Below are 57475 nucleotides of genomic sequence, written 5' to 3' on the forward strand. Positions count from 1 at the left end.
TCTGCTTTGCACCTATCTATGATTTTGCCCCGATGAAAGCCGATCCCGAACAAGTCACCCGATTGTTTAAATGGGGCCAGGGTGCTGAACTAGCCGGCGAAGTGAATTTTGAACGTGTCGCCGCTGGTCTGGCGGATTTGATTGCCCCCGATACCTTGTTGCCGGCGCTGCGCACCATGGCACAGCAACTATTGCAGGTACCGGAACTGCTAAAACAACACGGCTGCCCGGACGAGATCCTGCATTTCCCGGCGATAGGCTTTGCACATCTGCCTGACAAACTGCACAGGATGAAACTGCGATGACACCTGCTGAAAAAACACAATGGCAACAGCAACTACGGCAACAACTGGATAGTGGCGGGCTGACATTGGGCCAGGCAGTGCAACGGATCCGCACCGAGTTGTATCAAATGACCCAGGCCGAATACGCCTGTATCTGTAAAGTCTCAGAAAAAACCCTACGCGAAGTCGAAAAAGGCAAAACCGACCCACGTTTATCCATCATCGAAAGCCTGCTCAATCCAGGTGGTTTTGCCCTCAGCGCCCGACTGAAGGTGAACCGGGTGGTGCCAATGGCGGAGCTGGTGAGGCGTGGAGTGAGCTAATTTTTTGAGTTCGGCAAGTTGATGTGGGTAGTTCATTGCGGGTCTGGCCGCGCAGTTATGCGCGAAAAGCCTTTTTATCGAGGCAAAGCCAGCATCGCTACCACTGCGTTCGCTCGTTCGCGCCTCCCGCGCTCACTTTTGATCGCTCACTCCGCGGCTGCCGATGCTGGCTTTGTTGGAGTTTGGGACTGCAGCTTCGAGTGAGTAGTGTCTCTACAGATCAGGCAGCGCTGGGTTGGGACATCCTTGTTCCAGTGGCAGTTGCAGGTCTGCGCTATTCCATAACACATAGCCTGACGTATCCGCGCTGGCCTGTCCGTGCGCCGCCGAACAGAGCGATTTTGACTTCTGAATGCGGCAGCTGATTGCGCCAGCTGTGCTGCTTAGCGCACGGTCAACCGGTTTTTGCACTGTCATGCTGAAGCTCCGAACAATGGAGTTTCGCTGATGATTTTTTCAATCGAATTACAACAAAAAGTACTGGATGAACTGAGCTGGGAAGCGTCGGTCAATGCCAGTGATGTTCGGGTCAATGTGCAGGGTGATGTGGTTGTGCTGACCGGTACCGTGGCGTCGCTGGCGGAGAAAGCTAATGCCGAACGCGCCGCGTTACGGGTGGCTGGCGTCCGGGCTTTAGTGGTGGAGCTGGAAGTGTGTCTGCCCGAGCTGGACCACAGATCAGACGTCGATCTGGCCAAACGCATCGAGTCCATTTTGCACTGGTCGCATCATCAGGCGTTGCATCAGCTGACGCTGAAAGTGGAAAAAGGCTGGGTGACTTTGTACGGCAAAGTACCCTGGCAGTTTTTGCGGCAGGTGGCGTTTGATTCGGTGCGTTATCTGATGGGTGTGCGCGGTGTCACCAATCAGATTGAGCTGTCACAAAGCCCGACCAGCGCCGATATTCTGGCCAGTCTGCAGGCTGCGTTTAAGCGTCAGGGGGATATCGATACATCTGCGGTGACGCTCGACATCTTTAAAGACAAAGTAACGCTGAGCGGCTACGTGCAAAGCTTGCCAGACCATCATCTGCTGGTGCAGACAGTGTGGAATACACCGGGTGTTAGTCTGATCGACGACAAGTTGCAAGTGCGACCACAGCATGTTCAGCTGTGACCGCATGCGGTGCAATGCACTGCGCTTATTGCACCCTACCAAGATTCATTTTGATACTGGTAGGGTGTGTAGAGCGCAGCGAAGCACTCCGCGAGTCGCACTCCGGGTATCGCACTCCGGGTATCGCATACCGCGAATCGAAGGTTAAATATCGCCAAAACCAGCCAACACCAACTTGCCAATCACCGAGCCTTGTTCCAACAGCGTATGGGCCTGGCGCAGGTTGGCGGCATTAATAACCCCCAAATGCTGACCGGCGGTGCTTTTTAATAATCCGGCGTCGACCAGCGCCGATACTTCGCGCAGCAGCTGTTGCTGGGCAATTTGGTCTGGTGTCTGGAATAACGAACGGGTAAACATCAGTTCCCAATGCAGGCTTAGGCTTTTCAGTTTCAGCGGACGGATATCGAGTGCCTCCACCGGGTCATCAATCAGTGCCAGCTTGCCCTGTGGCGCTAATGCATCGATAAACTGCTGATAATAAGCCGCGGTATCGACCAGACTAACGACATGGCTGACCGCATCAATACCGATGCGTTTAAGCTCGTCGGCAAGCGGCAGCTGGTGATTAATCACCGCATCGGCGCCTAAAGCGCTGACCCAGGCCTGAGATTCTGGCCGCGATGCCGTTGCAATAACAAAAGCGTCGGTTTTTAATTTCGTCAGCTGGATCAAGACGGAGCCAACACCACCGGCAGCACCGCTAACCAGCAACACTTTGCGTTTGAACTGCGGCGAAGGCTGTTCAAGCTGCAGCCGGTCAAACAACATTTCCCAGGCGGTGATGGCGGTCAGCGGTAATGCCGCCGCATCAGCAAACGACAGGCTCTGTGGTTTAGGCCCCACCAAGCGCTCGTCGACCAGATGATAAGCGCTGTTGGCGCCCGGCCGGTTTAGCGCGCCGGCATAAAACACCGCATCGCCAACTTTGTAAGCTGTCACCGCGTCACCAGTCGCGACCACAACACCCGACGCATCCCAGCCCAGCACTTCCGCGCTGACAACACCGTCTGTGCTTTGCGGCACGCGGCGTTGGCGGATTTTATAGTCGACCGGGTTGGCGGCGATGGCTTCGACTTTGACCAACAGGTCATACGGGCCTGGTGCAGGCACCGGCAACGCTAAGTCAATCAGTGCCTGCTCGTCGCTGATGGGCAGGGATTGCAGATAACCAACGGCTGGCATCATGGTTGGGATTAATTGAGTGGCAGACATAAAAACTCCTGATAGTTCAATCGAAAAGGGCCGCTGCAAGCAAGTGCTTACAGTCATGTTCAACAGATGCTGCGCATTGTGCCGGATTGACATTGATAGAAAAACCGCATAATTAAGCATTCTTTATCAAATGAAATTTGAAAATGCTGCAAGTTCAGGATTTAGCTCTATTCCAGCAGATTGTCCGCACCGGCAATATCAGTGCGGCGGCGCGGCAGTTTGATTTAACGCCGGCAGCGGCTTCGGCGGCGCTGAAACGGCTGGAGCAGCACCTCGGCGCGGCATTATTGCTGCGCAGTACCCGCAGTTTAAAACTGACACCGGCCGGTGAATTGTTTTTACAACATTGCCAGAACGCGCTGGAAGCACTGGCGCAAGGCGAACAGGCGATGCAACAGCTTGCGGTTGATATCGGCGGAGAATTGCGACTGGCCGCGCCCAGCGACTTGGGCCGCAACTGGTTGTTGCCCAAACTCGATACTTTGTTGATGCGATTTCCCCAGTTGAAACTGCGGCTGGAACTGGGCGACCGGGTGGCCGGACTACAGCGCGAGCAGGTCGATGTGGCACTGCGGTATGGCGCTTTAACCGATCCGGCGCTGGTGGCGTTTTTTATCGCTGAAGTACCGCGCATCGTCTGTGCCGCACCGGAATATCTGCAGCGACAAGGCACGCCGGAGCAACCTTTGCAGCTACAACAGCACAATTGCCTGCTGTATATGATTGACGAGCGCACTTTTGACCGCTGGCGCTTTAGCGGGCCGCAGGGCCTGTTACAGGTCAATGTGCAGGGCAATCGCATCAGCAATGATGCTGAACTGGTGCGACGCTGGGCCGTGGCGGGTCATGGCATTGCGCTAAAATCGGCGCTCGATATGGCTGCCGATTTACGCGCGGGTCATGTCGTGCCATTACTGCAGGACTACCCGGCGCCGAAGCTGCAGCTACACCTGGTCTGTGCCAGCCGCCATCAGGTCACGCCGGCGGTGCTATTGCTGCGTGATGAGCTGCGTCGCTGGGTGGCTGATGAGCTGGCGACGCTGCAGCTGTAGTCACGCCGGCAGTCGGAATTGCTGTATTGCAGCGGCATAGTCTTTGTCAGCACTATTGATGTGTGGGACTGAGTCTGCAATCTGGTGGCTTGGCTTTATTTGGGTTAAATTGCAGGTTTTGTCGTAGTTATCAGGGATGTTTTATGTTGTTTAGGGACTTGCTAGATTTTGGTGCGCAAAATTGGAGATGGCTTGTCATTGCGATTCCTGCAAGTTTGGCTTTCATCGCTACTTTTATCTTTGTTAGCACAAAGAACTCTAGCGACAAGAAAGCGGGATCTCAGGCTACAGACAAGCAGTCACTTGAATCTAAGCCGGAAGCATCTCATTCTGAAGACAAGAAGCCAGACGACTCTGAGCCTAATCACGAGAAGCTCCCTCGATTCGTATTAATAGCAACGATGCTATTAATCATAGCGTTGGTGCTCTACGTAATACTTGTTATCGGGACCTTTGTTGAGCACTTTCATCAGCGAGGTCTTCAGCCAGACTTTGATAAGTGGGGCCAAGTTGGGGACTACTTCGGCGGAATGCTAAACCCGATACTGGCTTTTGCTTCTTTTATCGCGCTGCTTTATACGATTCGGATTCAGTCTGAAGAGTTGCGGTTGACGAGGGGAGAGTTCGCTAAATCGGTTGCCGCACAAAAAGTTATGGCGTCAGAGGCGCAGAAGCAGAGAGAACTAACACTATTAATGGAGGAGTACAGGTACGCAGCCAATCGGTTGCGTTCTGAATGCTTAGATATTGAGGCTTTGGGTGAGCAAGATATCTCTCAGCGGCTCGGCTTGATTTCTGATAGTTACGATATAAAGACCATTAATCGCCTAATGGAGCGAGTTGCTTTTGAATTTCATCCAGCAATAGTTGGCCGATGGGAGAGTGAAGATATTTGTCTCGAAAAAGCAAAGAGCTTTTACACATCACTATTCCCTCAAAACAATCGTGCCTTAGATGAATATATCCAAAGATACCTTAAATTGGCACAGAATCTCGTAAGAACGGCTGACGTGTACTCGCAGCTAAGCAAGCAGTTAAGCCTCAATGAAGATGCTGGAACGGTTCAATTCTTGGATAACAACAGAGTCGCAAAGTTACTAGCGTCTGCCTATGTTCTATCTGGAGTGACGCAATGGTACACACCAGAGTATTTTCGTCCCATAGATGGCGATGGTTTGAAAAAAAGGTTTAGGTATATCCTGAGTGATATCGGGATAGCTCAAGATTCTTGATGCCATTCAAAACGGACGTACGTTTTAATCATAAGTTGGTTAATTCAGCCAGAACAACTTTCAACGGTGGTCGCTGAGCTGTTTCTTGCTCCGCTTCATGTTTGCTGCCCTCAAAGCTTTCACCTTGGTTCACTTTAAACAAGAGCTTTTTCATATCCGTGCAAAAATCAACACACAACGATTAGGCTATTGGATTTGATGATAAAGGTAATAGTCAGAGTGAACAGATTATATTCAGTCAGTATCATCGTTGTTTACATTAAGTATTAAGATTTAGAAGTAAACGTTTTAAAATCATCAGTTGGAACAACGCGATAGATGCAGCGATGTTCCCCCCATGAATCGAGTGACCTGCTGGCATAACGGTCTGTGTAGTGACCGCTATACCAAGCTAAAACTGCAAATCTATTCCGCCTGCAATTGCCAGTGCAGGGTCTGGCCGGCGTAAAACGGTACTATCGGGCTGCCGTCTGGCAGCGTGATTTCTTCTGGCACTGTCCAGGATTGTTTCACCAGTTTGATTTGACCGCTGTTGCGTGGCAGGCGGTAGAAATCGGCGCCATAGTGGCTGGCAAAACCTTCCAGTTTTTCAATAACGCCAAGCTCCTCAAACACCTGCGCGTACAGCTCAATGGCGCTCCAGGCGCTGTAACAACCGGCGCAGCCGCAAGCGGTTTCTTTGCGGTGTTTGGCGTGTGGTGCGGAATCGGTACCTAAGAAAAACTTCGGATTGCCGCTGGCAACGATGGCACGCAAGGCTTCCTGATGCGTGCGGCGTTTCAGTACCGGCAGGCAGTAGTTGTGTGGGCGGATGCCACCGACCAGCATGTCATTGCGGTTCAGTAATAAATGCTGTGGGGTGATAGTCGCGGCGACATTCGGCCCGGCGTTTTTAACAAACTCCACCGCATCGGCAGTGGTGATATGTTCCAGCACGATACGTAAGGCTGGGAAGCGGTCGACGATCTGGCGCAGATGCTGTTCGATAAACACTGCTTCGCGGTCAAAAATATCGACGTGGTTGTCGGTCACTTCACCGTGTACCAGGAACAACATGTCATGTTCGACCATGGCATCGAGCACCGGATATAACTTGCTGAGGCTAGAGACACCTGAATGCGAATTGGTGGTGGCGCCGGCCGGATACAGCTTGGCGGCCAGCACGCCGGCGGCTTTAGCTTCGGCAATATCCTGTGCTGTGGTGGTGTCGGTCAGATAAATGGTCATCACTGGTTCAAAGCTGCTGCCAGCAGGGCGGGCTGCCAGAATACGGGCGCGGTATTCGCTGGCTAAAGTGCCAGTGGTGACAGGTGGCACCAGATTGGGCATCACTACAGCCCGCTGAAAACAACGCGCAGTGGCAGGAACGGTCTCTTTCAGCATATCGCCATCACGAAAATGTAAATGCCAGTCGTCTGGGGTGGTCAGCAGCAGTTCGGTCACAGCAGGCTCCTTCGGTGAAAAATTAACTGTCGCAATAGAGTGGCGAGTGTATCATTATCCGGAGTGAGCAGGCAGCGTTCAGCCCGCCTGATTTGTGCAAAAACTACGGGAGCAGGTGCATTTTGCAGGCAGGGCAATTCGGGTTTACCCGGCTACAGAGCGTGATGTTACTGGTGCTGATGCTGTTGTTTGGCACTGTGGTTGAGTATCTGGCTCGTCAGGAGCAGCAGCGTAAAGACATGCTGCTGGTGCGTGAAACCACTGAAAGTGCCGCCCGCTTACGTGCATTGCTGGAAATGGAGTTAAATGCGCCATTGCAGCTTAGTCAGGGCCTGGTGGCTCATGTGCAGGCCTTGTCCGGCAAAGCCAGTGCCGAAGATTTCAATACTTTGTTACCCAATCTGGTTCGCCAGGGCAAACATATCCGCAATATGGGCGTAGCGCCCGGCAATCGTCTCACTTATCTCTATCCGCTGGCTGGCAATGAAGCAGCATTGAATCTGTATTATCCCGATCTGGCCACACAATGGCCGGATATTGAAAAAACGATCCGTAGCCGCAAAGCCAAACTAAGTGGGCCTTTAGAGCTGGCACAGGGCGGCCGGGCTTTTGTTTACCGCATTCCGGTGTATCTGCATGATGGCAGCTATTGGGGCATTGTCAGTACTGTGCTGAACGTTGACGATGTCTGGCGGCTGATGAAGCAACAAGCACAGCAATTGGATGTTGGTGTGGCATTACGCCGCGCTGGCGGCGAAAACTGGGGCGACATGCTGTTCGGTGAGATCCAGAATTTTCAGGCGCCGGCCGTGGTGCTGGATCTGAATATCGCCGGCGCGCACTGGCAGCTGGCCAGTTGGCCGCTGTTGCAGGCGGACAGTCTGTCGGGATGGTTCCGACTGGTGGGCTGGAGTACCAGTCTGATGCTGGTGTTGCTGATCGCCGGTGTGTTCCGCGCCAATCAGCGTTGGAAAGACACCAGTAAAGCCTTTGAACAAAATGAAAAATATTACCGCACAGTGCTGGATAACGTTGACGACGCTATTGTCGTGCTAAATCCGACCGGCCAAATCCATACCTTTAACAATGCCGCCGAAAAGATGTTTGGTTATCAGGCGCGGCAGCTGCGTGGCCTGCCGTTTCAGATCCTGTTTCCACAGCCACCGGAGTTGCAGCAAGGTCGCGGTGCGCAGGAACTGACTGCGCAGCGGCTGCACGGTGAAACTTTGCAGGTGGAATTGCTGCAAACGCAAATTCAACTGCAAGACCAGACGTTACAAGTCTTACTGTTTCGCGACATCACCGAACGCAAACGCATAGAAAAACTGAAAAGCGAATTTGTTTCCACGGTCAGTCACGAATTGCGTACGCCGTTGACCGCCATCAACGGAGCCTTAGCTTTGGTGACGGCTGGTGCGGTCGGCGCCTTGCTCCCGGCGCAGCAGCAAATGTTGGATATCGCCCGCAGCAATGCTGACCAACTGATTAATCTGGTCAACGATATCCTAGATATGGAGAAACTGCAGGCCGGCAAGTTGTCGCTGCAGCCGGAACAGCAGTTATTGTTGCCGCTATTGCAACAGGCCTTACAGCGCCACAGTGCTTTAGCTTTGTCGCGTCAGGTCAAACTGACGTTGGAAGCGGCGATCGCACCAGATTTAACCTTGTTTATCGACGGCAGCCGTCTGTTGCAAATCCTGGCGAATTTACTGGCGAATGCGATCCGGTTTTCACCGCCGCACAGTACTGTGCACTTACGGGCTTTGCTAACCGGCGATCTGGTGCAGCTGATGGTCAGCGATGAGGGGCCGGGCGTGCCAGTAGATTTTATTCCGCGCTTGTTTGAAAAATTTTCGCAGGCCGACAGCTCCGATAGCCGGTTGCAAAGCGGCAGTGGCCTCGGCCTCGCGATTTGCAAAGAATTGCTCGAGCGGATGCACGGCAGTATTTTTTATCAGCAAGCCGAGCAGGGTGGCGCCTGTTTTTATTGTGAATTACCACTGCATGCTGCGCCCGCAGCCGCTGCTGTGCAACAACAGGAGTTGTCGTGAGCTGGCAGCAGTTACCTTATTTGGATTTAATCGCGTTGTGTTGGTTTGTCGGTGTGTGGGTGGGGTATACCCTGTTTGCCAAACGCCGTGCCCGTGAAGTCAGTTGTTTGTCGTATGAGTTACGCCGTAAACGCACAGCCTGGATGGAGCAGATGCTGATCCGCGATAACAAAATGGCAGATGTCGCGCTGATCTCCACGTTAGAACGCAATGTCAGTTTTTTTGCCTCCAGTTCGATGCTGATCCTGGCCGGTTTGCTGACTGCGCTGGCGTCCAGTGACAAAATCGCCGCGGTGTTGATGCAGGTGATGCCGTGGCTGGACCATGTTGATGGCTTACTGCAGTTTAAAATTCTCTGTCTGGTGCTGATTTACGTCTTCACGTTTTTTCAGTTTACCTGGTCGTTGCGTCAATATGGTTTTGGTGGCGTGTTGATCGGTGCCGCGCCGGATGGTCGCGAGTTGCCGCCGGCTGATCGCAGTCTGTACGCCAATAAAGCCGCGAAGGTGATAGATCAGGCTGCGCATTCATTTAACTACGGCTTGCGGGCGATTTATTTTTCGCTGGCAACGCTGGCCTGGTTTATCAATGTCTGGCTATTTATGGCCGCAACGATCGTCGTGTTGTTTGTGATGAAACACCGTGAATTTCATTCCAAGGCGTTAAAAGCTCTGCAGGATGTTTGACAGCGTTCAGCGCGGCTGAGGTGTGCGGGATCTGTGGTAGGGTGCGTTAAAAAACGCACCGTGCCTGCCGGTAGCGCGGTGCATTTTCGTAATCTCAGATTATAAAATCAATCAGTTATATTGTGTCTCGAAGGCTTTAATGACGCGTGATACGCCATTAACGTGCCGCGCAATTTCAACGGCTTTATCGCCTTCCTGCTCACCAACGATGCCCATCAGGAACACTTCACCGTTTTCGGTGATCACGCGGATGTTCAGCGCACTAATCTCTTTATCCGCTAACAGCAGGGATTTGACACGGGTGGTGATCCAGCTGTCACGGCTGCGGGTGGTAAATGAGGTTGGATTACCGACGCGGATTTGATTTTGTACGTCTTTTGCACCCTGCACCGGCCGCACCAGTTCACCGGCTTCTTCTACCATCGCCTGATTTGGCGCCTGGCCGGTTAACAGGATCACGCCGTTGTAGCTGTACACATTGATATTGGCTTTTTCTTCGAGTGTTTTGTTGGCTTCAATCGCATTACCGGCTTTGATCACGATGCTATTGTCGTCGATTTGAGAGCCCAGCGTGCGGCGGTCTTTGGCCGCACAGCCTTGTAGTGCGATTGCCAGCGTGGCAAGCGCAGCCACTTTCAACAGATTTCGCAGCTTGAACATCAGATTCTCCTGTTAGATGGGGTCAACATCTTGCTGTGGAAATAAAGTGTTATCAATCAGTTCAACAACACAATGTAATAAAAAGGCGTAACATTCATAAACCCGGGCCGGCCGGTGAGCCGGAACCCGCAGTTCAACGTCGCTATTGCCGAGCAAACCGGACAACTCGCCATTATTGTCGACTGTCAGCGCTATCACCGTCATATCTTTGGTTAGTGCCGCTTCAACGGCGCGGATCAGGCTGTTTTCATCGCCACTCAATGACAACACCAGCAGAATATCGCCTTCCTGGCCGAGTGCACGGACCTGACGGGCCAGAAAATCCTGTTGTTGTGACAGATGGACCAGGCCGCAACTGTCGTTGCTGAGCGCGCAGGCAGGCAAACAAGGCCGTTCGGTTTCAAACTGGTCGAGCAACAGCCGGGCAAAATGGCCGGACAGTGCATTGGCGGCGCCTTCACCGGCACAGAGTACTTTGCGGTCGTTGATCAGCGCATGCACAATCGTCAGCGCCGCAGTTTCAATCGGCCCAGCCAATGCTTCGCCGGTGGCAATCATCGTTTGGATATTTTCGGAAAAAAGCTGCCGGATATGTTCCTGCATCAGTGTGGATCCTTAAAATGCGTTTTTTAGCCAGCTGAACTGATAAGGCGCTTCGCCTTCAATTGCCAGCACGTCGAACCGGGCTGCCCCCCGCCACTGTTGTTGTTGCAGATACCAATGGGCGGTCGCGCGTAATTTTTGTTGTTTTGCTGTGGTCACCATCGCCGCCGCGCTGCCAAAAGCGTTGGACTGACGATATTTCACTTCGACAAAGACCAGACAATCCTGCTGGCGCATCACTAAATCCAGCTCGCCAAAACGGCTGCTGACGTTTTGCGCCACTAATTGCAGACCTTGTTGCTGCAAATACTGCCCGGCTAATGTTTCAAAAAACTGACCTTTGTCGCGGCTCACGGCGCTTTTTTGTCCACCAGCAGCAATTTACCCTGACGGTACTGTGCCAGCGTTAACTGCCGCTGAATACTATGGCCGTCGGCCAGACGCAGACTACCGGTCAGGCCATGATACGCCATGGCCGGAAATTGCTGCTGTTGTTTCAGGTGGCCCACCAGCATCAGTGCGTCGTGCCCCATAGCAAACAGTCGTTGTAATTGTTCATCCTGTTCGGCAAACAGGCTGTCGAATTCCTGCCGTAGCGGCGGCGCGATGGCGGCCTGCGGCAACAACCACGGCATCTCTGTCATGGTCAGACCGGCCAGATCTCGTTGATCGGTTTTATCCACTTTCAGACTGTGACTACGTGAACTGGTAAAAATCGGCAGGCGCTTGGCCGTTGGACTGACCGTGACATCGATAAAAGGTTTGAAAAAACGCGTCTGTACCGGATCGGCAATCAGATAAATCGCATCGATATCCTGGCGGCTGTGCAGCTCGGCTTTGATCGACTGACCGATTAACCGGTTGATTTCCTTTGCTCTTTCCTCGCTTGCTTCGGCTTCAAGGAACTTGTTAATCAGCGCCTGCAGCTGTTCCTGCGAGCTATAACTGTAAGTTTCGACCGGCTGACCACCGCTTTGTTGCCAGCGACTCTGGAAATGCTGCGCCATACGCTGGCCAATTGGATTGACGGCATAAATCAGCACCGGGTGCTGATACTGACGCTGGCGGAACACCTGCACCATCTGGCTTGCTTCGTCTTCCCAGGCCAGCGCGAAGAAGTATTGCTCCGGCTTCACTGGCAAATCACCTTTGCCATTTAAAAATAAAGTGGGCCATTGCCAGTCCGGCAATTGTTGGATTTTGTCGATGTCTTCACGCAGCAAAGGCCCGATGACAAACTGCACTTGCGCCGCAGTGACTTCAGCCTGTAATTCAGCTGCCGGTTTGGTCGAATCAATAAATACCAACGTGCGTTGTTGTTTCGCGGCAGCGGCAGCCATCCCGTACTGCACCGCATCACCCAGTGTTTTCAGCGGGCCGGATAACGGTAACAGCACGGCGATACGTTCCGGGTTATACGCCGGTGTCTGACTCAGCAGCTTTACGTCCTTGGGCAATTTATCCGCGGCCGGCAACATCGGGTGGCGTTGTTGCCAATCAGTCAGTGCCTGGGTGATAGCTTGTTGGTCGCCGGCAAAACCTTGTGTCAGTTGTAGCAGTTCCAGCCAGGCCTGCGCGCGGGGATGATTTTGCTCACCCAGTTCACGCAGCTCGGCGTCGGATAATTTCACCAGTTGTTGCCACAACAGGTCTTGCGCCGTGCTGTCAGCACTGTTGCCCAACCAGGCATCCAGCGCTAATAACGTGCGGGTCGCGCTGACATTGTCATCCTGTTGCTGGAAATACTCGCTCAGTGCCAGCGCCCACGCTTGCCGGTCGGCTTCCGGCACGTCAGTAAATGCAGTTTGGTCAGCCAAGCGGGCTACCAACGCGTGTTGCTTATCGGCTAAAGCAGACTGTAATAGTGGCAGCTGATTTTGCGCACGGATTTGGCTGTACAGCGATTGTTGCAGCTCAAAGCAGATGGCGAGCGTACGTTTGGGATCGGTACTGAGTGCGGCTTTGGCCTGTTGCAGCAATTCGCGCTGCAGCTGTTCGTCCGCGTCTTGCGCCACCGCTTCATCGGCGGTCGTGACAGCTTGATAGGTGACTTCGGCCGGTTCCAGTGTCAGCGGCTCAGCCAGGGCTTCCGGTGTCGGCGCTTTACTGACTGGGGCTGATTGCTGTACTGGTGCTGCAGTCGTCGTTTCGACTGGGGCCGGAGTACTGCCGCAACCGGTCAGCAGGCTGACGCCAATCGGCAGCAGGACAGATAAACGAAGCTTGAGTTTGCTGGATTTCACAATGCGCAGGTACAATAGCTGATTGAATGGCCGTTAGTTTATACCATTTGTCCGGACCGGTCATCCTGCCTGCAACGCAGCAGACCTTTTGCTGGCAAGTGGCAGAACCGGCCAACTTGCCTTAATGCTCTGTCCATCACCCGGGAATTTTCATGTCTGTAGCCGAAGCTGTTTTATATATCGTGGCCACGCCGATTGGCCATTTGGATGACATCAGTCAGCGCGCGATTCAGGTGTTGCGTGACGTGGCCTGGGTGGCGGCAGAAGATACGCGGCACAGCGGGAAGTTGCTGAGCCATTTAGGCATCTCAGCGCGGTTTTTGTCCTTGCATGATCACAATGAAAAACAACGCGCCGCCAGTCTGGTCGAGAAAATAAAAGCCGGCGACAACGTCGCGCTGATTAGTGATGCCGGTACGCCACTGATCTCAGATCCGGGTTATAGTCTGGTCCGGTTATGTCGCGACGCCGGCGTGCGGGTAGTGCCAATTCCAGGGCCTTGCGCTTTGATCGCCGCTTTATGCTGCGCTGGTTTGCCCACCGACAAGTTCCATTTTATCGGATTTTTACCCGCCAAATCCGGCCAGCGCCAACAAGTGTTAAAAGACATTCCGGCCGGTGTCGGCACTGTGATTTGTTATGAAGCGGCCCGGCGCATCATCGATACCTTGCAGGATGTGATGGCCGTATACGGCGCCGATCGTGAACTGGTGTTGGCGAAAGAGCTGACCAAGACTTTTGAACATTTCGAACATGGTACCGCGACCAGTATCATAGAGTGGCTGGAAGCCGATCCACAGCGTTGTCAGGGCGAAATGGTGCTGATGATAGCGCCCCCGGCGGAAAAAGCGGCCGACGACATAGCGCCGGCTGTCCAGCAAACCCTGCGGTTATTGATGGCTGAATTACCATTGAAAAAAGCTGCGGCGCTGACTGCGGAAATTCATGGTGAAAAGAAAAATGCTTTGTACAAGCTGGGGCTGAGCTGGAGTGGTCAGGACGAATAATGGCGCACGGCTGGTTTTGCCGCAGCGCTGACCCAAAGTGAACGATGATTCCACCTGCACAATAAAAAAGCGCCAACAGGCGCTTTTTTGCGATCAGAGCGAAGCAATCAGAATGCGTAACTAGCGCTGAACGTCAGTGCTTTGGCGTCTGTACTGATATTGGTACCGGTCAGACGGTCAGTCAGATCTTCTTCTGGTAACCATTGTTGTTCGACCGCGAATTTCCATTGTGGGGTCAACAGATATTCGATGCCAGCAGCATAACCGGCGCCACTTTGGCTAAAGCGCGTGGTGGAACCGCCACTGCCGTTTGGTGTCGCGTGCATTTCATAGTTCGAGCGAACATGGCTCAGTGTGGTATAGACCCGCACTTGCTCCAGCACCGGATAGTGTGCGCGCAACTGCAGCTGGAATTGGCTGTTGACTTTTAGTTGCACCGGGCGGATTTCATCAGAATTGCTGTCTTTCAGCGCACGACCTTCCAGCGCAAAATAGTCAGCAAATTCATAGCCAAGCGTTACACCTGTCATGGCAGGTTCGTATTTGGCGTAACCCGTGACAGCAGTGACTTTCAACGTATTGGATTGCAACACCAGCCCTGCGTACAGCGGATGCGCCGATTCCGCCTGAGCAGCGCCTGCAGCCAGCAGCATAAAACCGAAAATAGCTTTGTTTAACATCTTTTGTATGTCCTTATAAAAATAAAAGCGCTTCATGTTACATAAATTGTGTATGTGTCGAAAGTAATTATCTTATTGTGCTGTTGAATTGCAACGTTCGGGATAATAAGCAGAGAAAGCTTGCTGCGTTCTGCCGAAGATCTGCGTATAATCCGCGCCGTGAGTTGGCCAGGGCAATCGCTGCCTGCGCAAGCAGGGGGAGGAAAGTCCGGGCTCCACAGGGCAGGGTGCCAGGTAACGCCTGGGGGGCGTGAGCCTACGACCAGTGCAACAGAGAGCAAACCGCCGATGGCCCGCAAGGGATCAGGTAAGGGTGAAAGGGTGCGGTAAGAGCGCACCGCGCGACTGGTAACAGTTCGTGGCACGGTAAACTCCACCCGGAGCAAGACCAAATAGGCCCCCTTTGGCGCGGCCCGCGTTGGGGGCGGGTAGGTTGCTTGAGGCGTACGGCGACGTACGTCCTAGAGGAATGATTGCTACTCTGGCAACAGAGCACAGAACCCGGCTTACCGGCTGACTCACACTTCATTCCAACAAAAAGGCACCGCAGGTAACTGCGGTGCCTTTTTTGTTTGCCAGTGACTGGCTTTATGCTGTCGCCAAGAGGTGCTGGTGATTTAAGATGCTTTCTGCTGGAAGTCTTGAGTTTCCATAGTAAAACCTTCCGCTGCTAACCATTGAAATGCTTCGTGTTGTGTTGGGTAAACTCTTTTTTCAAAATCACCGGTATGATCAACAATCATCCGATCCAGCTGGTATTTTTTTACCATATGCGGGCAGTAAATTTGGGCTGCACACCTGAGTTTATGGGTGATACACCATTGCACTAATTCCTGAATAACGGGCTCAATTGCAGGTACACCCAGTTCCCATTGGTCGAGATAGACAATATGAGCCCAATCCGAGTCCAGCAATGGCATGGCCAACTTCTTGAATTCGGCCGAATACTCTTCGGCTGTCCGTCGGTCCCAACTTCCATTTACGACAGCCAGTATGACTCGCTGTTCACACCATAAATAGAATTTTGGATTCATAGTTTTGAGCACCCGATTAACTTCGATAACTCATTCTAGCTGATTAAGTTGTTTAGCTTTTTGATTTAAAGCAGCTATCAGCGTTGTATTGCGACGAGCCTGCGGGCGCATATGACATCACTATGTACCCATAGCCCTGCATCTGGCGTGGCGACGCTACTCCGATGAATTTCAGTGACGGGGTTAGCTTGCTAAACGCGGTGTACTACGCATCGTCGTGCGGTCAATGACAGACAGAATACGACCAAGTACCCAACTAAATATTTTGTTGCATTTAATCCCTCTTCTGTCCCAGTTTTTGCTGGGAATTTCATGAGTGTCTCATATACTCGGCGCATTAAAGTTGTGGATGATAAGCGATGAATCTGACGCGAGCGGCCTGCAAAAACCCCGCAGCCACTTTTGTGCTGGTATGCCTGATTGTGCTATTTGGCCTGCTGGCGTTTTACAAACTGCCTATTCAGTTGTTGCCGGATTTAGACCGGCCGCAAATCTTTATCAATAACGGTTGGCGGGCTGCTGCGCCGCAGGAGATGGAAGCCACTATTATCGAACCGCAGGAAAATACCCTGCGCAACGTGCCTGGCGTGGTGGAGATCCAAAGTAATGTTGGTCAAGGCTATGGCTCGATTTCACTGACCTTTGAAGTCGGTCAGGATATGCAGCGCGCCATGCTGGATGTGATCAATGCATTGAATCAGGCGCCGCCGCGGCCACGCGAAGCGGCCGAACCACAGATTAACGTCGGCAGCGGGCGCGGTAATGTCGCCTCCATTCTGATCAAACAAATGAACCCGCAAGCTGGTGATGATTTTGGTCCTTACCTGAAACTGATCCGAGACAACGTCGGCCCGCGGCTGCGCGCGATCCCAGGCGTCAGTAGTGTTGAGCTGGCGTCAGATTTGCCGCGTGAACTGCATATCACTTTTGATCCTTATAAAATGGCTGCGCTGGGCATCGGCATTGAACAACTGCAAAGCAGCATCAGCCGCTCAGTGAATATGTCCGGTGGTTTTGCCGAAGTCGGCCGCCGGCAATACACAGTGCGCTTTGAAGGTCAGTTTGAACCGGCAGATTATGCCCGGATGATAGTGTCATACAACCAGGGCCGGCCGGTGTATTTGCAGGAAATTGCTGAGGTGGAGCTGGGTTATCCGGAAATCAACGGCTTTACCAAACGCAACGGCTTGCCGGCTTATTACCTGACGCTGGAACGCGGCGAGAATTCCAACACAGTGGCGATTTTGGATGAAGTGAATAAAGCCATCGTCGAACTGAACCGCGACATTCTGGCGCCGCAACAACTGGAAATGGAGCTGAGTTTTGACGCGTCTATCCATATCCGCCGCGCCATTGCGCTGGTCAATTCCAATCTGTGGCTCGGTGTCGCGCTCAGTCTCGGCATTCTGTACATCTTTCTTCGTGGCTGGAAAGCGACTGCGCTGATTGGCCTGACTATCCCGGTTTGTCTGCTGATAGCTTTTGTCGTGTTGCAGGCGTTTGGCCGTAGCCTCAATGTCATATCGCTGGCAGGCCTCGCCTTTGCGGTTGGCATGGTGCTGGATGCGGCGATTGTGGTGCAGGAGAATATTGTCCGGCTGATGCAGCAGGGGCTGGCGCTCGGTGCCGCGATTAAACTCGGGTGTCGCCAGGTTGGGGGGGCGTTATTGGCATCCACCGCCACCACAGTCGCGATTTTCCTGCCGGTACTTTATATGCAAGGCGTTGAAGGCCAGCTGTTTTATGATTTAGCGCTGACGCTGGCCGTATCGATCTCCGCCTCGATGCTGGTCGCGCTGACGTTATTGCCGGTTTGCACCATGCTGTGGTTTAAAGCCGCGGATATCAAACCAGATCCGCTGGCGGCGCGCTGGACGCAATTGGCGCACTGGGTGATGCAGCTGACCAAAGGTAAAAGCCGCGCCATCGGCTGGTCACTGGCTTTAGTCCCTGGCGCTATGTTGCTGATCACGTTGATATTACCCAAAGCCGATTTCCTGCCGCAGGCCAATGGTGACGGTATTTTCACTGGTTTTACTTTGCCGCCGGGTGGCAATATCAAAGTGATGGAACAGGAAATTGGCCAGTTATTGGTCAAACGGCTGCAACCTTATTACGAAGAGAAAAAGTATCCGGCGATCAAAGGTTATAACCTGTCGATGTTTTCTGCCTTTAACGTGCTTTTTATCTATCCGGAGGACCCGCGCGCGGTTGAGGATATGATGACTTTGTTACGCACGGAAATCTTAAAAGATCTGCCGGATACCGAGTCGTTCAGCTTCCGCGCCAGTCTGCTCAATTTTGGTTTTAACTCGGGCCGGGAGATGTTTGTCGACTTTCAGGGGCCGGACACCGACTTCCTGATGGCGCAGGCAGCCGCGGCCAAGGCGTTGATCGAACAAAAGTTACCAGGCGCCAATGTGCAAGCCGAACCCGGCTTACAGCAGAATCAACCGGAGCTGCGCATTCTGCCGGATGAACATAATATCGCGCAGGCCGGCATTGACCGCTTTTCGGTGGCGACGGCAATTCGAGCGATGACAGATGGTATTTATGTTGGCGAGCAATTCGACGGCAATGAACGGATGGATATCATCCTGCGGGCGCATCCATGGGACAATCCGGAGCAATTACAGGCTACGCCGATTTTCACCCAACAAGCCGGTGTGCAGACGCTGGGCCAGCTGACGCAGATGCAGCGCACAGTCGGCCCGACCACTTTATTACGCGTGAATGGTCTGCGTACGGTCAGCCTACAGGTGTCGCCACCGGCAACGATGGCGCTGGAAGATGTGGTCAATGTGCTGCAGCAGGACATTGTGCAGCCGCTGCGCAATAAGCATGGCAGTGACATGACAGTGCAATTTCGCGGCAGTGCTGACCGGTTGGATAAAGCGATGCATTCGATGTTGGCGAACTTTGTTGTCGCAGTATTGATTCTGTTTTTACTGATGGCGGCGCTGTTTAAATCGGCACGTGACAGCTTGTTGGTGCTGTTGACGATGCCAATGGCGTTGGCTGGTGGTGTCATTGGGCTGAAGCTGCTGAATCTCTTTGTGTTTCAGTCGCTTGATTTACTGACGATGATTGGCTTTATCATCTTGCTTGGCCTGGTGGTTAACAATGCAATTTTGCTGGTTGAGCAGTATCGCCAGTCGTTGCAGCTTGGCATGGCGCAGTTGGATGCGATTGAATTGGCTGTACAAATTCGCGCGCGGCCAATTTTTATGAGTACCCTGACCAGCATATTTGGTATGTTGCCGCTGGCGCTGATCCCCGGTGTTGGCACCGAAATCTATCGCGGTCTGGCCATCGTGATTGTTGGTGGTATGACATTCAGTATGCTGTTTAGTCTGATTTTAGTACCTGCAATGTTGCAGGCTTTGCCGGCCAAACGCCGGGAAAAACCAATTTATGTTGCCGAGGTTGCTGATGAAATTGCCTGAGAGAAAATTACTGTTAAGTCTGTTGTTTGGTGCCGTGCTGACGGCGCCTGCACTGTCTGCGCAGGAGCAGGCGCCAGAGCGCGTCGTCAGTACCGCGGCGGTGCGGACCATGCAAATTGCCCCAACCATGATGGTGTCCGGCCAGGTGCAAAGTAAATATCAGTCGAATTTAAGTACCGGCGTGGATGGCCGGCTGGACTGGATCGCAGAACCTGGTCAGCAGGTGCAGGCCGGTGACGTGCTGGCCAGGCTAGATTTAAAACCGTTGCAGTTGCGCGCATCTGAGCTACAAGCGCAGTTAAAACGCGCACAGATCCAGTCGTTGCGGCTGGATAAAGAACTGGCGCGCCAACGCAGTCTGCTTAGCAAAGCGCTGGTGTCGCAAACGCTGGTTGATCAAACTCAGGCCGAAGCTGATCTGGCGCGGGCCGATATTGAGCTGAGCCAGGCGTCATTGGCGCAATTGCAGGATCAGCTGAACCGGGCTGAATTAAAGGCGCCCTTTGCTGGTGTAGTCAGCCAGCGTTTCCATCAGATCGGCGAAGAGATCAGCCGCAGTGCGCCTTTGTTGCAACTGGTGAATCTGGAACAGCTCGAAGTTCGGGTGTTTGCGCCGCTGCAATACGCCGCTTATGTGCAGCCAGGCCAGCAGGTTAGTGTGTTTGACCAGCAGGGCCAGCGTTCACTGCAAGTGCAATCGACGATCCCGGTGTCTGACAGTCGCTCGCAGACTTTTGAATTGCGGCTGCAGGCCGGCGGCAGTGGTTTTCAGGTTGGGCAGCTGGTTAGCGTTGGCATTCCCACCGCGGTGGCGCGCGATAGCCTGGTGATCCATCGTGACGCGCTGGTACTGGCGCAGCAACAACACTCGGTATTCAAAGTGGCCGGTAATAAAGCGCAGCAGGTAAAAGTGGTCTTGGGCCAAGGTCAGGGCGAATGGCTGCAGGTTGAAGGTGCGCTCAGCAGTGGAGATCAGCTGGTGGTGCGTGGCGCGGATACGCTGAAGGATGGCGCTGCTGTGCGTGTCCTCAGTGACGAAGAGTTTAAACTGGCTGGCCGTCGCGCTGGCGTGCAATAAAACCACATCATTTTGCGTCACATGTTGGGCATCACATGCTGGGCATCACATGCTGGGCATCACATGCTGGACGTGTGACGCCCAACAACGCTATTCCCCCCCTTGATGCCAGATCGTAGGTAGCGGCAAGCGCAGCCCGCTGGCCACCACGTGGCGTACATCTCCCGATGTCACTATTGCTCTGAGGGTACGACGACCGCCTCCTGCAAACCACTGCTGCGGCCCGAATCACTCCACACGGATGGCTGGACAGCCAAACGAATCTATTCGCTGCCACAGTCTGTTGCATATAGTTACGCGACACTTTTTACCCCTTGATCTGCTGATCCGTGGATTTTTCTCCCACTTTTTCCCCCTTTTTTCCCACCTTCGCCGCAAGCCGCATTTTTATTGGATCTTATTCGATCGATACAGTGGGGTTTCGCCTTGACAATGCTGAATTTGCAGCCCTAAACTGTGACATTGTGGAAGATTGTGGGTCAGTGTGGATCTTCTACGGATCAAATAATAACCAAGTGGGATCAATTCATGTTTCGTGGGTCTTTTGCTCTGAGCCTGGACGACAAGGGTCGGTTGACGCTGCCAACGCGTTACCGTGACCTGTTGTTATCTGACGCCAGTGGCCAACTGATCTGTACGATCGACCATAAAGATCCCTGCTTGCTGCTGTATCCATTGTCCGAATGGGAAGAAATCGAAGAGAAGCTGAAACGGCTGTCGAGCTTTAACCCGCAGGAACAACGCTTAAAACGTCTGTTATTGGGCCATGCCACCGATTGTGAAATGGACAAAAACGGCCGCATTCTGCTTCCCGCCACGCTGCGCTCCCATGCGCACTTAAGCAAAGGCTTACGCCTGGTGGGACAACTAAACAAATTTGAGATCTGGGATGAAGAGACCTGGCATCAGCGCGTTGCTGAAGACATGGCTGCTGAACAGGAACTTGCCCAGGCCGGTGATGCCGAGCTGTCAGAACGTTTAATGGATTTGTCCTTATGACCCAGCCCGCACACATTTCAGTCTTGTTAACCGAGACCATCGAAGGCCTCGCTATTCGGCCAGACGGCATTTATGTCGACGGCACCTTTGGCAGGGGAGGGCATAGCCGGGTGGTGTTAAGCCAGCTGGGCCCAGAAGGTCGATTGTTTGCTATTGACCGCGACCCGTCAGCCATTGCTGCGGCTGCCGCCGATGAGTTCGCCAAAGACGCGCGTTTTCATATCAGCCATTGTGCTTTTGCTGAGTTGGCCACTGTGGCTGCAGACCAGCAAATCACCGGTGCAGTGGACGGCATTTTACTGGATTTAGGCGTGTCATCACCGCAACTGGATGATGCCGAGCGCGGTTTTAGTTTTATGCGTGACGGCCCACTCGATATGCGGATGGACCCAACCTCGGGTATTTCCGCTGCCGCCTGGCTGGCTAAAGCCGACGTCGAAGACATCACTTTTGTACTGCGCGAATACGGTGAAGAGAAATTCGCCTGGAAAATCGCTAATGCGATCGTTGAAGACCGCGTCACTGAACCTTTTACCCGCACTGCACAACTGGCGGCATTAATCGCCCGTGTCGTGCCAAAAAGTTTTAAAGAGAAAAAACACCCGGCCACCCGCAGTTTTCAGGGCATTCGGATTTATATCAACAGCGAACTGGAACAGGTCAATCAAGCGTTAGAAGCGGCGTTGACAGTGTTAAAACCGGGCGGACGTCTGGCCGTGATTAGCTTTCATTCGCTGGAAGACCGGCTGGTCAAACAATTTATGCGCAAACACAGTAAGCCGGCACAGCTGCCTAAAGGCATTGTGCTGACCGAAGCGCAAATGCGCCAGGATCTGGCTCTGAAGCTGATTGGCAAAGCGATGATGCCGTCTGATGCCGAACTGGCAGCTAATCCGCGTTCACGCAGTGCGGTACTTCGGGTAGCTGAGCGCATGGCGGCAAGCTCGCCAAAGGCTAAAGCATGAGTGCGATTCGACTCAATCGCCTGATCCTGCAGGATTTAGCCCAGCACAAGCTGGTGATCCTGCTGTTGATTGGCGCTATGGGCTCGGCACTGGCGGTGATTGAGCTGACCCATATGAACCGGCAGCTGACTATCAGTCAGGACAAATTATTTCAACAACGGGATGCGCTGGATATGGAATGGCGCAATTTATTGGTCGAACAGCGTGCTTTGTCTGAACATAGCCGCGTTGAAGAGCTGGCAAAGAAACAGCTGCTGATGGTTCGTCCGCTGGGACAGCAAGATATAGTGGTGGATGAACCATGAGAAAGAGCAACGGCCGTCAGGCAAAGAGCCGCAAACAACCCACTTTAATCAGCTGGCGTTTTGCTTTTGTCGTGCTGACATTGTCCACCGTATTTGTCGGATTAATTGCGCGTGCAGCTTATTTGCAGGTGATTGAGCCGGACAAACTGATTGCACAGGGTGACTTACGCTCTTTGCGCGTCAAGTCTGACGACGTACTGCGCGGCATGATCACCGACCGTAATGGTGAAGAGCTGGCCGTCAGTGTGCCGGTTGAATCGATTTATGCTGACTCAAAAATGGTGATTGAAGCCGGTGCTAATAAAGATCAGCGCCGCTGGCACGCCTTAGCGGAAATGCTGCAAGTGACGCCGGAAGAGCTGACCAAGAAAATCGCCAGCGACAAGAAAAAGCGTTACGTCTATCTGCAGCGTCAGGCCAGTCCTGCGACTGTAGATTACATCCGCAAACTCAAAGTGCCGGGTGTTTATTTCAAGCAGGAATCTAAACGTTATTACCCATCAGGCGAAGTGACCGCGCATATTCTTGGTTTTACCAACGTTGACGACCACGGCGTGGAAGGCGTTGAGCGGCAGTTTGACAGTATTTTAAAAGGCACTCCGGGTCGTAAGTTGGTGCGCAAAGATGCCAAAGGCCGCGAAATTGAAGTGCTGGAACAGGAAGATGCGACAGCATCCCGCAACTTACAGCTGTCGATTGATCAGCGTATTCAGGCGGTGGCTTATCGCGAGTTGAAAAAAGCAGTGCTGACCTTTGGTGCGGCCTCAGGCTCGCTGGTGCTGGTCGATGTGCATACCGGTGAAGTGTTGGCGATGGTGAATAGTCCGTCGTATAACCCAAATAACCGCAAGAATACTGCGGTACACCGTTTCCGTAACAGGGCCATCACCGACACTTTTGAGCCGGGTTCAACCATTAAGCCGTTGCCAGTCTTAGCTGCACTGGAAAATGGCACTGCTAATATGAATACCGTCATTGCGACCGGCCACGGCACCATTATGGTCGGCGGCCGACGGGTGCAGGACACCAATGGTTATGGCGATCTGGATCTGACCGGTATTATGCGTAAGTCATCCAACATTGGTGTGACACGCTTGGCACTGGGCATGCCGCACGAAGAACTGCTTGATATGTATTACGACATGGGGATCGGTTCTGATACTGGTCTTGGCTTGGTCGGTGAAAGTGCCGGCATGTTGCGGGAACGCGCACGTTGGTCTGATCATGAACGCGCTACTTTATCTTTTGGTTATGGTTTGTCTGTGACTGCGGTGCAACTGGCTAAAATGTATTCGGCGATTGCCAATGGTGGCGTAGTCCGGCCACTCACGCTGTTAAAGTCTGACCAGCCACCAGCCGGCAAACAAGTGGTGTCGGAACAATATGCCGACGCAATGGTTGAAATGCTGGAGCAAGTAACAGAAAAAGGCGGCACAGCAACCAAAGCCAGAGTACCGGGTTACCGCGTTGGCGGTAAAACAGGTACTGCGAAAAAAGCTATTGCCGGTGGTTATGGTAATGACTATATCGGTTCATTCGCTGGTATCGGGCCGATCTCCAGCCCTCGTCTGGCCTGTGTAGTCATTATTAACGAACCCAGCGGTGATTATTATTATGGCGGTGAAGTGGCGGCTCCAGTGTTCAGCACTGTGATGGGGGCTGCGATGCAACTGCTGAATTTACCACCTGATGGCAATGACAGCCGTATTACCAAGGTGACCGGAGGTCCCGATGCAGGTTAACCGACTCCAGCGCTGGTTGACTCCGTTCAAAGCGACTGCCGCAGGGCAGTCGCTTTGTGCGTTAGAGAAGCTGCCAGAAATAACTGCTGCTGCAGATCTGCAGTACAATTCTAAACATCTGAAAAATGGTGATATTTTTCTCGCACTGCCCGGTGTTGGTGGTCATGGCAACCGCTATATCCGCCAGGCGCTCAGTAGCGGTGCAGCGCTGATCCTGACCGATAGTCTGGCTGACGGCGACACCAGTCTTGCTCTGGAACCGCAGGTCTGCGTCTGGCCAGATCTGCTGACTGTGCTGCCTGCGTTGGTCAGTAGTTTTTACCAGGATGCGGCACAGCGGCTGGAACTGATTGGTATCACCGGCACCAACGGTAAATCCAGTACAGCGATTTTTGTCAATCAGCTGTCTGACTTGCTGGGTAAGCCTGCCGCAGTGGTCGGTACTTTGGGTTACGGTCCATATCAGACGCTGACGCCGCTACAAAACACTACGCCTCATTTGGTCGATTTACATCGGATATTTTATGGGTTTTGCGAGCAAGGCCGTTTGCGTAGTGCGATGGAAGTGTCATCGCATGCACTGGTGCAACAGCGCGTTGCCGGTCTGCAATTTAAAGTCGCGGTGTTTACAAATTTAAGCCGTGATCATCTGGACTATCACGGCACGATGGAAGCTTATGGCGCTGCCAAAGCACTGTTGTTTCGTGCTGGGCAGTGTCAGACCGCGGTGATCAATGTGTCTGACGACTTTGGCAAAACACTGGCCGCGGATTGTGAGGTACCGGTGCTGGTCTACGGTCGTTTAGCTGATTGTGCCGGTCATCCGCAATATTTGGGTTATGACCACCTGCGCTCAGACGGCAAAGGTTTTCATCTGCGCCTGCACAGTCACCTCGGCGACTTTGATTTGCAAATCCCGTTGTTGGCCGAATTTAACGTACAAAACGTGTTGGCTGCCGTCGGTGCCTTATTGCAGTGTGGTCACAAACTATCTGCCATTGTTGATGCGGTGAAAAAACTCAAAGCGGTCGCCGGTCGGATGGAACTGTGGCATTTTCCCGACCATGTGTCGCTGGTAGTGGATTATGCCCATACCCCTGATGCGCTGAAGCAAAGTTTGCAGGCGCTCAGACAGCAAAGCCGTGGCCGGATCTGGTGTGTCTTCGGCTGTGGTGGCGATCGCGACAAAGGCAAACGACCTTTAATGGGACAAATCGCCGAACAGCACGCGGATCATGTTATCATTACCGCTGACAACCCCCGCACTGAAGCTGTACTCGATATCTGTAAAGACATTGCTGCTGGTATGCAAACCGGCGCCAACTGCCAGATCGAACCTGATCGGGAATCAGCCATTAAACTGGCCCTGATTGAAGCCCACGCGCATGACATGATCCTGGTGGCCGGTAAAGGCCACGAGAGTTATCAGGTATTGGGAAATATCGTGCGGGATTATGACGAACGTAAATTTATCAATGATTTATTGGCGGAGATGAGCTGATGATCACTTTAATGGCCAGTGAAATAGCTACGGCATTATCGGCCCGTCTGGTCGGTGCTGATGTTGCAATTAATAGCGTTAGTACGGACAGCCGGCACATCGCGCCGGGTGATTTATTTATTGCCCTGCAAGGGCCGAATTTTGACGGCCATAAATTTGCCGAAGAAGTTGTGAATAAAGGAGCCTGTGCGCTGGTGGTGACCCGGCAACTGGATGTGCCGGTCCCACAATTTATTGTGGCTGATACCCGCATTGCGCTTGGCCAGTTGGGTGCATTGGTAAAAAGTAAGCTGCAGCTGAAGACGGTTGCAGTGACCGGCAGCGTTGGTAAAACGACGGTCAAAGAAATGATGGCTGCGATTTTATCGCGCATCGGCAATGTACTGGCCACCGCCGGCAATTTTAATAATGAAATCGGTGTGCCGCTGACGTTGTTACGTCTGAACGAAAGCCACAATTTTGCCGTGATGGAGCTTGGTGCCAATCACTTAGGTGAAATTGCTTATACCAGCTCGCTGGTGAAACCGGATGTGGCGATGATCACCATAGTCGCACCGGCGCATATTGAAGGTTTTGGCGATATTTTTGGCGTTGCCCGCGCCAAAGGTGAAATTTACAGCGGTTTGTCTGCCGGTGGTACGGCGATTCTGCCGCTGGATTCTGACTATTATGGTTATTGGTTACCTAAGGTTCAGCACTTAAACGTGCAGAGTTTTAGTGCTACCCAACATGCTGATATCTATGCCGATAATATTGAACTGGACGCCGAAGGCTGCGCCGGTTTTGAGTTACATACGCCGCAAGGTCATTGCTTTGTGCAGTTGACGTTGCCTGGCAAACACAATGTGCATAACGCCTTAGCCGCCACTGCCGCAGCGCTCGCACTTGGTGCCAGCTTGACCGACGTACAGCTTGGCCTCGCTGCGATGCAGCCGGTCAAAGGCCGGATTAATGTGTATCAGCCAAAAGCCGGTCTGCGCATTATCGACGATACCTACAATGCCAATGTGGAATCCGCAAAAGCGGCGATCGATTTACTCGCCTCATATGGCGGTCAGCGTTACCTCGTACTGGGCGATATGGGCGAATTGGGTCCAGATGCGCGGATCTACCACGAAGAAGTAGGTATCCACGCCAAACAGGCGGGAATTAACGGCCTATTCACCTTAGGGGTATTGTCGCAGAACGCCAGTGAGCAATTCCATCAGCAAGGCGCGCATTTCAGCTCGCGCGAGCACCTGCTGAGCAAATTGTATGCTTTGTTACAGAACAAAGAAGAAGTATCCATTCTGGTTAAAGGCTCGCGCAGCGCCCGGATGGAGTTAGTTGTTCAGGACTTGCTAGAAAGATGTCAGCAGGAGACAAGCGCATGTTAGTTTGGTTAGCCGAGTTTCTGACTCAATATATCAATGCTTTTAACGTATTCAGCTATTTGACGTTTCGCGCCATTCTTGGCGTTCTGACGGCATTATTGCTGAGTCTGTATTTCGGCCCGAAACTGATTGCTGCGCTGCAACGCCTGCAAATCGGCCAGACTGTACGCAATGACGGGCCACAAAGTCATTTTTCTAAAAAAGGCACTCCGACTATGGGCGGTTTGCTGATTTTAGGTTCCATCGGCATCAGCACACTGCTGTGGGCCGACCTGAGTAATAAATACGTCTGGGTTGTGCTGTTTGTGCTGGTCGCTTATGGCTGGATTGGTTTTATCGACGACTACCGCAAAGTCATCCGCAAAGACCCGAAAGGCTTAATCGCACGCTGGAAATATTTCTGGCAATCGGTGTTTGCGCTGGTAACGGCGATTTTCCTGTATGCCACCGCAGAACGGCCGGCTGAAACGTCATTGCTGGTGCCTTTTGTCAAAGATGTACTGCCTCAGCTTGGCCTGTTTTTCCTTGTTACCACATATTTTGTCATGGTCGGTTTTTCTAATGCAGTCAACCTGACCGATGGTCTGGACGGTCTCGCCATAGTGCCGACCGTGATGGTCGCAGCAGCATTTGCCATTATTGCTTATGTCAGTGGTAACGCTGTATTTGCCAACTATCTGAATATTCCCCATTTACCGCTGACTTCCGAATTGGTCGTGGTCTGTACCAGTATGGTCGGCGCTGGTCTAGGCTTTTTATGGTTTAACACCTATCCGGCACAAGTTTTTATGGGCGATGTCGGTTCATTAGCGTTAGGCGCATTACTCGGCGTGATCGCAGTGCTGGTGCGGCAGGAAATTGTGCTGATTGTGATGGGTGGTATTTTTGTCATCGAGACAATGTCAGTGATCCTGCAGGTCGGCTCATACAAATTACGCGGCCAGCGCATCTTCCGCATGGCGCCAATTCACCACCATTACGAATTAAAAGGCTGGCCGGAACCTCGCGTAATTGTGCGCTTCTGGATCCTATCGATTATTTTTGTGCTGATTGGTTTAGCGACCTTAAAACTGCGTTAACGCAAAGGAAAATTCACGCATGACAAAGCTGTTTCAAGGCAAAAGAGTCGCGGTGATTGGGCTTGGGGTGACCGGGCTTGCAACTGTACGTTTTTTGCTGAAACAAGGCGTCAAGCCGGTGCTGATGGATACCCGCTTAAAAGTCGCGGGTATTGAGACCATTCCGGCGGAAAAAGTCGATGGTATTTATTTTGGTGAACTGGACGCGAACCGGTTAGCACGGATGGATGTGCTGCTGGTGAGCCCTGGTCTTGACACCAGCCATCCCGCGATCCGGTTTGCCACAGCGCAAGGCGCACAGCTGATGGGCGACGTGGAATTATTTGCCCTGTGCAATGAAAAACCGGTGGTTGCTGTGACTGGTTCGAACGGCAAATCGACCGTTACCAAGCTGACCGAACATATGCTCAATTGCAGCGGAATGCAGGCCTTAGCTGCTGGAAACATCGGTCTGGCTGTGTTGGATGCGCTGGAAAGAACCGACGCGAAAGTGTATGTGCTGGAGCTTTCCAGTTTTCAACTCGACACGACCCATAGTTTAAAACTGCGTGCTGCAGCCAATCTGAATGTGACTGAAGATCATCTCGATCGCCATGGCACTATGGCCGCTTATACCGCAGCCAAACAACGGATTTATCTGCATACCGATGTAGCGATCTACAACGCTGAAGATCCTCTGACTCGTCCGCTCGGTTGTGCAGCGCCACAAATTGGCCTGAACCTGCAACAACCGCAGGATGGTTATGGTTTGGTGCAGCAGCAGGGTGAAACCTGGCTGCTGGTAGACGGCGCCCCTTTGTTGCCGGTAACCCAGATGTCGATGGTTGGCCGGCACAATCAATTTAATGCACTGGCGTCCTGTGCCTTAGCCTTGGCGGTTGGTTGCCGCCGTGAGGCGCTGGTACAGGCGTTAAAAACCTATCAGCCGTTACCACATCGTTGTGCTTTGGTCGCTGACCATGCCGGTGTGCGTTGGGTCAATGATTCTAAGGCGACCAATGTCGGCGCCACATTGGCGGCGATCGCAGGCCTGCGTGCCGATGTGTCGGGCAAGTTAATTCTGATCGCCGGTGGCGATGGTAAAGGCGTTGATTTTACTGAGCTTGCCACTGTTTTGCGGCAACAGGTGGATCAGGTGATCACGCTCGGACGAGACGGACCGGCTATTGCGGCGTTAGTACCTGGCAGCATCGAAGTCGCCGATCTGACCGCCGCGGTAAAACAGGCTGCGGCACTGGCCCGCGCCGGTGACATGGTGTTGTTATCGCCGGCTTGTGCCAGCCTCGATATGTTTAAAAATTACGAAGAACGCGGCCGTTTATTCGCTGATGCTGTGCAGCAGGTGATCAAATGAAAGCGTGGTTAGTGCAGCAGGGCGATCAGTTAATCGAGCATTGGGTCGACTGGTGGCGCGCGGAAGACGGCGTTAGTTATGACCGTTTTTTCTTTACGCTGATGATCCTGTTGCTCGGAATCGGTTTTGTCATGGTGACCAGCGCCTCAGTGCCTGTGGCGGAACGGCTGTTTGGTGAACCGCTGCATTATGCGATCCGTCATCTGGTGTATATCGTGATCGGTGTCGGCTGCGCTTATCTGGCGTTGAATGTGCCGATAGATCGCTGGTTGCAGGGGAGTATGGTGCTGTTGGTGTTGGGGATCCTCGGGCTGATAGCCGTATTGGCATTTGGCCGTAACGTCAACGGCAGTACGCGCTGGCTCTATGTTGGTCCTATTGGTATTCAGGCAGCTGAGCCAGCCAAATTATTCTTTTTTATCTATCTGTCGAGTTATCTGGTGCGCCGGCACGAAGAGGTCATTGAGAACTTCAAAGGCTTTTTGAAGCCGTTGTTAGTGCTATTCGTGTTTGCAGTGTTGCTGTTGATGCAGCCTGACCTTGGTACAGTGATTGTGATGTTCGGCACCAGCGTGGTGCTGTTGTTTTTAGCCGGCGCCAAACTCTGGCAGTTTTTCGGTCTAATTCTGACTGGTCTGGCATCGATGGCGGTGTTGATTGTCTATAGCGAATACCGCTGGCGACGGGTTACCGCGTTTTTAGATCCATGGGCCGACCCCTTTGGTAGCGGTTATCAGCTGACACAATCGCTAATGGCGTTTGGCCGCGGTGGTTTGTCTGGCCAGGGACTCGGCAATTCTGTGCAAAAACTGGAGTACCTGCCGGAGGCCCACACCGACTTTATTCTGGCCATTATTGCGGAAGAAACCGGTTTGCTCGGTGTCATGACTGTTGCGGGCCTGCTATTCCTGATGTTGGTGCGTGCCTTGTGGATCGGCAAACGTGCGGTGCAAAAAGGTATGAGTTTTCATGGCTTTCTGGCTTATTCCATCGCGATCTGGATTGGCTGTCAGACCTTCGTCAATATCGGCGTCGCGACCGGCGCTTTGCCGACCAAAGGCCTGACGTTGCCATTTGTCAGCTCAGGCGGCAGTAGTCTGGTAATTATGCTGGTGGCTGCTGCCATTGTGCTCAGAATCGATTTTGAAGTACGCCTCAAAGGTAAACATGCGATCAGCGGAGGGGTTCATGCCTGAACTCGCCATGCCGGAGGTTCCGGCGAACGCGCTGAGACCAACAGTTCTGATCATGGCCGGTGGTACCGGTGGTCATATTTTCCCGGCGCGTGCCGTGGCCGATGTGTTGGCTGCAGACGGTTGGATTGTGCACTGGCTTGGCACTGCGGACCGGATGGAAGCGCGGTTGGTACCTGAATTTGGTTATCCGCTGCACACGATCAGCGTCGCCGGATTACGCGGCAAAGGCTGGCGTTCTTTGTTGCAGGCGCCATGGATGTTATGGCGCTCAGTCGCTCAGGCCAGATCGCTGGTGAAACAACTCCGACCTAATCTGGTGCTTGGTTTTGGCGGCTACGCCAGTGGTCCAGGTGGTTTGGCGGCCTGGTTGGATGGCATTCCGCTGGTGATCCATGAACAAAATGCGGTGGCCGGTACCACCAATAAGCTGTTGGCGCGGATCGCCGATCAGGTGCTGGTTGCGTTCCCGCAAGCCTTTTCCAATCTGCCACAGCGAGTTGTGTTGGGAAATCCGGTACGCCAGGCGCTGATTGGGTTAAATCCGCAGAATTATTTGCAGAAAAGCTTAAATATTTTGATCGTCGGTGGTAGTTTAGGCGCTAGGGTTTTTAATCAGGCTTTGCCGCCGATCCTGAAGCAGGCCGCGGCTTCTGGCCAGATCAAGGTGCGTCATCAGACCGGGCAACTTGAACTGGCGCAAACTGAATTGGCATATGCCACAAAGCCGGCAAATCTTGAAGTGCAAGTCACTGCTTTTATTGATGATATGGCTGACGCTTATCGTTGGGCTGATTTGGTGATTTGCCGGGCCGGCGCGCTGACTGTCAGTGAAGTGGCGTGTGTCGGAGTGGCGGCGCTGTTTGTACCGCTGCCGACTGCAATAGATGACCATCAGACGGCGAACGCCAGTGTGTTGGTATCGAAGCAGGCCGCGTTATTGCTGCCTCAGGCTGAATTAAAACCGGAAATATTAGTGCCGCTGCTGCAAAGCTGGTTGTCAGATAAGACTCCACTGGCGCACATGGCACAACTGGCACGTTCTTGTGCCATCGACGATGCAGCCGAGCAGGTTGCAGTTGTTTGTCGACGTCTGACAGGTGTGAATTAATATGATAATGAAAACCATGCACCCGGAAAAAACTGCAATGCGTCGTGTTGATTGCATTCATTTTGTCGGGATTGGTGGTGCAGGGATGGGCGGTATCGCTGAAGTCCTGCTCAATGAAGGTTACAAAATTTCTGGCTCAGATTTGGGCCCGAATCCGGTGGTCGAACGCCTGACGTCATTAGGCGCTGAAATCAAATTTGGCCATGCGGCGGAGAATATCCAGGGCGCCAGCGTGGTGGTGGTTTCCAGTGCAATCAAAACTGATAATCCGGAAGTCAATGCGGCACTGGAACAACGTATTCCAGTGGTACGTCGCGCTCAAATGCTGGCTGAGCTGATGCGGTATCGCCACGGCATCGCCATCGCTGGGACCCATGGCAAAACAACAACGACCAGTCTGGTATCTTCAATTTTCGCCGAAGCTGGTGCAGATCCGACTTTTGTCATTGGTGGTTTATTAAATTCGGCCGGTACCAATGCGCGCCTTGGCACAGGTCGTTACCTGATTGCTGAAGCCGATGAAAGTGATGCGTCTTTCCTGCATCTGCAGCCCATGGCGGCCATCATCACCAATATCGAACCGGACCATATGGAAACCTACCAGGGCGATTTCGAGAAAATGAAATCAACTTACCTGGAGTTTTGTCACAACCTGCCATTTTACGGCGCTGTAGTGCTGTGCATCGATGACCCGGTGTTACGGGAACTGATGCCGCGAATTGGCCGCACTGTGATCACTTATGGTTTTAGCGAAGATGCGGACTACCGCATCAGTGATTTCAGTCAGACCGGCACCAGAACGCATTTTGTTGTGACAGATCCGGCCAAACAGAGCCGTAGCATTGAGTTAAACCTGGCGGGCCGTCACAACGCTTTAAACGCGACTGCTGCTTTTGCCATGGCACAGGATGAAGGGGTTGCCGAAGCGGCCATCTTATCGGCATTCAGCAAATTTGAAGGCATCGGTCGTCGCTTCCAGCAGTATGGCGAGTTTGACACTGGTCGTGGCAAAGTGCTGTTAGTTGACGACTATGGCCATCATCCCAGTGAAGTTGCGGCGACAGTGGCGGCAGCGCGTAATGCCTGGCCAACGCGCCGTTTAGTCATGGCTTATCAGCCGCACCGTTACACCCGGACCCGCGATTTATACGAAGATTTTGCCAAGGTGCTGTCGACAGTCGACAGCCTGTTGTTACTTGAAGTCTACAGTGCCGGTGAAGCGGCCATCGCTGGCGCCGACAGCCGCAGCTTATGCCGCAGCATCCGGGCCCGTGGTCAGCTTGATCCGATCTATGTCGCAACGCCAGCCGATTTACCGGCAGCTTTAGCGGATGTGCTGCAGGACGGCGATGTGCTGATGACGCAGGGCGCCGGTAATATTGGCGCACTGGCCAAACAGCTGGCAGCGCAGCAATTGAATATCGAATTGATGAAACAAAGTGCCGGGAGAGCATCATGAGCAGTAAATTTGGCAAAGTCGCCGTGATGTTTGGTGGCACTTCAGCTGAACGGGAAGTGTCGTTAAAGTCAGGTGCTGCAGTGCTCAAAGCATTACAGGCACAAGGCATTGATGCTCACGCTTTTGATCCAAAAGACCAACCGCTTAGTGCGCTGGAAGCTCAGGCCTTTGACCGCGTTTTTATTGTATTGCATGGTCGGGGTGGTGAAGACGGCACCATGCAGGGCGCCCTGCAACTGCATGATATGCCTTACACCGGCTCTGGTGTGTTGGGTTCTGCATTGGCAATGGACAAAATTCGCTGCAAATTTCTGTTTAGTGCGCATGGTTTACCGACAGCGCCATTTCGTGTCGCACAAAAAGGCGACGACATTGATTACGCCGCAATGCTGGCACAGCTCAATGGCAAAGTGATGGTCAAGCCAGCCAATGAAGGCTCCAGTATCGGCATGTCTGCAGCTAGCACCGCTGCTGAGCTGGAACAGGCCTTGGCGCTGGCGTTTGAATACGACGATGCTGTGTTGGTCGAGCAGTGGATTAACGGCCGTGAATTTACTGTGTCGATGTTAGATGGCCAGGCGTTACCAGTAATTGAAATGCGCACGCCGCGAGCTTTTTATGATTACGAAGCCAAATATCAGTCGAACAGCACCGAATATCTGTGTCCGGCGCCTATTAGCGCTGAACAAACAGCCAGCTTGCAACAATCGGCGATGGCCGCTTTTAAAGCGGTGGGCGCCAGTGGCTGGGGTCGCGTCGATGCGATGCTCGACAGCGACGGCCAGTTCCGTTTACTGGAAGTAAATACCGTCCCAGGCATGACTGAAAAATCGCTGGTGCCGATGGCCGCCCGTGCTGCCGGTTACAGCTTTGAACAATTAGTCGCCAAAATATTAGAGCAAGCGCTATGAGTGCACTGCGTCAGAGTCAGAAAACGCCTTACACCCCGGCTTTTGTCGGCGGTTTGGTGTTTTTTCTCTGCGCATTGGCCTTAGTCATTTGGTTTGGCGTCAAGGTCAGCCAATGGGCACAGCACCAGCAGACGGCCCCGATCAAACAAGTGAAACTCTATGGTGATTTCGGCCATATCCAGCCAGGGCAATTGCACAGTAAGTTGCAGCAGCATCTGGTTGGCAACTATTTCAAACTGGATGTCGACGAAGTCGCCGCTTTTTTACAACAACAGCCGTGGGTGCATCAGGTCGCGGTACGCAAACAGTGGCCTGGAACTCTGGTGGTGGTGGTCACTGAACACAGTCCGGTGGCGATCTGGAACAAAGACTATCTGCTGAACAAACGCGGCGAAGTGTTCCGCGCGCCACTGGAGCAACTGCAGGCCGCTTTGCCAAAACTGTTTGGCCCGGAAGGGGCAGAGCAGGACGCACTGAGTATGTACGGTAAAGTACAGGCGCTGTTGGCGTTACACCAGTTTGATGCGGCCGGGTTATCAGTCACCGAGCGTTTTGCCTGGGAAGTCCAGCTCAGCAATGGCATCGCCCTGAAATTGGGCCGCGAAGATACATTAAAACGGGTACAGCGATTTATCGACCTGTATCCGGTGGTGGTAAAACATAAACCGGAAGCGATAGTACAAGTCGATTTACGGTATGACACAGGATTGGCGGTGCAGTACGCGCCTCCGGTGATAACGGAAAAGAGAAAAGCATGACCAAGTCGTTAGATCGGGATCTGATTGTTGGCCTAGATATCGGCACCTCGCAAATTAAAGCTGTCGTTGGTGAGATCACCGCAGATAACCAGCTGGCGATTGTTGGCGTCGGTACGCACATTGCCCGCGGTATGGATAAAGGTGGTGTCAACGATCTGAATCTGGTGGTGCAATCGGTGCAACGCGCCATCGACGAAGCCGAACTGATGGCCGATTGTCGGGTGTCATCCGTGTATTTAGGCATTACCGGTAAACATATCCGTTGTCAGAACGAAAGTGGTATGGTGCCGATTAACGACACTGAAGTGACGGCTGAAGATGTGGCGAATGTGATCCACGCCGCCAAATCGGTGCCGATTTCAGCAGAACGTCGCTTATTACACGTGTTGCCGCAGGAATTTTCGGTCGACATGCAGGAAGGCATTAAGAGCCCGATTGGCATGTCCGGCGTACGGATGGAAGCCAAAGCGCACATCATCACTTGCGCCAACGATATGGCGAAGAATATTGAAAAATGTGTCGAGCGTTGCAGTTTACATGTTGATCAGCTGATATTCAGCTCACTGGCGTCAAGCTTTGCCATCCTGACCGAAGATGAAAAAGAGCTGGGTGTCTGTGTGGTCGATATGGGCGGCGGGACTATCGATATTTCGATTTACACCAACGGCGCGCTGCGCCACACCGCGGTGATCCCGGTGGCCGGTAATCAGGTCACCAGCGACATCGCCAAGATCTTCCGCACACCGATTGGTCATGCTGAAGATATTAAAATTCAATATGCCTGTGCGCTGCGCAGCATGGTTGGCAAAGAAGAAAACATTGAAGTGCCAAGCGTCGGCGGTCGTCCAGCCCGCAGCATGTCACGTCACACGCTGGCTGAAGTGGTTGAGCCGCGTTATCAGGAATTATTTGAACTGGTGGTGGAAGAGATCCGCGCCAGTGGTCTGGAAGAGCAAATTGCTGCCGGCGTGGTACTGACCGGCGGCACCGCCAAGATGGAAGGTGCGGTCGAATTTGCCGAAGATATTTTCCAGATGCCGGTACGGTTGGGTTTCCCGGCCAATATTACCGGTTTGACCGAGTATGTGAACGACCCGGCTTATGCCAGTGTGGTCGGTCTGTTATTGTATGGCAAAGATGCACGTGCCCAGCAGAAAAAAGCAGTGGCGGCACGGGAGTCGGTTGGTGGTTTTGTGAAAAAACTGACCAGCTGGTTTAAAGGCGAGTTTTGAGTAAGCGTAAAACGGAGAGAGCAACATGTTTGAGTTAATGGAAAACCACAGCGAAGAAGCTGTCATCAAAGTGGTTGGCGTCGGTGGCGGTGGCGGTAACGCTGTCGAATACATGGTTGCCAGCAACATTGAAGGGGTGGAATTTATTGCCGCCAACACGGACGCGCAGGCACTGCGTAATTCGTCCGCGAATGTGACGCTGCAGCTGGGCGCTAACGTCACCAAAGGTTTAGGTGCCGGTGCAAACCCGGACGTCGGTCGTCGTTCGGCTGAAGAAGACCGTGACACCATCAAAAAGACCATCATGGGCGCTGATATGGTGTTTATCGCTGCCGGTATGGGCGGTGGTACTGGTACTGGTGCTGCGCCAATCGTCGCACAAGTGGCCAAAGAGCTGGGTATTCTGACTGTTGCTGTCGTGACCAAGCCATTCCCGTTTGAAGGCAAGAAACGCTCAAATTATGCGGACGAAGGCATCAATGAACTGGCAAAACATGTCGATTCTTTGATCACTATTCCAAACGATAAATTATTAAAAGTCCTCGGCAAAGGTACCAGCCTGCTCGATGCATTTAAAGCCGCCAACAACGTGCTGCTTGGTGCGGTGCAGGGTATTGCTGAACTGATCACGCGTCCTGGTCTTATCAACGTCGACTTCGCCGACGTGCGTACCGTGATGTCAGAAATGGGCACTGCGATGATGGGTACTGGCCGTGCCTCTGGTCCGGATCGTGCCGAAGAAGCTGCCGAACAAGCGATCTCCAGCCCACTGCTGGAAGACATCGACCTGTCAGGTGCAAAAGGTATTCTGGTCAACATCACTGCTGGTTTAGATCTGACCATCGAAGAGTTTGAGATTGTCGGTAACGCCGTCAAAGCGTTCGCGTCTGAGAATGCGACTGTTGTTGTTGGTGCGGTCATTGATCCAGAAATGTCAGATGAGCTGCGCGTGACTGTGGTTGCAACCGGTATTGGCGCAGAGCGTCGTCCTGATATCAGCCTGGTGCATGGTCATCACCGTGCCGAGCCAGTACGCGGTGGTTACAGCGCTGGCACGCCTGCGGGTTATGGTCATGGCGGCAGCGTATATGGCCATGCCGGCAACACGGCCCGTGAAATGCGTGATGCGCAGCCAGCGATGGCAGCCGTAGAAGCGCCACAAAGCAAGCCACAGGCCGATAACAAAGCCAATATTGATATTTTCGACATCCCGGCGTTCCTGCGTAAGCAAGCCGATTAATCGAAAAAATCGTTGGATTTAAGCTGAAACTTTCAGCTTTAAAGCGAGTCTGAAGTCGGACCTGTAGCATTGGCAAGTTTGTTAACATATGCTATGCTTCGCCGCCGTTTGGGATTGTTCAGTTTTTGAACAGGAAAAAATGATGATTAAACAACGCACTATCACGAAGACCATCAGCTCCATCGGAGTGGGTTTACACAAAGGCGAAAAGGTTACGCTTACTCTCCGACCTGCGCCTGACAACACAGGAATTGTGTTCCGTCGTGTCGATCTGAACCCGGTGGTCGACTTTAAAGTCGCACCAGAACTGGTGGGTGACACAGTGATGTGTACCTGTCTGATTAATCCTCAGGGCGTCCGGTTATCCACCACTGAACACCTGATGGCGGCAGTCGCTGGCCTCGGTATCGACAACCTTATCGTTGAGGTTGATTCCGCCGAGATCCCAATTATGGACGGCAGCGCCAATCCATTTGTGTACCTGCTGCTGGAAGCCGGCGTTTCTGAACAGAAACTGGCGAAAAAATTTATCCGCATTAAGAAAACCGTGCGCGTCGAAGATGGCGACAAGTGGGCTGAGTTTAAGCCGCACCACGGTTTTCGCATCGACTTCGCGATCGACTTTGACCATCCGGTCATTGCCGAAACCCGCCAGCATATGAAAGTTGATTTCTCTGCCGCCGGTTTTATTAAAGATATCAGTCGTGCCCGTACTTTTGGTTTCCTGCAGGATATCGAATATCTGCGGGCGAATAATCTGGCGTTAGGCGGCAGTTTTGACAATGCTGTGGTGCTGGACGAATTCCGCGTGCTGAACCAGGATGGCCTGCGTTACGACGACGAATTTATCAAACACAAGATCCTGGATGCGATCGGCGATTTGTATATGGCCGGTTACAGCATTCTTGGTGAGTTTAAAGCCTATAAAACCGGCCATGCGCTGAACAATCAGCTGTTGTGCGCGGTATTAGCCAATCAAGAAAACTGGGAGTTTGTCACTTTCGACAAGCCGGCACAGTTACCTATTTCTTATCTGGCACCGCAACTGGCGTAAACCGGAAACACATTTCAGCAAAAAGGCGACTTCGGTCGCCTTTTGTTTGTGATGACGCTTAGCTCGTCACGATTTTTTGCCGCCCTGTGCCAATGCTGCCAGTTTGCGTAACTTAGCTGCCAGTATGGGGTCAGCATTCTCGGCACTCGCTAATAAATAACCGGCGGCTTGTTCACTGATTTGACGTGCTGCCGGCTCATCTGCCGCAGCTGGCGCCAAGGTCTGATAACGTAAATCCAGATTTGGATTCACTTCAATATCAATGCCCATACATTCAGGCAGGACATTCTGGCGGAATTTCGTTAGAATGTCGTCTTTCTGCATCTTGAGGCTCATGGCCCAACTCGCAGAGCTGCACATAATTTGTACCCGGCCGGCCTGAACCCGGTTCACCTTACAGAAAGTCAGCTTTTCCAGTTGCAGAATCTGCATTAATTCGGTATTAAGGTGTCGCACCATATCTGCTTGCTGTTGCCCCTGATACACAGGGTTTTGTTGCAACAGCGTCATCAGGTCGACCGGTTTGCGCGAATAGCGGGCCATAACAAAAACACAGAAACTGAGGTCCCATGAGTCTAACAGTTTTTCCGGATGACCGACATCATAGCGGTCGTTTTGGAACCACCGCCAGTCAGCGGCTGGTCAGTGCGGCCTTGCTGTTTTGTATTGCCGTCGGTGCAGGTGTGGCTTTAGGCCGGATTTGGACAGATCCAACAACTTACCCGCTGAATCCATTGCCAGGAGCAACCGGTGAAAACGCCGAGGTCTTGGCGATCCGCCAACAAGCCGAGCATCAAATCGCGGCATTAACTGCAAAAGTTGCCTCATTGCAGGCGCAGGTGAATCGCCTGAATATGGTTGGTGAGCGATTGATCGACGCGGCGGATTTGTCCGCAGAACAGTTTAATTTGCGCCAGCCACCACCGATGGGCGGCCCGGCGCAGACCACCAGTACTCAGGGTTTGTTTGAAGTTACGGATATGCTGCAACAGATGTCTGAGCTGGAACAGGATCTAGTGTACGAACAATCCCGCTTCAGTCTGCTTGAATCTCTTGATCTGAATCACCATATTGGATTAAACAGCCAGTTATCTGGCAGACCGGTGCTTGCCGGTTACCTATCATCTGCTTTTGGTGTAAGGACTGATCCGTTTACCGGAGAACCGGCCATTCACCAGGGTGTAGATTTCGCTGGCGAAGAGGGCAGTGCCATCGTCGCGACGGCTGGTGGTATCGTCACTTGGGCTGGCGAACGTTTTGGGTATGGCCGCATGGTAGAAATCGAACATGCCGGCGGTTATCGCACCCGCTATGCGCATGCAAAAGCGGTAAATGTTCAGATTGGCCAATTGGTCGACAAGGGGCAACAGGTTGCTACGCTCGGGAACACCGGCCGATCAACAGGCCCGCATGTGCACTACGAAGTGCTCAGAAATGGTAAACAAATAAATCCGCAGGCTTTTATCGGCCCGCTCAATAACAGACTATATGGCTCTGCCAGGACCGCGCTGCGGTCTCAACATTAAAATAGTGGTACCAGGACAATGTTAGGAAAGCTTTTTACCAAATTAGTTGGTAGCCGGAACGATCGTTATCTGAAAAAACTGCGCAAAACAGTGGATCAGATTAATGCAATGGAAAGCCAGTTTGCCGCCTTGTCTGATGCTGAACTGCAGCAGAAAACCGCGGATTTTAAACAACGGTATGCCGATGGTATCTCGCTTGATGATTTACTGCCTGAAGCCTTTGCCACAGTCCGTGAAGCCAGTAAACGCGTGTTTGGCATGCGTCACTTTGACGTCCAGCTGATTGGCGGTATCGTGCTGCATCAGGGTAAAATCTCTGAAATGCGTACCGGTGAAGGTAAAACGCTGACCGCAACGTTACCAGCCTACCTCAATGCATTGAGCGGTCGTGCCGTACACGTCATTACCGTCAACGATTACCTGGCACGTCGCGATGCAGCGACCAATGAACCGCTGTTTAATTTCCTTGGTTTGACCGTGGGTGTTAACGTGCCCGGCATGCACCATATGGAAAAGCAGCAAGCGTATAATGCTGACATCACGTACGGTACCAACAATGAATTTGGTTTTGACTATCTGCGCGACAATATGGCATTCAGTATGCCTGACCGCGTACAACGTGATCTGGCCTATGCCGTCATTGACGAAGTTGACTCCATCCTGATTGACGAAGCCCGCACACCGCTGATCATCTCCGGTCAGGCCGAGGACAGCTCGGAACTGTATCGCCAGATTGATCAGGTCGTGCCGATGCTACAGCGTCAGGAAAAAGAAGATGCAGAAGGCGAAATGGGCGATGGTCACTACACCATCGACGAAAAGGCCAAGCAGATTTATCTGACTGAACGTGGTCAGATCCGCGTCGAGGAAATTTTGGTCGAACGCGGTCTGATGCAGCAGGGTGATTCGCTGTATTCAGCAACAAACATCACCTTGTTACACCATGTTTATGCCGGCTTGCGCGCGCACAATCTGTTTAAGAAAGACGTCGATTATGTGATTAAAGAAAATCAGATTGTGATCGTCGACGAACATACCGGCCGCACGATGGAAGGCCGTCGCTGGTCTGAAGGTCTGCACCAGGCGATTGAAGCCAAAGAAGGTGTGCGGATCCAGAACGAGAACCAGACGCTGGCTTCAATCACGTTCCAGAACTATTTCCGTCTGTATGACAAACTGGCCGGCATGACCGGTACTGCAGACACTGAAGCTTTTGAATTCCAGACGATTTATGGTCTGGAAACCATCGTCGTACCAACAAACAGACCGATGGTCCGTAAAGATATGCCAGATCTGGTGTACCTGACTGCAGAAGAGAAATATCAGGCGATTATCAAAGATATCGAAGAGACGCGTGCTGCCGCCCGGCCAGTGCTGGTGGGTACAGCGTCGATTGAAAGCTCCGAGTATCTGTCGACTTTATTGCACAAAGACAAGATCCCGCATCAGGTGCTGAATGCCAAATTCCACGCCAATGAAGCGCAGATCATCGCTGAAGCCGGTCGTCCGGGCACAGTGACTATCGCGACAAACATGGCCGGTCGTGGTACCGATATCGTGCTCGGCGGTAACTGGCAGTCTGATGTGGCGAAGTTGGACAATCCAACAGAAGAACAAATTGCGGCGTTAAAAGCAGAATGGCAACAACGCCACGATGCAGTGATTGCTGCGGGTGGTTTACATATCATTGGTACAGAACGGCATGAATCACGCCGGATCGATAACCAGCTGCGTGGTCGTGCAGGTCGTCAGGGTGATGCCGGTTCCAGCCGTTTCTACCTGGCACTGGATGATGCATTAATGCGTATTTTCGCGTCAGATCGCATGGCCGGCATGATGCGTAAACTCGGCATGGAGCCAGGCGAGGCGATTGAGCACCCGCTGGTCAGCCGTGCTATTGAAAACGCCCAGCGTAAAGTTGAAGCGCGTAACTTCGATATTCGTAAGCAACTGCTTGAATTTGATGACGTTGCCAACGATCAACGTAAAGTGGTGTACGAGCAGCGCAATGAGTTACTGGCTGCTGATGATATTACCGAAACTATCGCTGCGGTGCGGCAAGATGTCGTTGAGACGGTGATGAGCCAGTATATTCCGCCACAGTCTTTAGATGAAATGTGGGATATTCCTGGTCTTGAAGCACGTTTCCGCAAAGATTTTGGCATTGATATGCCGATTGCTAAATGGCTGGCTGACGACAATAAACTGTTTGAAGAGAAGCTGCGTGAGCGTATTCAGGATGTCGTAGAGAAAACTTATCAGCTCAAAGAAGAGATGGTGGGTGTGTCGGTACTGCGTCAGTTTGAAAAGGCCGTGATGCTGCAAAGCCTTGATACACATTGGAAAGAACATCTGGCAGCCATGGATCATCTGCGTCAGGGCATCAATCTGCGTGGTTATGCGCAGAAGAACCCGAAACAGGAATACAAACGCGAGGCCTTTGAACTGTTCTCCACTATGCTGGATCAGTTGAAACTGGACGTGATTGGTGTGCTGAGCCGCGTACAAATCCGTGCGCCGGAAGATGTTGAAGCCGTTGAAGAACAACGTCGTAAAGCCGAGCAGATCGAGATGGAATACCAACATGCCGAAGCTGAGCATGTGGGTGGTGAAGTTCCGGCGACGCCGCCAGGACCTGTGTTCCGCGAAGCCGAAAAAATCGGTCGGAATGATCCATGCCCTTGTGGCTCGGGTAAAAAATACAAACAGTGTCATGGTAAGCTGAGCTGATAAAGCCGGCCAAACCAGGGAAAAAGCAGAGCTCGCTCTGCTTTTTTTATGTCCGGGGGTTACCCGGAGCTTTTCGGTGGTATTCAGGCAGAATCACCGGCAAATGAGGAAGAACGATGAAATCTATCCATGTCGCTGTTGGCGTGATCACGCGTGGTGAGCAAGTGTTTATCAGCAAAAGACCGGAACAGCTGCATCAAGGCGGGCGCTGGGAGTTTCCAGGCGGCAAAGTAGAGAGCGGCGAAACGGTATTGCAGGCATTGCATCGCGAGCTGTGGGAAGAAGTTGGCTTGGTGGTGACAGACGCAGTGCCGTTATTGCAGCTGGAGTATGATTATCCGGAAAAACGTGTCTTACTGGATGTATGGCACGTGAGCAACCCACAAGGCGACGGTGAGGGGCGTGAAGGCCAACAAGTGGCCTGGGTGCATCACAGCGTGTTACAGGAGCATCAGTTTCCGGATGCAAATGCCCCGATCCTGGCCGCTGTTGCCACGTTGTTTTAACGACATTCCGCTCAGTCTTTAAAGAACTGATTGTCCTGTTGCATCAGTTCATCTTCCAGTGCCAACAGGTCGGCGTCGCCAATACCAGCTTCTAGAGGTTGTTTATCGGCGATGCGCCGGCTCTCGCTGGCCCATTCACCCAAATCTATTAAGCGACAGCGATCACTGCAAAAGGGCCGGTACTTTGACTCCGGCTGCCAGATCACAGCAGTCTGACAAGTCGGGCATTGCACAATAGTAGGAGACATCAGGAGGTTACTCATCGCTGGAAAAACAGAGCGCTATTATACGGCATCTGCAGTCGCGCTTTAAACTTTCTAGCAGCAGGCTAGTTCAAAACCAATTTGTTGATCGGTGGTGGCTCGGCCTTGCGTATCACACAACTGCATAAAGCGGATGGCATAACGATATTTGTTGCCACTGATGGTTGGATAACAGCCATAGCTGAGTGGGTAGCGCACACGTAACAATTCAAACTGTTCAGTATTGCTTTGAAAAAAGCCGTTTTCTGCTCTGGCTGGCTGGAATTGCCCGCGCTCACGGATAAACGTCAGCACAAAACTAATAGCTTGTTCAACCAGCGTTAAATGCGCGATCCAATCCTGTGCCTGTTTATGCCGTGTGGCCAAATCCAGCGTGTACCAATATTGCAGTTGCGGCAGGTCAAAGTAACAGGTGCCGCCCGGGATAAAAAAGCGTTGCCGCAGCGGCCCGAGAAACTTGTCATCTTTGAGCACATTCGCGAATTTGGCACCGCGCAGCAGCTCGCTTTGCAGACGTACGGATCTTTGCAACATGTTACTCAGCAATTCATCGGAGATGTGTGGGTGACGCGACCAGTTCACTAAGGCGCCTTCACAGCGTTCAACATCTTTAATTAAATCAGGCCGGATGTCATTGCGATCCAGCACTTCGATCAGTGCAAATAATGATGTGAAAAAACCAAGTTGCTGCGATTCGTTAGCTAACGCGAGTTGGTGATGAACTTGTTGGAATAAGTATTCGACACGCAAATAAGTACGGACTTTTTCATTCAGCGGGTGTTCGTATACCAGGCAGCTTTCTGTCAAAAGTCGCATACTCCGTTTTTATGCAGATAATTGGATTAAAATAAACCTAAGTCAACGATTTGGCTAGTTTTTCTTCTGCCATACGCAGAAAGATCCGGTGCAGTTCTGCGACCTTCGCCGGTAAGGTGTCGCTACTGCCTTCGTTGCTGATCACCTGGTTGGCGCGCGCCAGCCGTTCCTCGCGGCTGCATTGCGCAGCCATGATGGATTGCACCAGCGACTCTGAGCTGCCATCGCGCACGCTGGTGCGATTTATTTGGGTTTGTTCAGACACATCAACCACCAGCACGGTATCTACTAGCTGATCCAGTTTGTTTTCCAGCAGTAACGGAGCGACCAGCAACACATAGGGGGAGGTGGCATCTACCAGCTGTCTGAGCATTTCCTGCCGGATCAGTGGATGTAATAACTGATTGAGCCAGTTTTTGGCAGTCTCGTCGTTAAAGACTATTTGGCGTAATCTGCTGCGGTCCAGCTGGCCATCGCTGTTCCTGATGGCCTCGCCAAACTGCTGCACTATTGCTTCGAGTGCGGCAGTACCCGGTTCCACCACCTGACGAGCGACGATATCGGCATCGACTTGCTGAATACCGAGCCGGACAAATTCTGCAGCGACAGTCGACTTGCCACTGCCAATGCCACCGGTCAGCCCGACCCAGAATTGACTCACAGCGCAGATCTCATTGATTTAGAGACCAATACTACGCAGGTAAGCATCACTGATTTGCGTCCCCCACAGCATCGCGATCCAGCCAGCAGCGGCAATATAAGGACCAAATGGAATGGCAGTGCTCTGCTGCTTTTTCTGCACCGCTAACATGATGCTGCCGATGACAGCGCCCACCAGCGATGATAACAAAATGATTAGCGGTAGCTGTTGCCAGCCAAGCAAGGCGCCAAAAATGGCCAGCAGCTTAAAGTCGCCATAACCCATGCCTTCTTTGCCGGTCAGCAGTTTAAAGGCCCAGTACACCGACCACAATGCTAAATAACCACAGGCTGCGCCAATGATGGCTTGTTGCGGGGCGATGCCGATCCCGAGCGCGGATGCGGCTAATACCAACCACAGCAGTGGTAAGGTGATTTGGTCTGGTAACAACATTTTGTCAATGTCGATAAAAGTCAGCGCTATCAGACACCAGGTCACGACCAGCATCAGCGCACCAAGGCCTGTCGCGCCTGTTTGCCAGATCACGACCGTCGATAACAGCGCCGTCAACAATTCAACTGCCGGATAACGGGCGCTGATTGGTGCTTTGCAGTAACGGCATTTGCCAGCCAATGTTAACCAGCTGACCAGCGGAATATTGTCCAGCGCCGACAGCTGTGTATTGCAATGCGGACAGCGCGAACGGGGCGTTGCCAGATTAAACGTCGGTGCAGCCGCGTGACTGTCCGTCGGGTGAAAGTACTCCTGATACTCCTGCTGCCAGCTTTGCTCCATCATTTTTGGCAGTCGGTAAATGACGACGTTCAGGAAACTGCCGACACACAGGCTGAACAAGAACACAGTGCTGAACAGCCAGAGCGGATGTTGCTGCAGAAAAGCGAGGATAAGTTGTAACTGTTCGGAAAATGGCATTATTTGATCACCGCACCCATTTGGAAAATTGGCAGATACATCGCAATGATCAGACCGCCGATTAATACACCAAGCACCGCCATAATCAGCGGCTCCAGCAGGGCGGTTAAACCGTCCACTGCATCGTCGACTTCCTGTTCATAAATATTGGCCACCCGCGCCAGCATGTCATCGAGTGAGCCGGATTCTTCGCCGATAGAGACCATCTGAATCACCATTTCCGGAAACCGGTTGGTGGTTTTCATAGAACTGAACATCTGGCCACCGGCCGACACATCGGCGCGCACTTCCATAATCGCATTACGGTAAATTTCGTTGCCCGCCGCACCGGCTGCAGACTCTAACGCTTCGATCAGCGGCACACCAGCAGCAAAGGTCGTCGATAACGTACGGGCATAACGCGCGACCGCTGCCTTATTCAGGATATCGCCAACCACTGGTGCTTTGAGGATCAAGGCATCCGCGCCGGTCCGGAACGACAGACTGGTGTTATACATTTTGCCAACCACTTTAAACGCAATCACCAGAGCAACAAGCACCACCCACCAATAGGCCTGCATCAGTTCTGACAGTTTGACGACAAACAAGGTAAATGCCGGCAGTTCAGCGCCAAAACCAGCAAAAATTTCTGCAAATTGTGGCACTACAAAGATCAACAGGATGGACGTGACGATCAGCGCAACAATGACGACCGCGATGGGGTAAAACATCGCTTTTTTGATTTTTGATTTCAGCGCTTCGGCTTTTTCTTTGTAAATGGCGATCCGATCAAAAATCCGGTCCAAAGCACCAGACTGCTCGCCGGATTTGACCAGGTCACAATACAGCTCATCAAAATATTTGGGTTGTTCGCGCAGTACCTCTGACAGCGGCAAACCGCTTTGTACTTTCAGCGATATCTTCTGCATCAGCACACGCAGGTTTTTTTTCTCAGAGCCTGTGGCAATCAAGTCAATCGACTGCACTAAGGGGACACCTGCTTGCAACATCGTGGCGATTTGCCGGGTGACAATGGCGATATCCACCGGCACAATTTTCGGATCGCCACCAAACAGTGACTTGGCCTGTTTACGCACCAGAGATGGCGTGATGCCTTGCTGGCGTAACAACGCTTTGGCTTCCATGATGGAGCTGGCTTTAATCTCGCCCTGCGTTTTTTTGCCACGCCGGTTGATGCCTTTCCAGTCGTAGTTGTCCAACTCTTTAATTTTTGGAGCGGCCGCCATATTAATTCCTTGTGCTGAGCCTGTTGCCGTCTACATGCTTGTCAGGCGTTGGTCACCCGGTTAATTTCCGCCAGGCTAGTCAGGCCTGCCGCTGCTTTTGCCAGACCGGACTGGCGTAAATTATTGATACCTTCCCGCTGGGCCTGTTTGGCGATTTCTAACGAGTTTTCACCAGCCATTATTTTTTCAGCAATAACGGCAGAAATTGGCATGACCTCGTAAATACCAACCCGGCCTTTATAACCGCCAGTGCAATACTCACAGCCAACCGGTTTAAATAACTTCATTGTCGGTAACTGCTCGGCAGTGAAACCCTGGCGCATTAATTCGGCTTCCGGCAACAGCTCTGGCGCTTTACAGTGATTGCATAACCGCCGCGCCAGCCGCTGCGCGATGATTAAAGACACCGAACTGGCGACGTTGTATGCCGGTACACCCATATTTAACAAACGGGTCAGCGTTTCCGGGGCGGAATTCGTGTGCAGGGTGCTTAACACTAAGTGACCGGTTTGGGCCGCTTTAATGGCGATTTCCGCAGTTTCGAGGTCACGGATCTCACCGACCATGATCACGTCCGGGTCTTGCCGTAAAAATGCTTTGAGCGCGATAGGGAAGGTCAGGCCGGCTTTGTTGTTCATCTGCACCTGATTGATGCCAGCGAGGTTAATCTCGACCGGGTCTTCAGCGGTGGAGATATTGGTCTCTTCGGTATTCAGAATATTCAGACCGGTATACAGCGATACCGTTTTGCCGCTACCGGTGGGGCCTGTGACCAGAATCATGCCCTGCGGTTGTTCCAGCGCGCTCAGATACAATTGTTTTTGTGATTCTTCATAACCGAGAATATCGATACCGAGCATCGCACTGTCGGAATCGAGGATCCGCATAACAATTTTTTCGCCCCACAATGTGGGTAAACTGCTGACGCGAAAGTCGATGGATTTTTTCTGCGACAGTTTGAGTTTGATCCGACCATCCTGCGGTACACGTTTTTCTGCGATATCAAGTCGCGACATTACTTTGAGCCGTGCGGACAGTCGGCCAGCCAGCGCCACCGGCGGCGACGCGACTTCATGTAAGATGCCGTCAATGCGAAAGCGGATGCGGTAACTTTTTTCGTATGGTTCAAAGTGCAAATCCGACGCACCTTTGCGGACGGCGTCGTGCAGCATTTTGTTGATAAAAGTGATGATTGGCTGATCTTCTGCTTCACTGCCGGGTTTTTCATCGAGGTCGTCACTATCACCAACCCCCAGCGCCGATAGATCCCAATCCGAACCGGCGAAGCTGTCAGCATTTTTGCTGTCAAACACCCGGTCAACCAGTTTGAGCAGTTTGTCGTATTCAACCACAATCAGTTCGGCGTGCAGACCGGTGCTGAATTCGAAATCTTCCACCGGTTGCATATCCGTCGGGTCAACTACACCGAGAAACAAAGTCCGGCCGCGTTTACCGAGCGGCAGTACCTGATGTTTTCGGATCAGCTTTTCGTTGCGTTCCTGTTCTGGCACAAATTCCAGATCATAAAAATCCAGATCGATCAGGCTATGCATGGTAAAGGCCGCGACATTTTCTGCCAGCGATTTGGCAGTAATGAGTTTCTCAGCGATAAGAAGTTCAGCAACGTTCTGATATTGATGGGATTTTTCGACGATTAAACGTTGGGCCAACCCAGTATCCACTAAACCTGCCTGGCTCAGTCGACGCAGCAGAATGGATTGTGGGTTTAGTGCCATAAAAACGGTCCTGCAAAACAGCAAAAAATCAGTATATCTCTGATTATGCCAACAAAAGTAACTGATTCAAGTTTAATTATGGCGATTGGCCAGATAGGGTTCATATTTTTGCGTGTTCTGTAGAGACTATGTAAACAGCAATAAAAAAAGCCGCATAAAGCGGCTTTTTTTGGGTTTAACTATTAACAGTAACCTTTACCTTGGCAAGTACCGCTAACTGCCCATGTAGTCTGGCCGGAAGCAAATGTTGGGGTGAGAATATAAGTTTCGCCATTCAGACCGTTCGTTGTCTTCGCTGTAGCTGTAATCACCCCGTTTGTTGTAGCTACGGTTTGTACATTGCCATACGCAGTCAGAGCAGAGATCTGATAACCAGGGCCTGTGGCGCCATCTGTACACCCAGTTACACCGGCTTTATCCAAAGCACACAGTTCGACAGCAGTCTTCAGCGCAGCGGTGGAATTTACAATTTCTGAGAACTTAGATTTGGCGGTGTAGGTCTGGTACGCAGGCAGAGCAACCGCTGCCAGAATACCGATGATTGCAACAACGATCATTAATTCGATTAAGGTGAAACCTTGATTACGTTTCATAGTACATCTCCGTTTGTGAGTAATTAACCCGGGGGGCTGTTTTCTATTCTGGACAAATTTAAATGTTACGCAAGAAAAAAATTCGATTTTGTAATTATTTATTTTTTCTCAGTGTAACGTTATGAAATTAAATACTATTTCAAGTGTTTACCTGATTTGGGTATCAGTGTTTTTGTCAGGTTGGTTTAAGTTTTGAATAAAATGCAATATTTAGGCCAATCAAAATTACCCATTGAAATATAAAGAAAATAAGTTTTTGTTAATAAAGTGAGATAATTCTGTGCTAAGGCATTCTCAGCGCTGGGCACTTGACAGCTGCTGCTTTTTTGGTTCAAGCGGCTAAAAAAAAGCCAGCATTCGCTGGCTATTGACTTCGGGTTGGCGGCAAAAGGTTTGCCGCAGAGCCGACACCGGCCTCTCAACGCACCCGTAGGCGCATTGACAGGTCAATCGCCTGCACATTTTTGGTCAAAGCACCGCTGGAAATATAGTCGACATTAGTACTGGCCAGCGCTTTTAGTGATTCAGCCGTCACATTGCCGGAGACTTCGAGTTTGGCTTTGCCCTGATTCAGCACCACCGCCTGCATAATGTCGGCAGTATGGAAGTTATCCAGCATGATGATATCCGCACCGGCCGCCAATGCCTGTTCCAGTTCGGTTAAGTCTTCAACTTCGACTTCGACCGTTTTGCCGGGAAAGTTTTGCCGGGCAGTTTGCACCGCGTTGGCGATAGAGCCGGCAGCTGCGATGTGGTTCTCTTTAATCAGGAAGGCATCGTATAGACCGATGCGATGGTTTTTGCCGCCGCCACAACTTACCGCGTATTTCTGTGCCAGTCGCATGCCGGGTAAAGTTTTACGGGTGTCCAGTAAGCGGGTTTTGCTGCCGTTTAATAACGCAACATAACGCGCGGTGGTTGTCGCTGTGCCGCTTAAGGTTTGCAGGAAATTCAGCGCTGTACGTTCGCCGGTCAGTAAAATGCGCGCTGGCCCGCTGATTTCGCAAAGCACAGTATTTGCTGTCACTTTGTCGCCATCCTGCACAAACCATTGGATCACCGCTAGGTCGGACAACTGAGCGAACACTTCATCAACCCAAGCAGTGCCACACACCACGCAGTCTTCCCGTGTGACGACAGTTGCAGTGGCTTGTTGTTCTGGCGGGATTAACGAGGCGGTAATGTCGCCTTGCTGGATCGGTAAATAACCTAAATCTTCAGCCAGGGCGTGACTGACGCCCCGACGTATTTCTTGCATCAGGCGTTCCTGATGGCTTAATTCGGTCACAGTGCTTTGCATAACGTTCTTATCGTTGAGTCCAGTTTATCGTTGGATCAGGCGCAGCTGTTGCTGCTGTTTAGTAAATTCTAAATGGTTTAATGCGCTCATTCCTAGCAAAATCTCTGCGCCTGCCAGATTGGGAACAATACTGGCATCCAGATCTCTGAGCACAATGTCACCGAGTCGAAGCTCAGCAATACGGCTGCGATGCACAGTCACCACGCCATTGGCAGTTGCACTTTGATAAGGCGTCCCTTTGACCATGCCAGTGCGCGTGGCAACTTGTTCAGATACCGCCACTGCAGTGGCGCCGGTATCCAGCAGAAATTCAACAGGCTGGTTATTCAGTAACAAAGTTCCGACATAATGCCCCTGCCGGTTGGCATCGAGCACGACCACCCGTTCGCCAGTGGCACCGAGTTCTTGCTGCAATTGTTGGTTCGGGTTACGTTGTTGCTCCAGCACATCAGCAAAAAACAGATACACCAGCGCCAGGACCAACAGCCATGCGATCCAGGCAAAGCTACGGCCAAAGCGGGCGGTACTGTCAGGTGGTTGTTGCGATGGAGACGGATCTGAAGCTTGCATTCAATTGCCATGACGCAGAGAATAAAGCGACAGCATAACCATTGAGGAAAGGCTTTGCCAAGTACGGCTCCACGGGATCCCGCATTCAATGCGGCATTGCAGCAACCGCAACCGGTAGAACTGGTCAGTCGGCCTTGCAGCCATTATGACGACAGACCCGATCCGGCCGACATTAGTCTGCTGGTGATCCACAATATCAGTTTGCCACCGGCGACTTTTTCTACCCCTTATATTGATGACTTTTTTGGTGGGCGTCTGGATTGTACCGCACATCCATATTTTGCCCGGCTGCAAGGCGTGCGTGTATCCGCGCATTGTGTGATTTATCGGGATGGCCGCATCTGGCAGTATGTTCCGTTTAACAAACGCGCCTGGCATGCCGGCCTTAGCTTGTTTGATGGTCGCGATAAATGTAATGACTTTTCGATTGGGATTGAGCTGGAAGGCACGGATGACGTGCCTTATACCGAGGCGCAATATTCGGCGCTGGCCAGTCTTAGCCGACAGTTATTGCGCCAGTTTCCGGCAATCAATCCACAGCGGATTGTCGGCCACTGTGATATCGCGTCGGGTCGCAAAACCGATCCGGGCCCGGCTTTTAACTGGCCGCATTATTTTCAATTGCTTGGCATGGCGCCGGCGAACTCTACCCATTCTGATCCGAGCGCAGGAGAATTCTTATGACGTTGTTAAGCATGCTGATCGCATTAATTGTGGAGCGTCTCGCCGTGCGCGGACGCGGCTGGCAGTTGGTGACTTACCTGCAGCCTTACCTGCGTTTTTGTAGTTCGGGCAGCGTTGGCAGTATCCGTCAGCAGCCCTATTTTCTTTTCGTTGGCTGGTTGCTGCCGGCGGTGGTGATTGCACTGCTTATATATAGTGTGCAGTTTTGGTTATTTCAGCTGGTACTCAACACTGTGGTGCTATTGCTGTGTATTGGCAGCTGGCATTACCGGCAGCAGTACAAGCAGTTTTTGAATGCTTGTCAGCGTGATGATGAGCAGGCGGCCTTTCTGTGCATGCACCAAATGCGTCAGGCACAAGGCGCGCCGGAGCTGACTTATGGCCCACAGCTGATTTGGCTGAATTTTCGTTATTATGCCGCGGTATTGTTCTGGTATGCACTGTTGGGAGCCTTTGGCGCCGTGGCTTATGCCTGTCTGCGACAACTCGCTGAACCTATGACTTATCAGCACAGCAGTGATTTGCCTGCTGAAGACACTGCAGCGGTAGCCGATGCCGCTGCGCCTGAAGTCGAAACGCCGGCTGTAGCCGCTGACTCTGCACCGGTCTCCGCTGGCTGGCGTCTGTTCGCCGATGATCTGCTGCACTGGGCTGACTGGCTGCCGGTGCGTTTGTTTGGTTTAGGCCTGGCGTTGGTTGGTGATTTCAGCCGCACCAGCGCTGTGCTACTGCAACACGCCGGTGCTATGCAGATGAGTGCGCCACAATTACTGACTGAACTGAGTCAGGCGGCGGAGCCAGTCCCAGAAGAACTATTGAATTCGCGGGAAGCTGCCGTCAGTGCCGTGGCTTTAGCAAAACGCAACGTGCTGTTTTTCCTGGCCCTGGTGGCTGTTCTGACGCTCAGCGGCTGGCTGAGTTAACTCAGCCCTTGGTAAAAAAACGCCACGATGTGGCGTTTTTTTATGGTGCAGATCGCGTTGTGGCCAGCGGCTAGGGTAGACGATAGCTTCGTACTTCATTAATGGTCTGACCAATTGGGTTTTTAAACCTATCGGCTCATTTTCTAGAGTTTTAACTCTAAGTTTTGTGGCTGAAATTCCACCGGCTTGGCGTTGACTGATTTACAGCCTTAGCCTTTTCTGCTAATTTGATGCGCATTAACGTAAAATGGTCTTACCAATTTACACGGCGTGACATTCAAAGCGCCGACAATAACATCAGCTCTGGACAGGAATGACAAACAGCGCGGCTTTGCTACGCTGTTGAAGCCATGAAAAACGCACTCAAAATTAAACCGGCTAAATTGTCGGATCAAATCGTTGGACAGCTGGAGCAAATGTTGCTCGAAGGCAGCTTCGCGCCTGGTCAAAAATTACCAACCGAACGCGAACTGGCTGAACAATTTGAAGTGTCCCGGCCATCGGTGCGCGAAGCACTACAAAAGCTCGAAGCCAAAGGGCTGGTCAGCCGCAAACAAGGCGGCGGCACTTTTGTCTGCGACACTTTGGTCGGTGGTCTGACGGATCCGTTGTTTGAACTGATTGGCCGTCATCCCGAATCGCAATTTGATTTACTGGAATTTCGTCACGCCTTAGAAGGCATCTGTGCCTATTACGCGGCGCTGCGTGGCACTGCCAACGATTACGGGCAGATTAAACAACGCTATGACGACATCTGTCTGGCCCAGCAGCAGCAGGATATTAATGCGGAAGCTGCAGCGGTTGGACGGTTTTATTCAGCAGTGGCAGAAGCATCCCATAATGTGGTGCTGCTGCATCTGGTGCGCGGCTTAACGCCGCTGGTGGAGCAGAATATCCGGTTGAACCTGGAAATTCTGCAGCAGAAGGACGGCATTGTGGGCCAGCTGAATTCGCATCGGCAACGGTTAATGGAAGCGGTGATCAATGGTGAGCCGGAACAAGCCCGGCAAGCCAGCAACAGCCATCTGGCCTTTATTGAAGAGGCTTTGCTGGAAGCCGACCGGGAACGCTCACGACTTGAACGCTCGCTGCGTCGTTCGCAACAGAACTAAGCGCTAGCAGAACAATAACATTGAGGTCCTGCGCGGCAGGACGGTTTGAAAGGAAAATTGATATGTCTGAAGTCAATAAGCTTGACGTCGACGTGCTCGAAACCCAGGAGTGGTTGGAAGCGCTGGAATCCGTAGTACGCACTGAAGGTGTGGAGCGGGCGCAATTCCTGCTCGAGCAGGTGCTGGAACAGGCGCGGCTGGAAGGTGTGGACATGCCAACCGGCATCACCACCAACTATATCAACACTATTCCGCCGCAGCAGGAACCGGCTTATCCGGGCGATGTGAATCTGGAGAAAAAGATCCGCTCGGTGATCCGCTGGAACGCCATCATGATCGTGCTGCGCGCGTCGAAAAAAGAGCTGGAACTGGGCGGCCACATGGCGTCGTACCAGTCCGCTGCCGCGTTTTACGAAACCTGTTTTAACCACTTCTTCCGCGCGCCGAACGAAAAAGACGGCGGCGATTTAGTTTATTATCAAGGCCACATTTCACCAGGTATTTACGCCCGTGCTTTTGTTGAAGGCCGTTTAACGGCAGATCAGCTGGACAATTTCCGCCAGGAAGTTGGTGGTGAAGGTTTATCCTCTTATCCGCACCCGAAACTGATGCCGGAGTTCTGGCAGTTCCCGACTGTGTCTATGGGTTTAGGCCCTATCACCTCGATTTACCAGGCGCGTTTCCTGAAGTATTTACACGGCCGTGGTATGAAAGACACCAGCGCACAACGTGTGTATGCCTTCCTCGGTGACGGTGAGATGGACGAGCCGGAAAGCCGTGGTTCGCTGTCATTCGCCGCGCGGGAAAAACTGGATAACCTGTGTTTCCTGGTCAACTGTAACCTGCAGCGTTTAGATGGCCCGGTGATGGGCAACGGCAAAATCATCCAGGAACTGGAAGGTTTATTCCGTGGCGCCGGCTGGAACGTGATTAAAGTGGTATGGGGCAGTGGCTGGGACAAGCTGCTGGCCAAAGACACCACCGGCAAGCTGCTGCAGCTGATGAACGAAACTATCGACGGCGATTACCAGACCTATAAAGCCAAAGACGGTGCTTATGTGCGTCAGCACTTCTTCGGCCGTTACCCGGAAACTGCCGCCTTAGTTGCCGATATGACCGACGAAGAGATCTTCGCGTTAAAACGCGGTGGTCATGAGCCGTCCAAACTTTATGCTGCCTTTAAAGCGGCGCAAGAGACCAAAGGTCGTCCGACTGTGATCCTGGCCAAAACCATCAAAGGTTATGGTATGGGTGAAGCCGCTGAAGGCAAAAACATCGCCCACCAGGTGAAGAAAATGGATATGACGCATGTGCTGCAAATCCGTAAGCGTCTGAATCTGGAAGAGTATCTGTCGGAAGAAGACGTACACAGCCTGCCATATCTGACGCTGCCGGAAGGCTCGCCAGAGCATCAGTACCTGCATGCGCGCCGCAATGCCTTAAACGGTTACACTCCGGTACGTTTGCCGAATTTCACCAAAGCGCTGACTTTGCCGGAATTGCCAGTGTTTGAAGGTTTGCTGGAAGAGCAAAAACGTGAAATTTCAACCACTATGGCGTTCGTGCGTGGCCTGAATATCCTGTTAAAAGACCCGAATATCGGCCAGCAAATTGTGCCAATTATCGCCGACGAAGCCCGTACCTTTGGTATGGAAGGTCTGTTCCGTCAAATTGGTATTTATAACCCGCACGGTCAGACTTATACGCCGGAAGACCGCGCCATTGTTTCGTATTATAAAGAAGAAACTTCTGGCCAGGTGTTGCAGGAAGGTATTAACGAGCTGGGGGCAATGGCATCCTGGGTGGCGGCGGCAACGTCGTACAGCACCAATGATTTGCCGATGATCCCGTTCTACATTTACTACTCAATGTTCGGCTTCCAGCGCGTTGGTGATATGGCCTGGCTGGCCGGAGACCAACAGGCCCGTGGTTTCCTGTTAGGCGCCACTGCTGGCCGCACCACATTAAATGGTGAAGGCTTACAGCACGAAGACGGTCACAGCCATATCCTGGCCGGGACAGTACCAAACTGTATCTCTTACGACCCGACTTACGCTTACGAACTGGCAGTGATCATGCAGGACGGTATCCGCCGCATGTACGGTGCAGCACAAGAGAACGTCTACTACTACATCACAGTGATGAATGAAAACTATCATCACCCGGCGATGCCACAAGGTGCTGAAGAAGGCATTCGTCGTGGTATTTATAAGCTGGAAACCCTGACCGGTAACAAAGGCAAAGTGCAGTTATTAGGTTCAGGCACCATCCTGAATGAAGTGCGTCGTGCTGCGGAAATTCTGTCTGAAGAATACGGCATTGCTTCTGATGTCTATTCGGTGACGTCTTTCAACGAACTGGCACGCGATGGTCAGGATTGTGAACGTCACAATATGCTGCACCCAAGCGAGCCGGAAAAAGTGCCGTACATTGCACAGGTGATGGGCAAAGAGCCTGCCATTGCGGCAACCGACTACATCAAAAACTATGTCGACCAGGTCCGTGCTTTTGTGCCGGCAGTGTCGTACAAAGTGCTGGGCACCGACGGCTTTGGCCGCTCCGACAGCCGCGAGAACCTGCGCCGTCACTTCGAAGTGAATGCCGGTTACGTGGTGCTGGCGGCGCTGCGTGAACTCGCTAAACAAGGCACTATCGACAAACAACTGGTCGCCGATGCCATCGTGCGTTTTGGCATCGACACCAATAAGCCGAACCCACTGTTCGCATAAGAGGAATGGCAATGACAATCGAAATTTTTGTGCCGGATATCGGCGCGGATGAAGTGGAAGTCACCGAAATTCTGGTGAAAGTCGGCGACACTGTCAGTGTGGACCAGTCGCTGCTGTCGGTCGAAGGCGATAAAGCTTCGATGGAAGTACCAGCTGCTCAGGCCGGTGTGGTGCAGGAAATTCGGGTGAAAGCCGGCGATAAAGTCAAAACCGGCTCGTTGATTATGGTGTTTGCCGGCGCAGCTGCTGCTCCAGCTCCTGCTGCAGCCGCCGCGCCAGTCGCGGCCCCAGTTGTTGCAGCACCAGTGGCGACTGCCGCAGCTGTTACCGAAAGCAAAGACGTGAAAGTGCCGGATATCGGTGGTGACGCGGTTGAAGTCACTGAAGTGCTGGTCAAAGTCGGCGACGTGGTTAAAGCAGAACAATCACTGTTATCGGTCGAAGGCGACAAAGCGGCGATGGAAGTGCCGGCACCTTTCGCTGGTACTGTGACCGAAGTCAAAGTCAAAGTCGGCGATAAAGTACAAACCGGCTCATTAGTGTTTGTATTTTCGACCGGTGCAGCAGCGCCAGCATCAGTTGCAGCAGCACCGGCCGCAGCTCCAGCAGCGCCAGTTGCAGCGGCTCCAGCTCCAGCTGCGCCTGCAGTCCCTGCTGCGAGTGCAGCGCCAGCCACAGCCGTGGCTGACAGCGTGGTGACACAAAGCGCAGCTTTTGCTCATGCTTCGCCAGTGGTACGTCGCTTAGCCCGTGAGTTTG

Annotated in this window: 53 protein-coding genes and 1 other RNA gene (2 of these 54 cut by a window edge); 35 read left to right on the forward strand and 19 right to left on the reverse strand. The window is 52.4% G+C overall.

The annotated features are described in order from the left end of the window. Both ACFFJP_RS03725 and ACFFJP_RS03730 read left to right on the forward strand, forming a co-directional pair. A protein-coding gene (locus tag ACFFJP_RS03725) for a type II toxin-antitoxin system HipA family toxin (RefSeq protein WP_377240657.1) crosses the window boundary here: on the forward strand, window positions 1-305 show its 3' portion. The gene continues 1012 nt to the left of window position 1, outside the view; 305 of the gene's 1317 nt are visible here — the last part of the coding sequence; its start codon lies off the left edge, out of view; its stop codon occupies window positions 303-305. Then, window positions 302-607: a helix-turn-helix domain-containing protein gene (locus ACFFJP_RS03730; protein ID WP_377240659.1), complete on the forward strand. Its 306-nt coding sequence runs from the start codon at window positions 302-304 to the stop codon at window positions 605-607. Before ACFFJP_RS03725 ends, ACFFJP_RS03730 begins: the two co-directional genes overlap by 4 nt. Before the next feature lie 213 nt (window positions 608-820). Here the strand turns inward: ACFFJP_RS03730 and ACFFJP_RS03735 are convergent, their stop codons facing one another. Further along, window positions 821-1024, reverse strand: coding sequence for a hypothetical protein (locus ACFFJP_RS03735; protein ID WP_377240661.1), 204 nt, complete (start codon window positions 1022-1024; stop codon window positions 821-823). A 30-nt stretch (window positions 1025-1054) separates the two neighbouring features. Here ACFFJP_RS03735 and ACFFJP_RS03740 point away from each other — a divergent pair, with 30 nt between their 5' ends. After that, window positions 1055-1723, forward strand: coding sequence for a BON domain-containing protein (locus tag ACFFJP_RS03740; protein WP_377240663.1), 669 nt, complete (start codon window positions 1055-1057; stop codon window positions 1721-1723). Between the two features lie 144 nt (window positions 1724-1867). Here ACFFJP_RS03740 and ACFFJP_RS03745 read toward each other — a convergent pair whose 3' ends face one another. Then, window positions 1868-2938 carry a zinc-binding alcohol dehydrogenase family protein gene (locus ACFFJP_RS03745; RefSeq protein ID WP_377240665.1) on the reverse strand — a complete coding sequence of 357 codons (1071 nt, stop codon included), beginning with the start codon at window positions 2936-2938 and terminating at the stop codon, window positions 1868-1870. A 143-nt stretch (window positions 2939-3081) separates the two neighbouring features. Here ACFFJP_RS03745 and ACFFJP_RS03750 point away from each other — a divergent pair, with 143 nt between their 5' ends. Then, complete coding sequence (locus ACFFJP_RS03750; RefSeq protein ID WP_377240667.1) at window positions 3082-3990, forward strand: LysR family transcriptional regulator; 909 nt, start codon at window positions 3082-3084, stop codon at window positions 3988-3990. A gap of 143 nt (window positions 3991-4133) precedes the next feature. Next, window positions 4134-5222, forward strand: a complete 1089-nt coding sequence (locus tag ACFFJP_RS03755) for a hypothetical protein (RefSeq protein ID WP_377240669.1) — start codon at window positions 4134-4136, stop codon at window positions 5220-5222. Window positions 5223-5627: 405 nt separating this feature from the next. Here the strand turns inward: ACFFJP_RS03755 and pyrC are convergent, their stop codons facing one another. Beyond that, window positions 5628-6665: a dihydroorotase gene (gene pyrC / locus ACFFJP_RS03760; RefSeq protein WP_377240671.1), complete on the reverse strand. Its 1038-nt coding sequence runs from the start codon at window positions 6663-6665 to the stop codon at window positions 5628-5630. Window positions 6666-6829: 164 nt separating this feature from the next. Between pyrC and ACFFJP_RS03765 the strand changes: the two genes are divergently transcribed. Together ACFFJP_RS03765 and ACFFJP_RS03770 are read left to right on the forward strand one after the other, a co-directional pair. Beyond that, a complete protein-coding gene (locus tag ACFFJP_RS03765; protein WP_377243353.1) occupies window positions 6830-8716 on the forward strand; it encodes an ATP-binding protein in 1887 nt (628 codons plus the stop codon). Beyond that, window positions 8713-9402 carry a DUF599 domain-containing protein gene (locus ACFFJP_RS03770; RefSeq protein WP_377240673.1) on the forward strand — a complete coding sequence of 230 codons (690 nt, stop codon included), beginning with the start codon at window positions 8713-8715 and terminating at the stop codon, window positions 9400-9402. The genes ACFFJP_RS03765 and ACFFJP_RS03770 overlap by 4 nt, the downstream gene beginning before the upstream one ends. Before the next feature lie 111 nt (window positions 9403-9513). On the opposite strand, the gene ACFFJP_RS03775 is transcribed toward ACFFJP_RS03770, so the two are convergent. The 4 genes from ACFFJP_RS03775 to ACFFJP_RS03790 are packed head-to-tail and all read right to left on the reverse strand — an operon-like array spanning window position 9514 to window position 12908. Continuing rightward, the gene (locus tag ACFFJP_RS03775; RefSeq protein ID WP_377240675.1) at window positions 9514-10062 is read right to left on the reverse strand and encodes a BON domain-containing protein; all 549 of its coding nucleotides are present in this window, start codon (window positions 10060-10062) and stop codon (window positions 9514-9516) included. A 12-nt stretch (window positions 10063-10074) separates the two neighbouring features. Then, a complete protein-coding gene (locus ACFFJP_RS03780; RefSeq protein WP_377240677.1) occupies window positions 10075-10665 on the reverse strand; it encodes an SIS domain-containing protein in 591 nt (196 codons plus the stop codon). 12 nt (window positions 10666-10677) lie between these two features. Further along, the gene (locus tag ACFFJP_RS03785) at window positions 10678-11019 is read right to left on the reverse strand and encodes a YraN family protein (RefSeq protein WP_377240679.1); all 342 of its coding nucleotides are present in this window, start codon (window positions 11017-11019) and stop codon (window positions 10678-10680) included. Further along, complete coding sequence (locus ACFFJP_RS03790; RefSeq protein ID WP_377240681.1) at window positions 11016-12908, reverse strand: penicillin-binding protein activator; 1893 nt, start codon at window positions 12906-12908, stop codon at window positions 11016-11018. Before ACFFJP_RS03790 ends, ACFFJP_RS03785 begins: the two co-directional genes overlap by 4 nt. 152 nt (window positions 12909-13060) lie before the next feature. Here ACFFJP_RS03790 and rsmI point away from each other — a divergent pair, with 152 nt between their 5' ends. After that, window positions 13061-13915 carry a 16S rRNA (cytidine(1402)-2'-O)-methyltransferase gene (gene rsmI, locus ACFFJP_RS03795; protein ID WP_377240683.1) on the forward strand — a complete coding sequence of 285 codons (855 nt, stop codon included), beginning with the start codon at window positions 13061-13063 and terminating at the stop codon, window positions 13913-13915. 107 nt (window positions 13916-14022) lie between these two features. Here rsmI and ACFFJP_RS03800 read toward each other — a convergent pair whose 3' ends face one another. Then, a complete protein-coding gene (locus ACFFJP_RS03800) occupies window positions 14023-14595 on the reverse strand; it encodes an outer membrane beta-barrel protein (RefSeq protein ID WP_377240685.1) in 573 nt (190 codons plus the stop codon). Window positions 14596-14755: 160 nt separating this feature from the next. Between ACFFJP_RS03800 and rnpB the strand changes: the two genes are divergently transcribed. Next, an RNA gene (gene rnpB, locus ACFFJP_RS03805) (RNase P RNA component class A) lies at window positions 14756-15120 on the forward strand. A 92-nt stretch (window positions 15121-15212) separates the two neighbouring features. Here rnpB and ACFFJP_RS03810 read toward each other — a convergent pair. Continuing rightward, window positions 15213-15629 (reverse strand): hypothetical protein, encoded by a 417-nt coding sequence (locus tag ACFFJP_RS03810; RefSeq protein WP_377240687.1) that lies wholly within the window; start codon window positions 15627-15629, stop codon window positions 15213-15215. A 359-nt stretch (window positions 15630-15988) separates the two neighbouring features. Here ACFFJP_RS03810 and ACFFJP_RS03815 point away from each other — a divergent pair, with 359 nt between their 5' ends. The 18 genes from ACFFJP_RS03815 (at window position 15989) to lpxC (ending at window position 38429) form a co-directional block, all read left to right on the forward strand. Next, the gene (locus tag ACFFJP_RS03815; RefSeq protein WP_377240689.1) at window positions 15989-19075 is read left to right on the forward strand and encodes an efflux RND transporter permease subunit; all 3087 of its coding nucleotides are present in this window, start codon (window positions 15989-15991) and stop codon (window positions 19073-19075) included. Then, window positions 19062-20153: an efflux RND transporter periplasmic adaptor subunit gene (locus ACFFJP_RS03820; RefSeq protein ID WP_377240691.1), complete on the forward strand. Its 1092-nt coding sequence runs from the start codon at window positions 19062-19064 to the stop codon at window positions 20151-20153. Before ACFFJP_RS03815 ends, ACFFJP_RS03820 begins: the two co-directional genes overlap by 14 nt. A 528-nt stretch (window positions 20154-20681) precedes the next feature. Next, window positions 20682-21152 (forward strand): division/cell wall cluster transcriptional repressor MraZ, encoded by a 471-nt coding sequence (gene mraZ / locus ACFFJP_RS03825; RefSeq protein WP_208933183.1) that lies wholly within the window; start codon window positions 20682-20684, stop codon window positions 21150-21152. Beyond that, window positions 21149-22117, forward strand: coding sequence for a 16S rRNA (cytosine(1402)-N(4))-methyltransferase RsmH (gene rsmH, locus ACFFJP_RS03830; protein ID WP_377240693.1), 969 nt, complete (start codon window positions 21149-21151; stop codon window positions 22115-22117). Before mraZ ends, rsmH begins: the two co-directional genes overlap by 4 nt. Next, complete coding sequence (gene ftsL, locus ACFFJP_RS03835) at window positions 22114-22422, forward strand: cell division protein FtsL (RefSeq protein WP_208933185.1); 309 nt, start codon at window positions 22114-22116, stop codon at window positions 22420-22422. Before rsmH ends, ftsL begins: the two co-directional genes overlap by 4 nt. Continuing rightward, a complete protein-coding gene (locus ACFFJP_RS03840; protein WP_377240695.1) occupies window positions 22419-24164 on the forward strand; it encodes a penicillin-binding transpeptidase domain-containing protein in 1746 nt (581 codons plus the stop codon). Before ftsL ends, ACFFJP_RS03840 begins: the two co-directional genes overlap by 4 nt. After that, entirely contained in the window at window positions 24154-25665 is a 1512-nt protein-coding gene (locus tag ACFFJP_RS03845; RefSeq protein ID WP_377240697.1) for a UDP-N-acetylmuramoyl-L-alanyl-D-glutamate--2,6-diaminopimelate ligase, read from the forward strand. The genes ACFFJP_RS03840 and ACFFJP_RS03845 overlap by 11 nt, the downstream gene beginning before the upstream one ends. After that, the gene (locus tag ACFFJP_RS03850) at window positions 25665-27041 is read left to right on the forward strand and encodes a UDP-N-acetylmuramoyl-tripeptide--D-alanyl-D-alanine ligase (protein WP_377240699.1); all 1377 of its coding nucleotides are present in this window, start codon (window positions 25665-25667) and stop codon (window positions 27039-27041) included. Before ACFFJP_RS03845 ends, ACFFJP_RS03850 begins: the two co-directional genes overlap by 1 nt. Continuing rightward, a complete protein-coding gene (gene mraY, locus ACFFJP_RS03855; protein WP_377240701.1) occupies window positions 27035-28117 on the forward strand; it encodes a phospho-N-acetylmuramoyl-pentapeptide-transferase in 1083 nt (360 codons plus the stop codon). The genes ACFFJP_RS03850 and mraY overlap by 7 nt, the downstream gene beginning before the upstream one ends. A 19-nt stretch (window positions 28118-28136) precedes the next feature. Further along, window positions 28137-29471: a UDP-N-acetylmuramoyl-L-alanine--D-glutamate ligase gene (murD, locus tag ACFFJP_RS03860; protein ID WP_377240703.1), complete on the forward strand. Its 1335-nt coding sequence runs from the start codon at window positions 28137-28139 to the stop codon at window positions 29469-29471. Beyond that, window positions 29468-30667 (forward strand): putative lipid II flippase FtsW, encoded by a 1200-nt coding sequence (gene ftsW / locus ACFFJP_RS03865; protein ID WP_377240705.1) that lies wholly within the window; start codon window positions 29468-29470, stop codon window positions 30665-30667. Before murD ends, ftsW begins: the two co-directional genes overlap by 4 nt. Beyond that, window positions 30660-31775 carry an undecaprenyldiphospho-muramoylpentapeptide beta-N-acetylglucosaminyltransferase gene (gene murG / locus ACFFJP_RS03870; RefSeq protein WP_377240707.1) on the forward strand — a complete coding sequence of 372 codons (1116 nt, stop codon included), beginning with the start codon at window positions 30660-30662 and terminating at the stop codon, window positions 31773-31775. The genes ftsW and murG overlap by 8 nt, the downstream gene beginning before the upstream one ends. 1 nt (window position 31776) lies before the next feature. After that, window positions 31777-33234 carry a UDP-N-acetylmuramate--L-alanine ligase gene (gene murC, locus ACFFJP_RS03875; protein WP_377240709.1) on the forward strand — a complete coding sequence of 486 codons (1458 nt, stop codon included), beginning with the start codon at window positions 31777-31779 and terminating at the stop codon, window positions 33232-33234. Further along, window positions 33231-34145, forward strand: coding sequence for a D-alanine--D-alanine ligase (locus ACFFJP_RS03880; protein WP_377240711.1), 915 nt, complete (start codon window positions 33231-33233; stop codon window positions 34143-34145). The genes murC and ACFFJP_RS03880 overlap by 4 nt, the downstream gene beginning before the upstream one ends. Next, window positions 34142-34903, forward strand: coding sequence for a cell division protein FtsQ/DivIB (locus ACFFJP_RS03885; RefSeq protein ID WP_377240713.1), 762 nt, complete (start codon window positions 34142-34144; stop codon window positions 34901-34903). The genes ACFFJP_RS03880 and ACFFJP_RS03885 overlap by 4 nt, the downstream gene beginning before the upstream one ends. Then, complete coding sequence (gene ftsA / locus ACFFJP_RS03890) at window positions 34900-36135, forward strand: cell division protein FtsA (RefSeq protein WP_377240715.1); 1236 nt, start codon at window positions 34900-34902, stop codon at window positions 36133-36135. Before ACFFJP_RS03885 ends, ftsA begins: the two co-directional genes overlap by 4 nt. Before the next feature lie 25 nt (window positions 36136-36160). Next, entirely contained in the window at window positions 36161-37375 is a 1215-nt protein-coding gene (gene ftsZ, locus ACFFJP_RS03895; protein ID WP_377240717.1) for a cell division protein FtsZ, read from the forward strand. A gap of 142 nt (window positions 37376-37517) precedes the next feature. Beyond that, on the forward strand, window positions 37518-38429 hold the full coding sequence (lpxC, locus tag ACFFJP_RS03900; protein ID WP_031568826.1) for a UDP-3-O-acyl-N-acetylglucosamine deacetylase: 912 nt from the start codon (window positions 37518-37520) through the stop codon (window positions 38427-38429). A 66-nt stretch (window positions 38430-38495) separates the two neighbouring features. Here lpxC and ACFFJP_RS03905 read toward each other — a convergent pair whose 3' ends face one another. Next, on the reverse strand, window positions 38496-38972 hold the full coding sequence (locus tag ACFFJP_RS03905) for a DciA family protein (RefSeq protein ID WP_377240719.1): 477 nt from the start codon (window positions 38970-38972) through the stop codon (window positions 38496-38498). Between the two features lie 26 nt (window positions 38973-38998). On the opposite strand from ACFFJP_RS03905, the gene ACFFJP_RS03910 reads away from it, so the two are divergent. From ACFFJP_RS03910 to mutT, 3 genes are all read left to right on the forward strand, one after another. Next, window positions 38999-39955 (forward strand): M23 family metallopeptidase, encoded by a 957-nt coding sequence (locus ACFFJP_RS03910; RefSeq protein ID WP_377240721.1) that lies wholly within the window; start codon window positions 38999-39001, stop codon window positions 39953-39955. An 18-nt stretch (window positions 39956-39973) separates the two neighbouring features. Beyond that, the gene (gene secA, locus ACFFJP_RS03915) at window positions 39974-42685 is read left to right on the forward strand and encodes a preprotein translocase subunit SecA (protein ID WP_377240723.1); all 2712 of its coding nucleotides are present in this window, start codon (window positions 39974-39976) and stop codon (window positions 42683-42685) included. Window positions 42686-42801: 116 nt separating this feature from the next. Then, window positions 42802-43191: an 8-oxo-dGTP diphosphatase MutT gene (mutT, locus tag ACFFJP_RS03920; protein ID WP_377240725.1), complete on the forward strand. Its 390-nt coding sequence runs from the start codon at window positions 42802-42804 to the stop codon at window positions 43189-43191. 11 nt (window positions 43192-43202) lie between these two features. Here the strand turns inward: mutT and yacG are convergent, their stop codons facing one another. From yacG to ACFFJP_RS03965, 9 genes are all read right to left on the reverse strand, one after another. After that, window positions 43203-43439 carry a DNA gyrase inhibitor YacG gene (gene yacG / locus ACFFJP_RS03925; protein ID WP_377240727.1) on the reverse strand — a complete coding sequence of 79 codons (237 nt, stop codon included), beginning with the start codon at window positions 43437-43439 and terminating at the stop codon, window positions 43203-43205. Between the two features lie 69 nt (window positions 43440-43508). After that, window positions 43509-44261 (reverse strand): cell division protein ZapD, encoded by a 753-nt coding sequence (gene zapD / locus ACFFJP_RS03930; protein ID WP_377240729.1) that lies wholly within the window; start codon window positions 44259-44261, stop codon window positions 43509-43511. A 46-nt stretch (window positions 44262-44307) separates the two neighbouring features. Continuing rightward, entirely contained in the window at window positions 44308-44931 is a 624-nt protein-coding gene (gene coaE, locus ACFFJP_RS03935; protein ID WP_377240731.1) for a dephospho-CoA kinase, read from the reverse strand. An 18-nt stretch (window positions 44932-44949) separates the two neighbouring features. Next, complete coding sequence (locus ACFFJP_RS03940) at window positions 44950-45843, reverse strand: prepilin peptidase (protein WP_377240733.1); 894 nt, start codon at window positions 45841-45843, stop codon at window positions 44950-44952. Then, window positions 45843-47069 carry a type II secretion system F family protein gene (locus ACFFJP_RS03945; protein ID WP_377240735.1) on the reverse strand — a complete coding sequence of 409 codons (1227 nt, stop codon included), beginning with the start codon at window positions 47067-47069 and terminating at the stop codon, window positions 45843-45845. Before ACFFJP_RS03945 ends, ACFFJP_RS03940 begins: the two co-directional genes overlap by 1 nt. 41 nt (window positions 47070-47110) lie before the next feature. Continuing rightward, the gene (gene pilB / locus ACFFJP_RS03950; protein WP_377240737.1) at window positions 47111-48805 is read right to left on the reverse strand and encodes a type IV-A pilus assembly ATPase PilB; all 1695 of its coding nucleotides are present in this window, start codon (window positions 48803-48805) and stop codon (window positions 47111-47113) included. 182 nt (window positions 48806-48987) lie between these two features. Further along, the gene (locus ACFFJP_RS03955) at window positions 48988-49398 is read right to left on the reverse strand and encodes a pilin (RefSeq protein WP_377240739.1); all 411 of its coding nucleotides are present in this window, start codon (window positions 49396-49398) and stop codon (window positions 48988-48990) included. A gap of 418 nt (window positions 49399-49816) precedes the next feature. After that, window positions 49817-50656, reverse strand: coding sequence for a carboxylating nicotinate-nucleotide diphosphorylase (gene nadC, locus ACFFJP_RS03960; RefSeq protein ID WP_377240741.1), 840 nt, complete (start codon window positions 50654-50656; stop codon window positions 49817-49819). Between the two features lie 66 nt (window positions 50657-50722). Then, a complete protein-coding gene (locus ACFFJP_RS03965; protein ID WP_377240743.1) occupies window positions 50723-51268 on the reverse strand; it encodes a retropepsin-like aspartic protease family protein in 546 nt (181 codons plus the stop codon). Between the two features lie 54 nt (window positions 51269-51322). On the opposite strand from ACFFJP_RS03965, the gene ampD reads away from it, so the two are divergent. The 5 genes from ampD to aceF all read left to right on the forward strand — a co-directional run. Beyond that, entirely contained in the window at window positions 51323-51952 is a 630-nt protein-coding gene (ampD, locus tag ACFFJP_RS03970) for a 1,6-anhydro-N-acetylmuramyl-L-alanine amidase AmpD (protein ID WP_377240745.1), read from the forward strand. Beyond that, window positions 51949-52875 (forward strand): regulatory signaling modulator protein AmpE, encoded by a 927-nt coding sequence (gene ampE, locus ACFFJP_RS03975; protein ID WP_377240747.1) that lies wholly within the window; start codon window positions 51949-51951, stop codon window positions 52873-52875. The genes ampD and ampE overlap by 4 nt, the downstream gene beginning before the upstream one ends. Window positions 52876-53225: 350 nt before the next feature. Beyond that, entirely contained in the window at window positions 53226-53987 is a 762-nt protein-coding gene (gene pdhR, locus ACFFJP_RS03980) for a pyruvate dehydrogenase complex transcriptional repressor PdhR (RefSeq protein WP_208933226.1), read from the forward strand. Between the two features lie 62 nt (window positions 53988-54049). After that, window positions 54050-56716: a pyruvate dehydrogenase (acetyl-transferring), homodimeric type gene (aceE, locus tag ACFFJP_RS03985; RefSeq protein WP_377240749.1), complete on the forward strand. Its 2667-nt coding sequence runs from the start codon at window positions 54050-54052 to the stop codon at window positions 56714-56716. 11 nt (window positions 56717-56727) lie between these two features. Then, window positions 56728-57475 carry the 5' end (the start) of a pyruvate dehydrogenase complex dihydrolipoyllysine-residue acetyltransferase gene (gene aceF / locus ACFFJP_RS03990; RefSeq protein ID WP_377240751.1) on the forward strand. Its footprint extends 884 nt past the window's final position, so the window shows 748 of its 1632 coding nt (coding positions 1-748); its start codon is at window positions 56728-56730; its stop codon lies off the right edge, out of view.

Origin of the sequence: Rheinheimera tilapiae, from assembly GCF_042432165.1 — a bacterium.
In the GTDB taxonomy this organism is placed as follows: Bacteria; Pseudomonadota; Gammaproteobacteria; order Enterobacterales; family Alteromonadaceae; genus Pararheinheimera; species Pararheinheimera tilapiae.

Bases quoted from the DNA above. Each gene is read 5' to 3' on its own strand.
- ACFFJP_RS03910 (WP_377240721.1), top strand. From the start codon at position 38,999: ATGAGTCTAACAGTTTTTCCGGATGACCGACATCATAGCGGTCGTTTT.
- ftsA (WP_377240715.1), top strand. From the start codon at position 34,900: ATGACCAAGTCGTTAGATCGGGATCTGATTGTTGGCCTAGATATCGGC.
- ACFFJP_RS03945 (WP_377240735.1), bottom strand. From the start codon at position 47,069: ATGGCGGCCGCTCCAAAAATTAAAGAGTTGGACAACTACGACTGGAAA.
- ACFFJP_RS03845 (WP_377240697.1), top strand. From the start codon at position 24,154: ATGCAGGTTAACCGACTCCAGCGCTGGTTGACTCCGTTCAAAGCGACT.
- ACFFJP_RS03735 (WP_377240661.1), bottom strand. From the start codon at position 1,024: ATGACAGTGCAAAAACCGGTTGACCGTGCGCTAAGCAGCACAGCTGGC.
- mraZ (WP_208933183.1), top strand. From the start codon at position 20,682: ATGTTTCGTGGGTCTTTTGCTCTGAGCCTGGACGACAAGGGTCGGTTG.
- murC (WP_377240709.1), top strand. From the start codon at position 31,777: ATGATAATGAAAACCATGCACCCGGAAAAAACTGCAATGCGTCGTGTT.
- ACFFJP_RS03840 (WP_377240695.1), top strand. From the start codon at position 22,419: ATGAGAAAGAGCAACGGCCGTCAGGCAAAGAGCCGCAAACAACCCACT.
- ACFFJP_RS03880 (WP_377240711.1), top strand. From the start codon at position 33,231: ATGAGCAGTAAATTTGGCAAAGTCGCCGTGATGTTTGGTGGCACTTCA.
- ACFFJP_RS03850 (WP_377240699.1), top strand. From the start codon at position 25,665: ATGATCACTTTAATGGCCAGTGAAATAGCTACGGCATTATCGGCCCGT.
- rsmI (WP_377240683.1), top strand. From the start codon at position 13,061: ATGTCTGTAGCCGAAGCTGTTTTATATATCGTGGCCACGCCGATTGGC.
- ACFFJP_RS03820 (WP_377240691.1), top strand. From the start codon at position 19,062: ATGAAATTGCCTGAGAGAAAATTACTGTTAAGTCTGTTGTTTGGTGCC.
- ftsW (WP_377240705.1), top strand. From the start codon at position 29,468: ATGAAAGCGTGGTTAGTGCAGCAGGGCGATCAGTTAATCGAGCATTGG.
- pilB (WP_377240737.1), bottom strand. From the start codon at position 48,805: ATGGCACTAAACCCACAATCCATTCTGCTGCGTCGACTGAGCCAGGCA.
- ampE (WP_377240747.1), top strand. From the start codon at position 51,949: ATGACGTTGTTAAGCATGCTGATCGCATTAATTGTGGAGCGTCTCGCC.
- ACFFJP_RS03885 (WP_377240713.1), top strand. From the start codon at position 34,142: ATGAGTGCACTGCGTCAGAGTCAGAAAACGCCTTACACCCCGGCTTTT.
- ACFFJP_RS03775 (WP_377240675.1), bottom strand. From the start codon at position 10,062: ATGTTCAAGCTGCGAAATCTGTTGAAAGTGGCTGCGCTTGCCACGCTG.
- ACFFJP_RS03815 (WP_377240689.1), top strand. From the start codon at position 15,989: ATGAATCTGACGCGAGCGGCCTGCAAAAACCCCGCAGCCACTTTTGTG.
- ACFFJP_RS03755 (WP_377240669.1), top strand. From the start codon at position 4,134: ATGTTGTTTAGGGACTTGCTAGATTTTGGTGCGCAAAATTGGAGATGG.
- ACFFJP_RS03955 (WP_377240739.1), bottom strand. From the start codon at position 49,398: ATGAAACGTAATCAAGGTTTCACCTTAATCGAATTAATGATCGTTGTT.
- murD (WP_377240703.1), top strand. From the start codon at position 28,137: ATGACAAAGCTGTTTCAAGGCAAAAGAGTCGCGGTGATTGGGCTTGGG.
- mutT (WP_377240725.1), top strand. From the start codon at position 42,802: ATGAAATCTATCCATGTCGCTGTTGGCGTGATCACGCGTGGTGAGCAA.
- ACFFJP_RS03745 (WP_377240665.1), bottom strand. From the start codon at position 2,938: ATGTCTGCCACTCAATTAATCCCAACCATGATGCCAGCCGTTGGTTAT.
- lpxC (WP_031568826.1), top strand. From the start codon at position 37,518: ATGATTAAACAACGCACTATCACGAAGACCATCAGCTCCATCGGAGTG.
- ACFFJP_RS03750 (WP_377240667.1), top strand. From the start codon at position 3,082: ATGCTGCAAGTTCAGGATTTAGCTCTATTCCAGCAGATTGTCCGCACC.
- ftsZ (WP_377240717.1), top strand. From the start codon at position 36,161: ATGTTTGAGTTAATGGAAAACCACAGCGAAGAAGCTGTCATCAAAGTG.
- ACFFJP_RS03810 (WP_377240687.1), bottom strand. From the start codon at position 15,629: ATGAATCCAAAATTCTATTTATGGTGTGAACAGCGAGTCATACTGGCT.
- ACFFJP_RS03740 (WP_377240663.1), top strand. From the start codon at position 1,055: ATGATTTTTTCAATCGAATTACAACAAAAAGTACTGGATGAACTGAGC.
- ACFFJP_RS03780 (WP_377240677.1), bottom strand. From the start codon at position 10,665: ATGCAGGAACATATCCGGCAGCTTTTTTCCGAAAATATCCAAACGATG.
- yacG (WP_377240727.1), bottom strand. From the start codon at position 43,439: ATGTCTCCTACTATTGTGCAATGCCCGACTTGTCAGACTGCTGTGATC.
- mraY (WP_377240701.1), top strand. From the start codon at position 27,035: ATGTTAGTTTGGTTAGCCGAGTTTCTGACTCAATATATCAATGCTTTT.
- ACFFJP_RS03765 (WP_377243353.1), top strand. From the start codon at position 6,830: ATGTTACTGGTGCTGATGCTGTTGTTTGGCACTGTGGTTGAGTATCTG.
- ACFFJP_RS03730 (WP_377240659.1), top strand. From the start codon at position 302: ATGACACCTGCTGAAAAAACACAATGGCAACAGCAACTACGGCAACAA.
- nadC (WP_377240741.1), bottom strand. From the start codon at position 50,656: ATGCAAGAAATACGTCGGGGCGTCAGTCACGCCCTGGCTGAAGATTTA.
- ACFFJP_RS03905 (WP_377240719.1), bottom strand. From the start codon at position 38,972: ATGGCCCGCTATTCGCGCAAACCGGTCGACCTGATGACGCTGTTGCAA.
- ACFFJP_RS03800 (WP_377240685.1), bottom strand. From the start codon at position 14,595: ATGTTAAACAAAGCTATTTTCGGTTTTATGCTGCTGGCTGCAGGCGCT.
- ACFFJP_RS03965 (WP_377240743.1), bottom strand. From the start codon at position 51,268: ATGCAAGCTTCAGATCCGTCTCCATCGCAACAACCACCTGACAGTACC.
- ftsL (WP_208933185.1), top strand. From the start codon at position 22,114: ATGAGTGCGATTCGACTCAATCGCCTGATCCTGCAGGATTTAGCCCAG.
- pdhR (WP_208933226.1), top strand. From the start codon at position 53,226: ATGAAAAACGCACTCAAAATTAAACCGGCTAAATTGTCGGATCAAATC.
- ACFFJP_RS03940 (WP_377240733.1), bottom strand. From the start codon at position 45,843: ATGCCATTTTCCGAACAGTTACAACTTATCCTCGCTTTTCTGCAGCAA.
- murG (WP_377240707.1), top strand. From the start codon at position 30,660: ATGCCTGAACTCGCCATGCCGGAGGTTCCGGCGAACGCGCTGAGACCA.
- rsmH (WP_377240693.1), top strand. From the start codon at position 21,149: ATGACCCAGCCCGCACACATTTCAGTCTTGTTAACCGAGACCATCGAA.
- aceE (WP_377240749.1), top strand. From the start codon at position 54,050: ATGTCTGAAGTCAATAAGCTTGACGTCGACGTGCTCGAAACCCAGGAG.
- secA (WP_377240723.1), top strand. From the start codon at position 39,974: ATGTTAGGAAAGCTTTTTACCAAATTAGTTGGTAGCCGGAACGATCGT.